Consider the following 57,671-nt stretch of genomic DNA (forward strand, 5'->3'; position numbering starts at 1 on the left):
TCTGTTGCCCGGCCCGGTCGCCGCGTTGCGGCTTGCGGAACTCGGCGCGGAAGTGCTGAAGATCGAAGCGCCCGGCGCGGGCGACCCGACCCGCACGATGATGCAGTCGTCGAGCGACCGCGTGGCCGGACGGCCGGGCGCGTTTTACCGGCTCGTCAATCGCGGCAAGCGTGAGACGCGTCTGGACCTCAAGTCGGAAGCGGGACGCAATGTTTTGCGCGCGCTCGCAACCGAAGCGGACGTGTTGATCGAGAGTTTCCGGCCGGGCGTGATGGATCGGCTCGGCGTCGGCTACGCGACGCTACGTGCGGCCAATCCGCGGCTCGTGTACTGCTCGATCAGCGGCTACGGCGCAACCGGTCCGTTCGCCGATCATGCCGGACACGATCTGAACTACATCGGCTACGCGGGCGTGCTGGATCAACTCACGAACCTCGACGGCACGCCGATCGTGCCGAACTTCCAGATTGCCGACCTGCTGGGCGGCGCGTTGAGCGCAGTCACGCAGATACTCGCCGCGTTGTGGCATGTAGCGCGCGGCGGCGAAGGCCGTTTCGTCGACGTCTCAATGACACATGCCACGTATGCGCACAACGTGGTCGCGCAAGTCGCGCTTGCCAACGAACGCACAGCGCCCGCTGCGGGCGCGGGTCTGCTGAACGGCGGCGTGCCCTGCTACAACCTTTATCGCACGCTGGACGGCCGCTGGCTCGCGGTCGGCGCGCTGGAACTGAAGTTCTGGGAAAGCTTGTGCATGGCGCTCGACCGCCCTGAGTGGGCCACACGCCACTGGAGCCTCGGGCAGGCGATCGGCGGGCCGGACGCCGCCGCGCTCATGCAGGAGCTTGCCGACGTGGTCGGCAAGCGTCCGCTTAAGGAATGGGTTGCGTTGCTCGAGCCGCTCGATTGCTGTGTGTCGCCGGTGTTGACGGCGGCCGAAGCCGCTCGGCATCCGCTGTTCAATCCGCAAGCGTATGCAGCGCCGGATTCGGGCGAAGATGAAAGCGACCGTGGTCTTGACGTGTAATGCGCGTCAACGCGCTTTACACGCTCGAGCCGCTTACCCGCATCAACGCTTCATCGCCTCGCCACCGTCTGCCGCGGCAAGGTCTGACGCGGCGTCTTTTCGTCGTCGTGGAGCAAATGCTTTCGGCCTTCCACGTGACGATTGATCGTGGCGCGCACGTCGGCCGCGGTGGCGTCGCCGGCCACCACGCGGCGCGAGATCTGCCCCGTTCTGTCGATCCACTCGACGATCCGGCAAGCGCCGCCCCACGGTTGCTGAATGGGCGCGGAGACCCGGCAGCCGCGCACCTGTATCGGCCGCTCGGCTACGGTTTCATGTGACTGTTTCAAGGCGCGATCCTTTTTTCAAGCATCAGAAGGGATGCAATAGCTTTGCAGCTTAAGGAAAAAGGAAGGGCTTGTTGGTTACAGCCAACCTGGAGATATTTACGGCGCATTACGGCGCAGGCGTGGCCCACCGAATGCGCAATGCCCGTCTACTCAAGCGTGCGGACCCGATCGATAGCCTGTTCGATCCGCTCGACGGCAACGACCTGTAAGCCTTCTATTGGTTGCTTGGGCGCATTGGCCTTCGGAATGACCGCGACCGAAAAGCCTAGCTTGGCGGCTTCCTTCAGGCGCTCCTGTCCGCGCGGCGACGGCCGGATCTCGCCGGCGAGGCCCACTTCGCCGAATACCACGAGCCCCTTGGGCAACGGTTTATTACGCATCGACGAATGGATCGCGAGCAATACGGCCAGATCCGCGGCCGGCTCGGTGATCTTCACACCGCCCACCGCGTTCAGAAACACGTCCTGATCGAAGCAGGCAATGCCGGCATGCCGATGGAGCACCGCGAGCAGCATCGCCAGCCGGTTCTGCTCGAGACCGACCGCGAGGCGCCGCGGATTCGGCGCGTTGGCGGAATCCACCAGCGCTTGGACTTCGACCAGCAGCGGCCGCGTGCCTTCCTGCGTGACCAGCACGCACGAGCCCGGCACCGACTGCTCGTGCTGCGACAGAAACAGCGCCGACGGATTCGCGACGCCGCGCAAACCGCGCTCGGTCATCGCGAAGACGCCGAGTTCGTTGACCGCGCCGAAGCGGTTCTTGATCGCGCGCACGAGGCGGAACGACGAATGCGTGTCGCCCTCGAAGTACAACACCGTATCGACGATGTGCTCCAGCACGCGCGGCCCCGCCAGCGCACCTTCCTTGGTCACGTGGCCGACCATGATGATCGTGGTGCCCGACTGCTTCGCGATGCGTGTCAATTGCGCTGCGCACTCGCGGACCTGCGCGACCGAACCCGGCGCGGACGTGAGCGCGTCGGAATAGACGGTCTGGATCGAGTCGATGACCGCGACGTCGGGCCGCTGCTCGGCGATCGTCGCCTGAATTTTTTCGAGCTGGATTTCGGCGAGCAATTGCAGTTCGCTCGCTTTCGAGCCGGGCTCGAGCAGCGACAAACGTTGCGCGCGCAACGCAATCTGCGCGGCCGATTCTTCGCCGCTGATATAGAGCGCGCGCTTTTCGGCGGCGATTTCGGCGAGCGATTGCAGCAGCAGCGTCGACTTGCCGATGCCCGGATCGCCGCCTATCAGCACCACGCCGCCCGGCACCAGACCGCCGCCGAGCACACGGTCGAATTCGCCGACGCCGGTGGAAAAGCGCGGCACGTCGGACGCGTCGATATCGGCGAGACGCCGCACCGGCGCGCTCTTCGCGAGCGACTGGAAACGATGCGTGGAAGGCGTTTCGGCGACCGATTCGACGAGCGTGTTCCAGGCCTGACAGGATGGGCACTGCCCCGCCCATTTCGGCGATTGACCGCCGCATTCACTGCATACGTACAACGTTTTTGCTTTTGCCACGCGTTCTTGCCTGATTGCTGTTGTTGTTCTTGCCTCGACCGCGCCGCTCGATGAAGCAGCGCGCCGCGCTGTTATTCGGCGCGCACCGGCACGCGCGGCGCGACCGCGCACATCAGCTCGTAGCCGATGGTGCCGCAAGCCTGCGCGACGTCGTCGATGGGCAGCGATGTGCCCCACAATTCGACGCGCGAGCCGACGTTCGCGGTGGGAATTGGCGTCAGGTCGACTGTCAGCATGTCCATCGAAACACGTCCCACGACCCGCGTGCGCACGCCGTCGACGATCACCGGCGTGCCTTCCGGCGCGATTCGCGGATAACCGTCCGCGTAGCCGCACGCCACCACGCCAATGCGCATCGGTCCGCGCGCCTTGAAGAGCGACCCATAGCCGACCGTCTGGCCTTCCGCGATGGTTTGCACGGCGATCAGTTCGGACGCGAACGTCATGGCCGGCTGCAGACCGGTGCCTTCGATCGCGGCGGACACGCCCGACGGCGACGCGCCATACAGAATGATGCCTGGACGCACCCAGTCGAAATGCGATTCGGGATGCCACAGCGTCGCCGCCGAATTGGCGAGGCTGCGCGTGCCGGCAATGCCCTGCGCGCCGCGCTCGAACGCTTCGAGCTGGTGAGCCACGCCGCGCTCGCTGTCGGCGTCGGAGAAATGGGTCATCAAGGTAATCTGGCCGACGCCCTGGCACGCACGCGCGCGCTCCCAGGCTGCGCGGAATTTCTCTGGCGTGTAACCGAGCCGGTTCATGCCGCTGTTCATCTTCAACTGGATGTTCATGGGCTTGGACAGCCGCGCCATTTCGAGCATGCGCAACTGCTCGTCCGAGTGCAGCGCGGTGGTCAGGCTATAGCGGTCGATGACGTCGATATCCGTCGGACGAAAAAAACCTTCGAGCAAAAGAATCGGGCCGGCCCATCCCAATTCACGCAACTTCACGGCTTCCTCGAGGTCCAGCAATCCAAAGCCGTCGGTTGCCCGCAAACCTGGAAAGGCGCGCGCGAGGCCGTGTCCGTAGGCATTGGCCTTGACGACTGCCCAGATCTTCGATTTGGGCGCGTAGCGGCGCGCGACGGCGAGGTTATTGGCGAGTGCGGAGGTGTGAATCGTGGCTGAGAGGGGGCGCGGCATGGAGTATTTTCGTAAAGACGCTTGCGAATCAGCAGCTTACAGGGCGTTTTCAACGCTCGGCAGCCGCTGGGCGGTGCGATCAAGGATTCTGCTAGTCTGGATGCAGCTATTTTCATGATATAAAGCCGTGCGCACAACCCATTTCGAACGGCATAAGCCCGGACGCATAACAAACGGCCGGGGCGGACAGACCGCAGCGAGGACAGCATCGCATCAGATGAAAAAAGGTTTTTACACCATCATGGCCGCGCAGTTTTTTTCGTCGCTGGCCGACAATGCGCTTCTGATCGCCGCTATCGCACTGCTGAAAGATCTACATGCCCCCAACTGGATGACGCCGCTGCTCAAGCTGTTCTTTGTGCTGTCGTACGTCGTTCTTGCCGCTTTCGTGGGCGCCTTCGCCGATTCCCGTCCGAAAGGACGCGTGATGTTCATCACCAACACGATCAAGGTAGTGGGCTGCATCACGATGCTGGTCGGCGCGCATCCACTCCTTGCATATGGCATTGTGGGTTTCGGCGCCGCTGCTTATTCGCCGGCCAAATACGGCATTCTCACTGAACTGCTGCCGCCTGACCGGCTCGTTGCCGCGAACGGCTGGATCGAAGGCACGACGGTCGGCTCGATCATTCTCGGCACCGTGCTCGGCGGTGCGCTGATCAGTCCGCATATTGCCGCGCCGATCCTGCGGCATCATATTCCCACGGTCAACACGCCTGCTGAAGCGGCGATGCTGGTGATCATGGTGATCTACGTGGTCGCGGCGCTGTTCAATCTGCGCATTCCCGACACCGGCGCGCGCTATCCGAAACAGGAACGCGGGCCGATCAAACTCGTCACGGATTTCGCCGACTGTTTCGTCGTGCTGTGGCGCGACAAGCTCGGGCAGATTTCGCTTGCCGTCACCACACTGTTCTGGGGCGCAGGCGCGACACTGCAATTCATCGTGCTGAAGTGGGCGGAAGTGTCGCTCGGCATGTCGCTCTCCGAAGCGGCGATCCTGCAGGCGGTAGTAGCCGTCGGCGTGGCGGGCGGCGCGATCTATGCCGCTTCGCGCGTGCCGCTGAAAAAGTCGCTCTCTGTGCTGCCGGTCGGCATCATGATGGGCTTTGCCGTGATGCTGATGGCGTTCTACACGCGCCACCTGTTCCCCGCGTATTGGGGGCTGTACTTCGGCCGCATGCACGTGCCTGGTTACCTGATCGTCGCTTATATTTTCCTCATGATCGTCGGCGGCCTGTCAGGCTTCTTCGTCGTACCGATGAATGCGCTGCTCCAGCATCGCGGCCACGTTCTGCTGTCAGCCGGTCATTCGATCGCCGTGCAGAACTTCAACGAGAATCTCTCGGTGCTCATCATGCTGTGCCTGTACGCGGTGCTCGTCTGGCTCGACGTGCCGGTCACGGCGGTGATCGTGCTGTTCGGCACCTTCGTCTGCCTGATGATGTGGCTCGTGATGCGGCGTCATCAGGCGAACCAGCGCGCGTTCGATTCGGTCGCGCTGATCGGCGAGGTCAAGCACTGACACGCGCGAGCGTGTTCGCGCCTTCCGCCGTCACCGCGCCTTCTACCCTTTCCCGCTTTGCCATGGCTCAACCCGTTCCCAATGTGCTGACGATCGCCGGCTCCGATTCCGGCGGCGGCGCCGGCATTCAGGCCGACCTGAAGACTTTCTCGGCTCTCGGCGCTTATGGCGCGAGCGTGATTACCGCGCTGACCGCGCAGAACACCCGCGGCGTCACCGCGATTCACGCGCCGGACGCGGGCTTCGTCACCGCGCAGCTCGACGCAGTGTTCGACGACATTCGCATCGATGCCGTGAAGATCGGCATGCTCGCCAACGCGTTCATCGTGCATGCGGTCGCCGACGCGTTGCGCCGGTACAAGCCGAAGCACATCGTCCTCGATACGGTGATGATCTCGAAGAGCAACCATGCGCTGCTGCTTCCAGATGCGGTCGCCGCGATGCGTGACGAACTGCTGCCGCTCGCCGACCTGCTGACGCCCAATTTGCCAGAAGCCGCCGCGCTGCTCGGCGGTGTGCAACCCGCTGCCGACGAAGCCGGCATGGTCGAGCAAGGCGAAGCGCTACGCGCGCTTGGCGCCCGCGCGGTGCTGATGAAAGGCGGTCATCTGAGCGCCGCGGATAGCCCCGACTGGCTGGTACAGGAAAGCGGCGCGCTGCGTCTGGGCGGCCCGCGCGTGCCGGTGAAGAACACGCATGGAACGGGCTGCACGCTGTCGTCGGCGATTGCCGCGCTGATCCCCCAACGCGATGATCTCGCGAGCGCGGTCGCAGATGCCAAGCAGTATCTGACCGGCGCATTGCAAGCGAGCGATCGCCTCGACGTCGGCAGCGGCGTCGGGCCGGTGCATCATTTCTATCAGTGGTGGTAGCGCCACCGACCTACTGCCGCGCGTAGGCTCTGGCCCGCTCGGGCCAGTCGTCGGGGACGATGAAGCCGCGTGAGCGTTCGAGCAGATTGCCCGCGCTATCTTCGGCGAATGCGGCGACCATCGTCGGGCCGGGCTGAAGCGAGGTTTCAACAGCAAGCGTTTGCGCATCGACGAAAACCGCATTCGCCGCCTCGCGTTGATCGTGCCGATAGCGCCGCGGCGCAAGCCATTCGAGCCGCGGCAATATGCGCCAATGCCGCGCATGCGTTGACGCAAAGTCCAGCCAGTCGCCTCGCGTGACCCACCAGCCGCGGCCATGCGCGGGATTTAGCTCGGCGGGATCGCGCGACCTCCCGCCATGCCGGTAAAACAACCAGCCTTTGACGAACATTTGCGGCGTCCACGGACCCGGATAGCCGACCGACGCAAAATCTTCGCGCGCGCTGAGCGGCAATTGATGATTGAGCAGATGAGCGAGCTTGAGGTCGAAGCGGTCTTTCAGATTCGGGCCGACGTAGTGCGACAACGGCGCTGATAACTGCGTCGAGAAGCGCATCGATAAACGCTCGTCGGACTGCGAAGCTTGTTGTGCGGCTTCTTCGCCGGCATGCAGATAGCACTTCACCGCCAGTTCCCAGTGAAGCTGTGCGTTCTCTCGAGTGCGCACCAGAAAATCGCATTCGCCGAGCGTCACGCCCGCGCGCCGCAACGGCACGCCGGCCGCGACGAGCCGCGCCGCTGGACCCTGTTGCAGGAACCAGCCGAGCAGCCGTTCGGCGTATCGGCCAAGACGCGTGATGCGCGTCGCCGCGAGATCGTGATGCAACTGGGCGGGCGCGGCATCGAGCGCGCGCAGCCAGTCGACGGTCTCGTCGAGTTGCCGCGGCGTTTCGAACGGCGTGGCCAGTTCGCCTACCGGCCGTTGCGGACGCAACAGATCCGCGCTCAGCAGCAGCCAGGCGAGATCACGCACCGCGGAGTCGCCTAGCGTATCGAGCAATGTGCAAAGGATGGCGACCTCGGCGCGCGGCGCATCGCCGTGACGCAGCCCCGGTCCATCCACCGTCACGGCTTCGCCACGTTCGACGGCGCGCCGCCGGCCGTGTGCCACGTATCGCGCGCGAGGCACAGATCGGCCCAGGCCTTCGCCTTGTCGGGCAGGCTGCGCAGCAGATACGCCGGGTGATAGGTGACGATCACTGGCACGCCTTCGTATTCGTGGACGCGGCCGCGCAGCGACGAAATGCTCGCGTCCGTCTTCAGCAGGCTTTGCGCGGCGAAACGGCCGAGCGCAACGATCAGTTTCGGCTTGACCAGCGCCACCTGGCGTTGCAGATAAGGTTCGCAACGCGCGACTTCGTCCGGCTCGGGATTGCGATTGCCAGGGGGCCTGCACTTGATGACGTTCGCGATGTACACGTTGGCGTCACGCGCGAGCGTCAGCGAACGCAGCATGTTGTCGAGCAGCTTGCCGGCCTGGCCGACAAACGGTTCGCCTACGCGATCTTCGTTCTCGCCGGGCGCTTCCCCGATCAGCATCCAGTCGGCGTTCCGATCGCCTACGCCGAATACCGTTTTCGTGCGTTTCTCGCACAGGCGGCAGCGCTCGCAGGTCGCGACGCGCTCGCTCAACGCGTCCCAGTCGAGCATGTGGATTGCGGGCGGCTCGGGTATTTCGCGGCGCGCGTGCCCAGGCGCACTCGCGTCCCCCGGTGGATGAAGCGGCAGATCGTCGAACCACGCGAAGTCGTCGTCGGGCGGGGCATCAAAACAGGATGGCTCGGGCGCGCGCGGCGGCTGCGCGGCGTTTGGATCGCGACTACCGGCGGCCGGCTGCACGCGCTGCTGCGCCGCTTGTGGCGCGGCCCGCGCACGAGCCTCGCCCTGTCCCCTGTGCTGGACGAAGCGCGCTGAATCGCCAGCGCTTTCGGGTGGCTCTTGATTCTGGAAGCGATCGCGCGGTCCTGCCAATCGAGGCGCCTGACTTTCGCGAGCGGGCGCACGGTCTTCCATTTCCGTTTGCTCGCGCTCGATGTCATCGGCTTGCTGCGTCGGCTCGCCCGCGCGCATTGCAGGCCTCGGCGGAGTTTGCGCGGTTAAGCCGGCCGAAGAATGCTCCCGGGCCTCCGCCCGCGCGACGTCGCTCGCGCTCTGCGTGTGTTGTGCATCCGCGCCCAGCTCAGCGCCAGCCTCGCTAACCGATTCCTGCACCGCCGCCATCCCGCGACGCTCCCAGCGCGGTGCGAGTCCAAACTCTTCCCATACCGATTCATGCAGCGCCATCTGCGCCCTCCTTGGCAAACGATAAACGCATCACGATGGCGTCCTCCCGGCTGCGATGCCGCGCCGGGTAATAATTTTTGCGCCGGCCAATCGACGTAAAGCCGAAACGCTCGTAGAGCCGGATTGCGCGATGGTTCGACGGCCGCACTTCGAGCAGCAGGCCATCGAGCTTCTCGGCGTGCGTCATGCGCACGGCTTCGCGCAGCAACGCAAGCCCGGCGCCCGCGCCTTGTGCCGCGGGCGTCACGCACAGATTCAGCAAATGCATTTCATCGACAACCGGCATCAGCACGCAATAACCAATCAGCGTGCCGGTGACGTGCCGCAGGCAAATGCCGAAATAGCCGTTGCGCAGCGAGTCGCCGAAATTGCCCCGGCTCCACGGAAATTCATAGGCGAGCTTTTCGATGGCAGCCACTTCGTCCAGATCGCCTTCGGTCATCGGCGATATGTAGCGGTCCGCCAGCAGCACGCCGCTCATTGCCGGCCCTCGCCAGGCTGCGCGTCATGCGCGAGCGTCGCGGCCTGCACGTCCTTCGCGGCCTTCCCGGCCTTTTCGGCCTTTTCGGCGCTGCGCTCGGCCGTGGTCTGCGCGACCTTGTTGCGGACGTACTCGGGGGCCGCCTGATCGGCGGGCACCGTGCGGCCGGCGCGGAACGCGCGCAACGCGGCGTACGCAAGCGGCAACGCGTGCGGCAGCGCTTCGCAATCGACGGTTCGCGCGGCGGCCACCGCCGGCAGCCGCGCGCCGAAGGCCGCGGCGGCGTTGCCGGCCAGCGTGAACGGCTCGTCTGGCAAGACCAGCCGCTCAGGCGTATCGAGCGAGGCGGCCTGAACGGTGCGCCACTCGCCCTGAACATGGTCCCACGCGTAATCGGCCCAATAGATTTCGTCCATGCGGGCGTCGAGCGCGGCCAGCACGCGCGTGGCCGACACATCTCGCCGGCGGGCGCTTTCCGCGCAAACCAGCAAGGTGCTGACCGGCACGACCGGCAAAGCGAGGCCGAACGCCAGGCCTTGAGCAACGCCGGTCGCGGTCCGAAGGCCGGTGAACGACCCTGGCCCGGAACCGAACGCGATGGCGTTGCAGTCGGCCAGCGTGAGGCCGGCTTCGTCGAAAAGTTCGCGGATCGCGGGCAGCAACCGCGTGCTGGACACGGCGCCCGTTTGCTCGTGACGAAGCCACGTGCGCGGTTCGGCGCGCGCATGGCCCGCCTTGTCGGCAGCGGCGGACAGGAGCGCTACCGAGCAGAATTCGGTGGAGGTATCGAGGGCAAGAAGCACGGTTTGAGTCATGGACGGTATTGTAATCGGCGCCGCGCGCGCGGATGCGGTTTGGTCGTTTGGCATTGCGTGGGCTTGGCGGGTTGTATCTGGGCTTGGGCCTGGATCGGTCAGAGCCTGGTTTGGGCCGGGTTTAGCCTGACTTTCGTCCGGGCCGGCAGCATGCGTTTGGAATAAGCTCTCGGCCACGCGACGGCGTGCAGTTGTTATGATCGTCGGCCACTTAACCCATCCCGCCGGAGAGCCATGACGATGACGGACCTCGATACGCAATTCACCCAAGCCCAGGAAGACGTCAAGCAACTGCCAGAGCGTCCAGGCAATCTCACGCTGCTGCGCCTCTACGCCCTCTTCAAGCAGGCGAGCGAAGGCGACGTGCACGGCGACAAGCCGGGCTTCACCGACATCGTCGGCAAATACAAGTACGACGCCTGGGCTGCGCTTATGGGCACCGCGCAGGACGCCGCGAAACAGCAATACGTGGAACTGGTTGAATCGCTGAAAAGCGGCGCATCCGCCTGACGGACCGCGGGCCCTCGCACGCTTTGGCCGGACGGCTTCCCGCCCGCGCAGTGCAAATATTGCGCTAAGAAATGTCCTAAGAGTGGCGCAGTGCAACAAATACCTATACAATGCTGCCTGCGCTTCACTGCTTTGCCCGGCTTTCGTAAGCGGCCTTTGCGGCGCAGCGCCTCGTAGCGTTTAGCTCCAATCCAGTTTAGAACCTGTCCCCTCCTGCCTAGCCCCCTACGGGCGATCATGTCCCAGGCTGGCGGCAAGCCATATTGGCGTGTCGCATCCGATACAGCTTCTAACGAAAAGCTCGCCTTCATTGTTGCGAGCTGCCCCCGTTTTTCGATTTGCTCGCTGCTTCTTTGCTCGCTGAATCCGACGACTTGGGTATGCCGATTGGCGCCGACGTTTTAATTCCCTGTGTACCAAGGATTCTCATGACTTCGAGCAATACCCCCAGCAGCCCGTTGAACGCCATCGCCGACCAGGCACTCGGTCTCGCCGACGCACCCGCACAAGCCGCAGCCGTTGCTGCCGCTCCGGAAGCCGTCGCCGCTGAAACCGCAGCGCCGACCGGCCCGACGTTCGCGTCGCTCGGTCTGTCCGCGGATGTCGTCTCCGCGCTGACCGCCGCTGGTTACCAGAACCCGACGCCGGTTCAGCAACGCGCGATCCCCGCTGGCATCGCCGGCCGCGATCTGATGGTGTCGAGCCCCACGGGTTCGGGCAAGACCGCCGCGTTCATGCTGCCCGCCATCGAGCGTTTCTCGCAACTGCAAAAGGCGCAAGCCAGCCAGCCGCGTGAAGCGCGTCCGGCAGACGGCGCCCGCACGCGCCGCCCGCAACCGGTTGCCCGTCCGACCATGCTGGTTCTGACGCCGACCCGCGAACTGGCCATGCAGGTCACCACCGCCGCCGCCACGTACGGCAAGCATTTGAAGCGCCTGCGCACCGTCAGCATTCTGGGCGGCGTCGCTTACGGCCAGCAATTGATGCTGCTGGCAAAGAACCCTGAAATCCTGGTCGCCACGCCGGGCCGTCTGATCGACCACCTGGAGCGCGGTCGCATTGACCTGTCGCAACTGCAGATCCTCGTGCTCGACGAAGCGGACCGCATGCTCGACATGGGCTTCATCGAAGACATCGAAACGATCGTTGCCGCTACGCCGGCTACGCGCCAGACGATGCTGTTCTCGGCCACGCTCGACGGCAAGATCGGCTCGCTGACCGGCCGCCTGCTGAAAGATCCGGAGCGTATCGAGATCGTTCAGCGCATGGAACAACGTACCAACATCGCGCAAACCGTCCACTACGTCGACGACCGCGATCACAAGGACCGTCTGCTCGATCATCTGCTGCGTGACTCCGGCCTCGACCAGGCTATCGTGTTCACGGCAACCAAGATGGACGCCGACCAGCTCGCAGGCCGTCTGGCCGACGCCGGTTTTGAATCGGCCGCGCTGCATGGCGACCTGCCGCAAGGCGCGCGTAACCGCACGATCCGCGCGCTGCGCGAGCGCCGCGTGCGCGTGCTGGTCGCAACAGACGTCGCCGCTCGCGGTATCGACATTCCGGGCATCACGCACGTGTTCAACTATGACCTGCCGAAGTTCGCTGAAGACTACGTGCACCGTATCGGCCGTACCGGCCGCGCCGGCCGCTCGGGTATCGCGGTGAGCCTCGTGCATCACGCTGAACAAGGCGCGCTGAAGCGCATCGAGCGTTTCGTGCGCACTCCGCTGCCGGTCAACGTCGTCGCAGGCTTCGAGCCGCGCAAGTCGGCCCCGTCGGGCAACGGCCGTCCTGGCTTTGGCGGCCGCGGCCGTCCGGGCGGCGGCAATGGCGGTGGCCGCCGCTTCGGTAGCGGCTCGGCCAAGCCGGCCGGTAACGGTAACGGCGGCGGCGCGCGCAGCGGCAATGGCGGCGGCTGGGCCGGCAAGTCGGCTGGCGGCGGTTCGCGTGATGGCGGCTTCGGCGGCGGTTCGCGCGAAGGCTACGGCGGCTCGCGTGACGGCGGCTACGGCGCACGCCGTAGCGACGGTCCGCGTACGGCGCGTCGCGGCAGCTAAGGTCAGCTAAGGTCAGCTAAGGCTATAGGACAATAGCTTTTCACAGCCAGCGACCGGCCTGCATGCTTTTGCATGTCAGCCATCGCCTGGCCTCGGAAGAAGCAGCCTGATAGTTGGTCGGAAGAGTTGGAAAAGACCCGGACGGCTCCTGCCGTCCACGGGTCGAAATGAGAACCGGTGCTCAGGCACCGGTTTTTTTTCGCCTGCGAGCCATCGCCGCCTAAATTTCACGATGTGCAAAAATTTTTTGCGTCGTAAAAAATGATGTTGCAGAGCACAACTCGCACGATTGCAACAGGGAAAAAGTAATTTCTCAATGTGAAACACACAGCATAACCGATTGATTTTTAATCAAAATAATTATTAAAAAAACGTGGGCGAGCGCCTATTGCGCGTTTATGGATTTGCCTAGACTCTTATATAAGACTTCACGAAACGAAACGCCTTTCAGCGTGACCGCTTCGACGAAGACAGAGTCCACCGTTCATTTTCAGGCAACCAAGGAGCACACCATGACGACGCGCGAAGAACAAGCCCGCCAACTTCACCAGCAATGGGAAACCGATCCGCGCTGGAAAGGCGTCAAGCGCACCTACACCGCGAACGACGTGATCCGTCTGCGCGGCTCCGTGCCCGTCGAACACACGCTCGCGAAACGCGGCGCAGAAAAGCTCTGGCATAGCGTGAACACCGAGCCGTTCGTCAATTCCCTCGGCGCGCTGACCGGCAACCAGGCGATGCAGCAGGTCAAGGCGGGTCTGAAGGCCATCTATCTGTCGGGCTGGCAGGTCGCGGGCGATGCCAACGTGGCCGGCGAAATGTACCCAGACCAGTCGCTGTATCCGGCGAACTCGGTGCCCCTCGTCGTCAAGCGTATCAACAACACGCTGACGCGCGCCGATCAGATCCAATGGTCGGAAGGCAAGAATCCGGGCGACGAAGGTTATATCGACTACTTCGCGCCGATCGTCGCGGACGCTGAAGCCGGTTTCGGCGGCGTGCTGAACGCATTTGAACTGATGAAGGCAATGATCGAAGCCGGCGCCGCGGGCGTGCACTTCGAAGATCAGCTCGCCTCGGTGAAGAAGTGCGGCCACATGGGCGGCAAGGTTCTGGTGCCGACTCGCGAAAACATCGCCAAGCTGACCGCCGCGCGTCTCGCCGCCGACGTCTCGGGCGTGCCGACTGTGCTGCTCGCTCGCACGGACGCGGAAGCCGCGGACCTGATCACATCGGACGTCGACGAAAACGACAAGCCGTTCCTGACTGGCGAGCGCACGGTGGAAGGTTTCTACCGCACGAAGCCGGGTCTCGAACAGGCGATTTCGCGTGGCCTCGCCTACGCGCCATACGCCGACATGATCTGGTGCGAAACGGGCAAGCCGGACCTCGAGTTCGCGAAGAAATTCGCCGACGCGATCCACAAGGAGTTCCCGGATCAACTGCTGTCGTACAACTGCTCGCCGTCGTTCAACTGGAAGAAGAACCTGGACGACGCCACCATCGCCAAGTTCCAGCGCGAGCTCGGCGCGATGGGCTACAAGTTCCAGTTCATCACGCTGGCCGGCTTCCATGCGCTGAACTACTCGATGTTCAACCTCGCACACGGCTACGCCCGCAATCAGATGACGGCGTTCGTCGAAATGCAGCAGGCCGAATTCGCCGCCGCCGAAAAGGGCTTCACCGCCGTCAAGCATCAGCGCGAAGTCGGCACCGGCTACTTCGACGCGGTGACGCAAACTGTCGAACGCGACGCATCGACGACCGCTCTGCACGGTTCGACGGAAGACGAACAGTTCTTCGACAAGAAAGTCGCGTAACGGGCTCGCGGCCCGATCGCAAAAATGAAAGGCGAGGCGGCGGAAGAACGGCGAAGCGGTTTCGCCGGGAAGCCGCCATCAACAGGGAGGAGCCTCGCCATCGGTGCATCAGCGTGCAGCGCCGATGGCGGGAGCCATGGAGAAACGTGCGCAGCGCAGAAAGTCAGCACAAACCATTGTGCGGCGAACAGACGACGCGCCGGCCTGATCGCCGGCGTGTTTTTTTGGCCGCCGATGACGGCACGGCCGCGAATTCGAGCGTCCGTCGGAGTCAGCGATACACGAGCACCGGAATTTTCGTATGCGTGAGGACCCGCTGCGTTTCGCTGCCGATCAGCAGGCTGCCGAGACCGCGCCGCCCATGCGAAGCCATGAAGATCACGTCGCAAGGGCCGCGCTCCGCCGCTTCGATGATGCCCAGATACGGCGCCGGATGAACGCTGGTGCGGCTGTCGACGACAACACCCACACGGCTCGCGGCTAACTCGACTTCGCGCAGGTGTTCGCGAGCTTCGCGCTCGCTGCGCTCGAGAAACTCGGACGGCGGTTCGACCACGATGTCGGAGAACGGTGCGTACGGATATTGCGGCAGGCACGCATAGGCGGTGATGCGCGCGCCGACGGCCTGGGCGAGATCGATGGCGCCGGCGATCGCCTTGCGCGAGAGGTCTGAACCATCGGTCGGAACGAGAATGTGCTTGAACATTGTGCCCTCCGTATCCGTAGCCTCAAAATCGATTGTAGGTCGCGGAAGCCGGCCCCAAACCGCTATTGAGGGTCTGTCCGAATATGGAAAACCCGTTGCGCGACGTCAGCCCCAGTAGTCGGGAAGGCCATACGTATGCTTGAGAAAATCCAGAAAAAGTCGCACTCGCAGCGGCAGATGACGGCGCTGCGGAAACACTGCGTGAATGCCGATGGGCGGCGCGGCAAACTCGTCGAGCACGCTCACGAGGCGCCCCGCCGCGATGTCCGCGCCCACCTCCCACCACGAGCGCCATGCGAGGCCGTGGCCTTCGAGGCACCACTCGTGCAGCACCGCGCCGTCCGAGCATTCCATCGTGCCGGAGACTTTGATCGACACAACCTTGTCGCCTTGCTGGAACATCCAGCCGCGCTGCTGATTGGCACTCGCGCCAAGCGCGAGACAGTTGTGATGCGCGAGGTCCGCGAGGCTATGCGGAGCGCCGCGCCGGCTCAGATAAGACGGCGAGGCCACGCACACACGCCGGTTTTCGCCGAGCTTGAGCGACACGAGCGACGAATCGGGCAATTCGCCGAGCCGCACCGCGCAATCGAAACCTTCGTTGACCAGGTCGACGAGCCGGTCGGACAGATCGAGCGTGATAGAGACGTCCGGATGCGCCACCGTGAAAGCAGGCACCAGCGGCGCGACGTGCCTGCGTCCGAAACCCGCCGGTGCGGACAGCCGCAGATGGCCGCTCGCCTTCACGCCGCCCGCCGACACGCTCGCCTCCGCGTTCTGCATGTCGTGAATGATGCGCTGGCAGTCTTCGAGGAAGGCCGAGCCTTCGAAGGTCAGCGTGAGCTTGCGCGTGGTGCGCACCAGCAATTTGACGCCGAGGCGCTCTTCGAGCGCGTCGATACGGCGGCCGATGATCGCCGGCGCAACGCCTTCGGCAAGCGCCGCAGCGGACAGGCTGCCTTTGGCCGCGACGGTGGCGAAAGTCTCGATCTGCTTGAAACGGTCCATGGACGGAGGCGCCGCTGGCGCGGCAAAGTGGCCGGTGCGCGTCAGATTAGGTGGGTGAAAGTAAAAGATCAAGTGATCTTTGGCCTCTTTTTAATTGCACGGCAGTGCTAATACAATCCGTCCCGACCTCTGACAGGAGCGCACGGCGATGTCGGCCACAACGACACTCTCTCCAAAAGCAGTGATTTTCGACGCCTACGGCACGCTTTTCGACGTGCACGCGGTGATCGCGGCCGCGGAGCAGATTTTCCCCGGACGCGGCGACGCGCTGTCGCAGTTGTGGCGTCAGAAGCAGATCGAGTACACGCAATTGCGCACGCTGGCCGATGCCGGCGGCGCCGCACATTACCGTCCGTTCTGGGACATCACGCTCGACGCACTGCGCTTCTCGGCAAAAAAGCTTCAACTTACGCTCGGCCGCACGGCTGAAAAGCGCCTGATGGACGAATACGCGTGCCTGTCCGCGTTTCCCGATGCGGTGCCTGCACTGCATCAGTTGCGCGATGCGGCGTCCGTGTCTGCGTCCAGGCCGGCGTCCAAATCTGCATCCAGGCCCGCAAGCGCGGCATCCGCATCGGCGGGCACCTCAGGCGGCTCCCCGCCCGGTCTCGCGATTCTCTCGAACGGCAATCCGCAAATGCTCGATGTCGCCGTGAAGAGCGCGGGCATGAGCGGCCTTTTCGACCATGTGCTTTCTGTCGACGCCGTGCGCGCCTATAAGCCCGCGCCGGCCGCCTATGCGCTTGGCACGCAAGCCTTCGACGCGCAGCCGCGCGAGATCGTCTTCGTGTCATCGAATGGCTGGGACGTGGCCGGCGCGACGTGGTTCGGCTTCACCACGTTCTGGCTCAACCGGCAAAACGCGCCGCTCGAAGAACTGGGCGTCACGCCGCATGGCACGGGCGCGGGCATGAGCGATCTACTGGCTTTCCTGAAGACGCTTTCAACTGCCGGGCGCGCTGGACGCGCCGGCGCCGCAGCAAGCCGCACGCCCCACAGCCCTGGCGCGTGACGACTGCATTCCCAACTCACCACTCAACTCAACCGACTACAACCGCATCTCAACTTTGCATCTTTGCAATCTGACCGACCAAGGAAAAAACATGGCGAATCCGCTGTCATCATTGTCGCTGCCGCAGGGCATGGAAATTACCGCTGAGATCAAGCCGGGTTACGAAGCGATCCTCACGCGCGACGCGCTCGAACTCGTCGCCGAACTGCATCGTACTTTCGAGCCGCGCCGTCAGCAGTTGTTGCAGCTGCGCGCGGAGCGGACGAAGCGGCTCGATGCCGGCGAGCGCCCCGACTTCCTCGCCGGGACGAAAAGCGTGCGCGAAGGCGACTGGACCATCGCGCCGCTGCCGCACGATCTGCAATGCCGCCGCGTCGAGATCACCGGGCCGGTCGAGCGCAAGATGATCATCAACGCGCTGAACTCGGGCGCGGATTCATACATGACCGACTTCGAGGATTCGAATGCGCCGAGCTGGGACAACCAGATCACCGGCCATATCAATCTGAAGGACGCGGTGCGCCGCACGATCTCCCTTGAACAGAACGGCAAGAGCTATAAGCTGAACGACAAGGTCGCCACACTGATCGTGCGTCCGCGCGGCTGGCATCTGGACGAAAAGCACGTGAAGGTGGACGGCAAGCGCGTGTCGGGCGGCATCTTCGACTTTGCGCTGTTCATGGTGCACAACGCGAAGGAACTCGTCGCGCGCGGCTCGGGCCCCTACTTCTATCTGCCGAAGATGGAAGGCCATCTGGAAGCGCGTCTGTGGAACGACATCTTCGTCGCCGCGCAGGAAGCAGTCGGCGTGCCGCGCGGCACGATCCGCGCGACGGTGCTGATCGAAACCATTCTCGCCGCGTTCGAAATGGACGAGATTTTGTACGAGTTGCGGGAACACAGTTCGGGCCTGAACGCCGGCCGTTGGGACTACATCTTCTCGGCGATCAAGAAGTTCAAGTCCGACCGCGACTTCTGTCTCGCGGACCGCTCGCAGATCACGATGACCTCGCCGTTCATGCGCGCGTATGCGCTGTTGCTGCTGAAGACTTGCCATCGCCGCAACGCGCCGGCCATCGGCGGAATGAGCGCGCTGATTCCGATCAAGAACGATCCGGCGGCAAACGACAAGGCAATGGCCGGCGTGCGCTCGGACAAGGCGCGCGATGCCGGCGACGGCTACGACGGCGGCTGGGTCGCGCATCCGGGGCTCGTGCCGATTGCGATGGAAGAATTCGTCAAGGTGCTCGGCGACAAGCCGAACCAGATCGGCAAGCAACGCGACGACGTGCTTGTCACCGCCACGGACCTGATGGACTTCCGTCCGGAAGCGCCGATTACGGAGGGCGGCCTGCGCAACAACATCAATGTCGGCATTCACTACCTGGGTTCATGGCTCGCGGGCAACGGCTGCGTGCCGATCCACAACCTGATGGAAGATGCGGCCACGGCCGAAATCTCGCGCTCGCAAGTGTGGCAGTGGATTCGCTCGCCGAAGGGCAAACTCGACGATGGCCGCAAGGTAACGGCCGAACTCGTGCGCGAGCTCGCCGTGCAGGAACTCGACAAGGTGAAGCAGGCGGTGGGCGGCGACACGAAACCGTACGAACGCGCGGCGCAAATCTTCGGAGAGATGTCGACCTCCGAGCAGTTCACCGAGTTTCTGACGCTGCCGCTCTACGAAGAAATTTAAGCGCGGACGCTCGAGTCGCAACGACGACCGCGCCGGAAGATTGACCGGCGCTACGGCCCGACAGGTGTACGCCTGGCGGGCCGTTTTTTTATTCCGGCATCAGCGCGTGGTGCGGTACTGGACCCAATCGCCGGATTTGATTTCGGGCAGCCCCTTCGCCGCATGAGGCGTAACCGGATAGAAGCGGCAATTCACGACGTTGTCGTCTACTTTCACCATCACTTCGCGGGCCAGAAAACGACCTTCGACGCCGGGAAACACCGCTTCGATTTCATCGAGCACGGCGACGAGTTCATCGTCGATTTCATAGACATCGCCTATCACGTCCACGCCCTGTTCGTCGGCAACGAGGCCCGGATACGCGCCGAAGTCGAACAGATGGCCGCGAACCGTGGCCGTGCCCAGCAGGTTCGGCTCGGCGATCTCATTGCGCGCCGCGGCTTCGCGGATGTCGTTCACTTCGCCCGCTCGCAGCGTGCCGTAGACAAAGACGGTTTGCATCGTCGTTTGCGCTCCTTGAGTTTGTGGTCTGTCGGTCGGGACATTATGCAACGTCGGAAAGCACGCAAGCTCTACAATGAGAACCCGTCTGTGATCAGCGGGTTCATACCGTAGATTTACGTTCCGTGGATCGACCTTCGCCATGACTTCGCCCGCCGGCCCAGACCGGTCGAGCTTCGTCAGCTTGACCGACACTCCGCCAGAGTTCCAGCCGAACGACACGCATCCGATTCGCGTGCGCTCGCGGCCAATGCCGATGGGTTCACACTTCGCGCGTCATACGCACGCGTGGGCGCAGGTCGCGTATGCGTCGCGCGGCGTACTGCGGGTGGCGACAACCGGCACGACGTGGATGGTGCCACCCTCGCGTGCAATCTGGGTACCGCCGCACGTCACCCATGAAGTCGTCGCTGTCGAAGACGCGTTTCTGCGCACGCTTTACATCAGCGAAAGCACGGTGCCCGCGGGCCTCGATACGCCGCGCGTGGTCGAAGTCTCCAATCTGCTGCGCGAAGTGATTGCCGCGCTCGATACGCCCGGTATCCCGGCCGCGCGCGAGCAATTGCTCGGCGCGCTCGCGCTCGACGAACTGACACGTTCCGAACCGCTACCTCTGTCGGTGCCGATGCCCAACGAAAAGCGCCTGCGCGCACTATGCGAAGCCGTGATCGCGGACCCGACCCACGGTGAATCGCTCGAACAATGGGCGGCGAGCGTGGGCGCGAGCACGCGCACGATCGCGCGGCTGTTTCGTCAGGAACTCGGCGTGAGCTTTTCGCAATGGCGGCAACAGGCGATTCTCGCACGTGCGATTCCGCTGCTGAGCCAGGGGCGGCCGCTGTCGCATGTTGCCCAGGAGCTGGGCTATCAAAGCCAGAGCGCATTCTCCGCGATGTTTCGGCGCGCGTTTGGCGAAAGCCCGCGCGCGTTTATTGAGCGCGGCTCGGAACATCGTCTGGAAAATGGTGAAAGCCGCGACGATGCGGACCTGGACGAGAATGCCGGCGAACAGGCCGCGCAGCATCGGGCGGACGCAGCGAGCAACGCCGACGGCTGAACGCTGAGCCTGGTCGCCGGGCGCGCGGCTCAGACTCGCCGCGCCAGATGACGGATCGCACCGAGTTGCGCAAGACGGGGCCCGGTCAGCTTATATCCCTTGCGCTGATAGAGCCGTGCAGCGGGGTTGTCGACGAACACGCGCAATTGCAGCTCGCGCAACCCGCGCTCGCGCGCCCATTGATGAGAGACATCGAGCAGATAAGTGCCGGCGCCGAGCCGCCTATATCCTTCGGCAATCTGCACGTCGCGGATATGCAGCGAATCGCCTTCCTGCGTGATACGCAATACGCCAATCGGCTTGCCGTCCATTTCGAGAATGAAATTTTCCGACTCGCGCCAACTGCCGAGAAACAGATCGCCACGCCAGACGAGATGGTGCCGCTGATAGTAGCCGCCCATGTTGCTATGAGTCAGCGCCTCGGCGAACTCGAAATCGTCCATGCTGGCCTTGCGCAGATGGAACGGTAACGGAGCTTCGGTTGGATCGAACATGGCGGTGCGACGAAGAGAAGTCGGATCAACGGTAAAACAGGCCGCGCGCGCTGGCAATGGCTGTTTGTCCCGAGCATATCCGGGCGGGATGGTCAGCGGAAATAAAAAAAGCCCACTTCTTTCGAAGTGGGCTTTTTCAAATCTGGCGGAGCGGACGGGACTCGAACCCGCGACCCCCGGCGTGACAGGCCGGTATTCTAACCAACTGAACTACCGCTCCAGATTTTTACACCTGGCAAGCAAGCTCTGCTCGCTCACCACTGCACCGTTCAACTTCTAACCGAACGACACCGATGTTTTGGCGTCCCCTAGGGGATTCGAACCCCTGTACTCACCGTGAAAGGGTGATGTCCTAGGCCTCTAGACGAAGGGGACAACGTACTGCTTACACCTTTAATGAAAAAGCCCGTTCAAATGTGTATGAACGGGCTTTGTCTGGCGGAGTGGACGGGACTCGAACCCGCGACCCCCGGCGTGACAGGCCGGTATTCTAACCGACTGAACTACCACTCCAGTCTTTACACCCTGGCTTGCGAGCGTCGGTTATTTCTCTGCAAGCTGCGCTGCTTTACTGCTGATCGGGTAGCAACCCGACCACTAAAGCGACGCTGATGTTTGGCGTCCCCTAGGGGATTCGAACCCCTGTACTCACCGTGAAAGGGTGATGTCCTAGGCCTCTAGACGAAGGGGACATAATCTTTTCAGACATGTCTTTGATTCACCGCTGAGTCAAATTAACTAGCTGATGCTGACTTGCTAGTTATTTGTTTCATCAACTGCGAAGACCGCTATTTTAACTACGCTACCGCTGCTTGGGAAGTCTTTTTTGCTACAAGTTCCACACTTCGGAACGACTTCACTCTGTTCTGATGGTGGAGGTAAGCGGGATCGAACCGCTGACCTCTTGCATGCCATGCAAGCGCTCTCCCAGCTGAGCTATACCCCCTTGCAGAACAGAAACGAGATTCTAGAGGTCAATTTGCGCTTTGTAAATACCCTTTGAGCAGTTGCATGCGACTTTTTCCGAGGTCACATGCAAACCATCTCAATGCACGCGCGAACGCGCTCAGCCCAGCGCTTTTTCAATGCGCCCGACGACGACCTCGCGACCGAATAGCATCAGCACCGTGTCAATCGACGGCGTATGCGTGGTGCCCGCCACCAGCAAACGAACAGGCATGGCCAGTTGCGGCATCTTCAGCTTATGGGCACCGAGCGTTGCCTTGAGCGCGGCGGCGATCGCCTCCTTGTTCCATTCGACCGTCTTCAGTGCCGCAGCCAGATCGCCGAGCGCCGGACGCACCGCGTCGGTCACATGCTGCGCCAATGCTTCGGCATCCGGCGCGGGCGTGAGATAGAACATTGCGGCGTTCTCCGCGATCTCCTTGACCGTCGACGCGCGATCCTTCAGCAGGCCCACTACCGCCGTCAGATCCGCGCCTTGAGCGATGGTGTCCTCGTCTACACGCAGTTCCGCGAGGAACGGTCGCACGAGTCCGGCGAGGCGGGCATTATCCGCTTCCTTGATGTAATGCGCGTTCAGCCAGTTCAGCTTGTCGTGGTCGTACTGCGCCGGTGACTTGCCCAGATGCTCGAGGTCGAACCATTCGACGAACTGCTCGCGCGAGAAAATCTCCGCGTCGCCATGCGACCAGCCGAGGCGCGCGAGATAGTTGACCACCGCTTCCGGCAAATAGCCGGCGTCGCGATATCCCATCACGCTCATTGCGCCATGACGCTTGCTCATCTTCTCGCCCTGCTCGTTGAGCACGGTCGGCAAGTGCGCATAGACGGGCGGCTCGCCGCCGAGCGCGCGCAGAATGTTGATCTGCCGCGGCGTGTTATTGACGTGATCGTCGCCGCGGATCACGTGCGTGATGTGCATGTCCAGATCGTCAACCACCACGCAGAAGTTGTATGTCGGTGTGCCGTCCGGCCGCGCAATCACGAGGTCGTCGAGTTCCTCGTTCGAGATTTCGATGCGCCCTTTCACCGCGTCGTCCCAAGCCACAATGCCGGTGAGCGGATTACGGAAGCGCAGCACCGGCTGCACGCCCGCCGGCGGCTCGGGCAGGACCTTGCCCGGCTCCGGACGCCACGTGCCGTCATAGCGCGGCTTTTCGCCGGCTTCGCGCTGACGCTCGCGCAGCGCGTCGAGCTCTTCCGTCGACATGTAGCAGGGGTACACGAGCCCCGCGTCCTGCATCTCTTTGAGCACTTCGCGGTAACGGTCCATGCGCTGCATCTGATAGAACGGGCCCTCGTCGAAATCGAGGCCGAGCCATTCCATGCCTTCAAGAATCGCGTCGACAGATTCAGTCGTGGAACGCTCGAGATCGGTGTCCTCGATCCGCAGCACGAAGATCCCTTTCATCTTGCGCGCGAACGCCCACGGATACAGCGCGGAGCGGATGTTGCCGAGGTGAATGAAGCCGGTAGGACTTGGTGCAAAGCGGGTACGGACGGAGGTGGTCATTAGCGGTTACTCGAAGACTGGCGCCGGCGCCGGATAGACATCGCCCGTAAGCGCGGCAGCGAACCGCGCCCATACGGCGGAACGGCTGCCGTGCATGGACACGAAGGAATTGAAACAAGAGCCGAATTATACCTTTCGCAAGCCTGCAGCCTGCCCTCGTCCGAACGGCCTGATGATGAGTGCGGCCAGTGTCTCAGCAACGTTTCATTACCGGCCGCCGCGCGTGCGCCGCTTTGATTTATGATGTGCGCGCGCCGGACACTGGGATACCGTCATGGCGCATGGAACCGCGCTTTGCGGCCCCCTTGATCCTTGCCTGATCCCTTGCCCGATCGCGGCAAAAGAACGGCGCCGATTGCGCCGCACACGCCGTTGCTGGAGAACTCGTTGAAACCTTCGTCGCTTCGTCCCGGCCGTCGCAATTTCTCGCTCGCGGCCGCCTCAGCGGTGCTAGCCGCCTGCACTACGGCCGGCAGCAAAATCGACGGCGTGTCGTCGCCGAACACGTCCGCGGCCACGCCCACTAACGGCACACCGCCACTCGACAAGCCGCAGCGGCCGATCCGCGTCGCGCTCGCGTTAGGCGGCGGCGCGGCGCGCGGCTTCGCGCATATCGGCGTGATCAAGGCGCTCGAGGCACGCAACATCCAGGTGGACCTCGTGGCCGGCACGAGCGCCGGGTCGGTGGTTGGCGCGCTCTACGCGTCGGGCATGAACGGCTTCGCGCTGAACAAGCTCGCGCTGAACATGGACGAAGCGTCGATCAGCGACTGGGCCATGCCGTTTCGCACGCGCGGCTTTCTGCAAGGCATCGCGCTGCAGAACTATCTGAACACCACCCTCAACAATCGCCCGATCGAAAAGATGGTCAAGCCGCTTGGCGTGGTCGCCACCGACCTGAGGACCGGCCAGCCGATCCTGTTTCAGCGCGGCAATACCGGCGTCGCGGTGCGGGCGTCGTGCAGTGTGCCGTCGATTTTCGAGCCGGTGAAAATCGGCGGCCACGAATATGTCGACGGCGGTCTCGTGAGCCCGGTGCCGGCATCGTTCGCGCACAAAATGGGCGCGGACTTCGTGATCGCCGTGGACATCTCGCAGAGCCCCGAAAGCGGCCTCACGGCCAGTTCGTTCGACGTGCTCATGCAGACTTTCACGATCATGGGCCAGACGATCAAGGCCTACGAACTCGACAAATACGCCGACATCGTCATCAAGCCGAATCTGGCGGCCATGAGCGGCAGCGATTTCTCGCAGCGCAACGCCGCGATTCTGGCCGGCGAAGAAGCGGTCGCGAAGATCATGCCGGAGTTACAGCGCAAGCTGGCCGCGAGCCGCGCCGCGGCTTAGGAGGCTTGGGAGGCTTGCGAGGCTTGGGAAGCTTGGGAAGCTTGGGAAGCTTGGGAAGCTTGGGAAGCTTGGGAACGGCTTGGGCGGCTCAGCGCCGCCGGGAGAATAGACTCGCCGGGAACGCAAAAAAGCCTGCTTCAAACGAAGCAGGCTTTTTGCTTTGTGCCCGAACCGCCGGCCCAGCAAAAATCAGTTATTGCCGCCGATCGTGGCATTCACGCGCTTGCGCAGATCTTCGCCGTCCTGGTACGACGTCTCGACCCGCCGTGCACCGGTGAAACGCTTTTCCCAGTAGCCGCTATCCATATCGTCGACCCGGATCGTGCTGCCCGTGGAAGGCGAATGCACGAACTTGTTGTCGCCGATATAAATGCCGACGTGCGAGAACGTGCGGCGCATGGTGTTGAAGAACACGAGATCGCCCGGCTTCAGGTCGCTGACGCGAACCTTCTCCCCGACGCGGCTCATTTCCTCGGCGCGGCGCGGCAGCGCCATGCCCAGCGTGTCCTGGAACACGTAGCGGACGAAACCGCTGCAATCAAGCCCCGAGTCGGGCGTGTTGCCGCCCCAGCGGTAGCGAACGCCGATCATGTTCAGCGCGCCGACGACCACATCGCCCGCTTTGCCGGCCATGCCGGAAAGGAACGACTTGGCGCCGCTATCGCTACTGCCGGTGAGCGATTGAGGGTTCGAAGACGAGGAATTCGCCACGCTGGCGGGCGAATATGAGGCATTCTGATTGAAACTGCTTACTTCGTCGGCGAAAGCGCCGGGAGCTGCTGCCATCAAGACGCCAATGAACATCCCGGCGACGACGCGCGTGCAAGCCTGGGTCAGGTTTCTGTGCTGCATTGGTCGGTATTTTTTGCTAAAGAATCAGGGGTCTACGGAAAAAAGTTTGGTCGATACTAGCCAGTAAGTATTCATGTGTCAAAACAAATAGAAAAATACAATCGAGAGACGCACCCAATTGGTGAAAGGGTGAAAAATCAACGGTCCAATGCCGCTTTCAGTAGCTTTCGGGTATAGGGGTGCGACGGCATGGCAAAGATTTGCTCAACGTCTCCGCTTTCGACGATAGAACCGTTTTGCATCACCGCGACGCGATGCGCCATTGCCCCGATCACGGCGAGGTCGTGGCTGATGAAAACGAAGCCCAGGTTGTACTTCTGTTGCAACCCGGCGAGCAGTTTCAGAACTTGCTGCTGGATCGACACGTCAAGCGCGCTGGTCGGTTCGTCGAGAATCAGAATGCGCGGCTCGAGCACAAGCGCCCGCGCAATGGCGATCCGCTGACGTTGCCCGCCCGAAAACTCATGCGGATAGCGCAGCAGCGCCGTACGGTCGAGCCCGACCTCGCGCAGCACGGCCACCACCTTGTCGCGCCGCGCTTGTGGCGACATCTGCGGCCGGTGCAGCGCAAGCCCTTCGCCGACGATCCGCTCGATCGTCTGGCGAGGCGAAAGCGAGCTAAACGGGTCCTGAAACACGACCTGCATGTTCGAGCGCAACGCCGTCTGCTCCGCGCCGCGATAGCTGCCGAGCGCCCTGCCCTGAAATTCGATCTCGCCGTGCGCCGTGCGCTGCAGGCCGAGCAAGGCCATCGCGAGCGTCGACTTCCCCGAACCCGATTCACCGACGATGCCCAGCGTCTCGCCCTGGCGCACCGAGACACTCGCGTCCGCGACCGCGCGAAAACGCCCGGAGCGGAACCAGCCGTCGAAACCCGGCAACTTCGTTTTGAAATCGACGGATACGTCGCGAGCTTGCAGCAGCACCGGCGAAATAGGCAGCACCGGCACCACCGTGCGCTGCGGCCGGCTCTCCAGCAGCCGCTGCGTATACGGATGCTGCGGCGACTCGAACACCTGCTCGACCGGCCCGCTTTCGACGAGCGCGCCCCTCTCCATCACCGCGATGCGCTGCGCGAAATGGCGCACGAGGTTCAGGTCGTGCGTGATCAGCAGCACGGCCATGCCGCGCTTTTCGGCTTCGTCGCGTTGCAGTTCGAGCAGCAGTTCGACGATCTGCGCGCGAATCGTCACATCGAGCGCCGTGGTCGGTTCGTCGGCGAGCAAAAGACGGGGACGGCAGGCAAGCGCCATCGCGATCATCGCGCGCTGCCGCTGTCCGCCCGAAAGCTGATGCGGATAGCTGTTCACGCGCTTGCCCGGCTCCGTAATACCCGTGCGCCCCAGCAGCGCGACCGCACGTTTGCGCGCCTCCGCCGCCGGCACGCCGTCATGCATGACGATGGTTTCCGCAATCTGGTCGCCGACCGTATAGAGCGGATTGAGCGCGGTCATCGGCTCCTGAAAGATCATCGCGATGTCCGAGCCGCGCATGCCGCGCATCTCGCGCTCGCTTTTGGCAAGCAGATCCTCACCGTCGAAACGGATCGAGCCGCTCACCTGCGCGTCGCTCAACAGACGCAAGATCGACAGCGCGGTCACACTTTTGCCCGAGCCCGATTCGCCGACCAGCGCAATGCGCTCGCCGCGCTGGATTGCCAACGTGACGTCGCTCACCGCGACGGTATCGCCGAAGCTCACGTGCAGGTGATCCAGTTCCAATAGCGGTGCCGGGTTTCCCACTTGCTCGCCGCTATGCGCCTGCCCTTGCCTTTGTGTTTGCCGTTGAACGCTCACTGGTTACCTCCGGCGCGCATGGCATCGGAGATGCGCGTATCGAGCGCATTTCGCAGCGCGTCGCCCATGAAAGTCAGCAGCAACAGCATCGCGACCAGCACGCCAAACGTGGATAACGAGATCCACCACGCATCCAGATTCGCCTTGCCCTGCGCGAGTAATTCGCCGAGGCTCGGCGTCGGCGAAGGCACACCGAGGCCGAGAAAGTCGAGACTGGTCAGCGCGAGAATCGAGCCGCTCATGCGAAACGGCAGGAATGTGATCACCGGCGTCAGGCTATTGGGCAACACGTGCCGCCACATGATCTGCCAGTTCGATAGGCCCATGGCTTTCGCCGCGCGCACATAGTCCTGTTGACGATTGCGCAAGAACTCGGCGCGCACGTAATCGGACAACCCGATCCAGCCGAACAGCGACAGCAGCACGATCAGCAGAATGAAACCCGGCTCGAAGATGGACGAGAAAATGATCAACAGATAGAGCTCCGGCAGCGCGCTCCAGATTTCGATCAGACGTTGCCCCACGATATCGATACGTCCTCCGAAATAACCTTGCACGGCACCCGCAGCGATGCCGAGTATCGTTCCAATGAAAGTCAGCACGAGACCGAACTCCACGGAAACGCGAAAGCCATAGAGCAGACGCGCGAAAACATCGCGGCCGCGATCGTCGGTGCCGAGCCAGTTTTCATGCGACGGCGGCGCCGGATTCGGCGCTTTTGAAAAATAATTGAGCGTGTCGTAGTAGTAACGGTTCGGCGGATAAACGGCGAAGTTGCCGGGCGCATCAAAACGATGCTTGATATACGGATCGAGGTAATCCGCGGGCGTTGGGAAATCGCCACCGAACGTAGTTTCCGCGTAGGTCTTGAAAAGCGGGAAATACAAATGGCCGTCGTAGCGCACCACGAGCGGCTTGTCGTTCGACCACAGCGGTCCGGCAAGGCTCGCCACGAAGGCCGCAACAAATACGATCAGGCTCCAGTAGCCAAGACGCTGCTGGCGAAACCGCTGCCACACACGGCGCGCTGGCGAAGGCGAGACGAACGCGCGCGCGGACTCCACACGCGCCGTTGCATCGGCTGAAAGGCGGGCTCGATTCATCAGCGCTCCAGTTGTTCGAATTGGATGCGGGGATCGACCCACACATAGCAAAGATCGGAAATCAGCTTGGTGGCAAGACCAATGAGCGTGAACAGATACAGCGTGCCGAGCACGACCGGATAATCGCGCCGCACGACCGACTCATACGACAGCAAGCCGAGACCGTCGAGCGAAAACAGCGTCTCGATCAGCAGGCTGCCCGTGAAAAATGCGCCGATAAACGCCGCCGGAAAGCCGACGATCAGCGGCAGCATCGCGTTACGAAAGACGTGCTTCCACAGCACGCGTTTTTCGGTGAGACCTTTTGCGCGCGCGGTCAGCACGTATTGCTTGCGGATCTCGTCGAGGAAGGCGTTCTTCGTCAGCATCGTGATCACGGCGAAGCTGCCCACCACCGACGCCGTGATCGGCAATGTGATATGCCACAGGTAATCCAGAATCTTCCCCGCGACGCTCAATTGGGCCCAGTTATCCGACGTGAGATTGCGCAACGGAAACAGTTGCAGGAACGTGCCGCCGCCGAACAACACGAGCAACAGCACGCCGAGCACGAAGCCCGGAATCGCGTAACCGATCAGCACGACAAGGCTCGTTGCGAGGTCGAAGCGCGAACCGTTGCGCACCGCTTTCGCAATGCCGAGCGGCACCGAAATCAGATACGTGAGAAAGAACGTCCATAAGCCGATGCTGATCGACACCGGCAGCTTCGACACGATCAGCGACCACACGCTCTGATGGCGGAAGTAGCTCTGCCCCAGGTCGAACGTCGAGAAGCGCTTGAGCATCAGCACGTAGCGTTCGAGCGGCGGTTTGTCGAACCCGTATAGTGCTTTGAGTTGTGCGACCTGCTGCGCGTCGACGCCGTTATGCGCGCGCAAACCGAACGGCGGCGCACCTTCGGCGCCTTTGCGCAGTTCGTGCTGCATCTGTTCGACCGGGCCGCCGGGAACGAACTGGATCACGGCGAAGGTCAGCGTCAGCACGCCGAGCAAGGTCGGGATCATCAGCAGCAGGCGTTTGAGAATGTAGCTCCACATGGCAGGCGTTTCCGTTGCGAAGGCGGTGTGTGAATGACGATAGCGCGTGACCTGCGGCAGGTTACTGCGGCGGCGCCTCAGTCCTTGCTTGCGGCTGCGTGAACCACCACGTCGACGTGATCCAGCCTTCCGCGCCATAGTACAGAGGCAGCGTCGCCGGCCACGCGAGCCCGCGCTTGAACGCCACGCGATGCGTCGCGCTGTACCAGTGCGGCACCACATAGTAGCCATGCATCAGCACACGGTCGAGCGCGTGCGTGGCGTCGAGCAGTTGCTCGCGCGTCTGCGCCTGCACGAGCGCGCGCAGGATCGCATCGACTGCGGGCGACTTCAGCCCGATCATGTTGTCGGACCCGTTGGTGTCCGCGGCCTTACTGCCGAATCGCTCGATCTGCTCCGAACCGGGTACCTGCACGTCCGGCATGCGGATTGTCGTCGTGTCGAAATCATATGCGTCGAGCCGCTTCTGATACACGGCGAAGTCGGACACACGAAACGTTGCGATTATCCCGAGCTTTCTCAGGTTCCGGATAAAGGTCGCGACGATCGGTTCCATCTGCGCGGCCGACCCCGAGTCGTCAAGAATCTCGAACTGGAATGGCTCGCCCTTCTCATTGCGCAACGCGCCGTCGCGGTAGGTCCATCCGGCCTGCTGCAACAACGCACGCGCCTGCAGCAGATTTGCGCGCAACGACCCAGGCGGATCGGTGTCGGGCTGCTTCGGCGGCGGGCCGAAAACCGCGGGATCGAGCTTCGCGCGCCACGGCTCCAGCAGCGCCAGTTCGCCCGGCGAAGGCAGCCCCTTCGCCTGCATGTCGGTGTTGGCAAAGAAACTGTCGATACGCGTGTACTGATTGAAAAACAACTGCCGGTTCAGCCATTGAAAATCAAGCGCGAGATCCAGCGCCTTGCGCACGCGCACATCTTGAAACAAGGGCCGCCGCGTGTTCAGCATGAAGCCTTGCATGCCGGTGCCGTTGTGTTGCGGGAACACCTTCTTGACCAACTCGCCGCTATCGAACTTCTTGCCGACATCGCGACGTACCCAATTACGCGCGACATATTCGACGAGCGCATCGTATTCGCCGGCCTTGAATGCCTCCAGCCGCGCGACGCTATCCGAATACAGCTTGTAGACGATGCGCTCGAAGTTGTACATGCCGACCCGCACCGGCAGCGCCGCGCCCCAGTAGTCGGGGTTGCGCCGGTATGTGATCGTGCGGCCGTTGTCGTAGCGTTCGATCAGATATGGGCCGCTGCCGATCGGCTTTTCGAACGCCAGTTGGTCGAATGGAATATGGCTGCCGTCGGGCTTCATTCCCCACTTACGCGAGAAAACCGGCATGCCGCCCGCCAGCAACGGCAACTCGCGATTGCGCTGGTGAAACTCGAAACGGACCGTATGCTGATCGACGACCACCGCGCGGATGATCTCGCCGAAGATCGACGCGAATTGCGGCGCGGCCTGCGGACTCTTCAACGTGTCGAGCGAATATTTGACGTCGTCGGCGGTGACGGGATCGGCGTTCGAAAAACGCGCACGCGGGTTGATATGGAACGTGGCCGACAAGCCGTCCGGCGCGATCTTAATGTCATCGGCGAGCAGTCCATACGCGGACGCCACTTCGTCACTGCTGCCGGTCGTCAGGCTCTCAAACAGCAGGTCGACGCCTGGCGCGGTGTTGCCGCGCAAAGTGAACGGGTTGAATTTATCGAAGCTGGTGAGGCGGCTCGGATTGGCCAGCACGAGCGTGCCGCCCTTCGGCGCATCCGGATTGACGTAGTCGAAGTGCTTGAAGTCAGCGGAATATTTGGGCTCGCCGTACTGCGCGATCGCGTACACCGCGTGAGCTTGCGGCGCCGCGAACAGACCGGCGGCGGCCAGCGCGCCGCACAGGATTGCGACGCCGGCGCTACGCCATGAACGCGAGACAACCGCGGGACCGACACGCGAGGGCCTGGAAGTTACGCTGCATCGAAGTGCGCGAGGCGATGGAAGCCGTCGCGAGCCTGTTGTCATAAGCGCCTTGGTGATCAGTGGGTAGTTGCGTTGCGAAAGAATTCTACCCAATAAACCGGCGCAAATCGTAGCGCTCGCGCGCATGAAAAAACCGCCCATTTTCAGGCGGTTTTTTAGCGCTTGATCAATGCCAGCCGCGGCGGTGATCGTAATGGTCGCGGCCGTAGTCATAACGGCCGGGCGGATGATGGCGATACCAATCCTCGCGCGCCCAGTAGCGGCGACCGTCCCAGTAGCGGTCGCCGTGCCAGCCGACGATGATGGCCGGACCACCGTAGTACACGGGCGCGGGCTGATATACGACAGGCGGCGGAGGCGGCGGGGGCGGCGCATAGACAGGAGCCGGCGCGACGTAGACCGGCGCGGGAATCCCGATGTTGACCCCGATGTTGAGCCCGCCAGCCATTGCGGCACCCGACGCGCCCAACGCGATCACCCCAATCAGTAGCGGAACAAAACGAGCGGACTTCATGGATCATCCTTTGGAACAAATGTGTTGTTGCTGGAAATATAGCGCAAGGCGGCAAGCCGCGTATTTCAGCTTTGTAATAACTGATGCATAAAATCGCAGCGAGCGCGGGAGGTTACGTCCCGTTACATTTGCAGCTATTCGGTAGACAAACGCGGCGGTGACGGCGAGGAACTCCTCATGCCCTTTCCTGTACCGTTGGACGGGTCTGCCAATTACATAGGATGGCGAATCGTTTACGCACGTTTTCTAACTGGTACGAAAGTAAGAGTCGCTCGCCGCACATTGCCGCGGCGCGCGGCATGGCACCCCCGCCCCTATGTCCGAACGCCGACCGGGAATGAACATTACATGTTCGAAAGAACATTCAGCCAAGATTTATCGCCAGCGCAGTCGTCCGACTTCCACATCAAAATTCAGTACGGTGAAGCACCATATCCCCGTATTTCAAGCAGTATTGCGGCACAAACACTGGTTTTCCCTAGTATCAAACGAAACGCGTAGTGATACGATGACTGACACTAAAGCCAGCTAAATGTTCGAATTCGCGCATCGCCGCACGAGCGGCCAGCCGGCGGACACGCGGGCATGGAGACAGACTTTGAAGACAATCATTGGTTTGCGCTGGTGGATCATCGCCCTCGTATGTGCTGGGACGATCGTCAATTACCTGTCGCGCAACGCGCTCGGCGTGATGGCGCCCGAGTTGATGAAGCTGATGCACATGAGCACTCAGCAGTACTCGTATGTCGTCGGCGCCTTCCAGGTGGGTTACACCGTGATGCAGCCAGTCTGCGGGCTCATCATCGATCTGATCGGTCTGCGCCTCGGCTTCGCGCTGTTTGCCTGCCTGTGGTCGCTAACGGGCGTACTGCATGGCTTCGCCAGCGGCTGGTTTTCGCTCGCCGCGCTGCGTGGCCTGATGGGCCTCACCGAAGCGGTCGCCATTCCGGCAGGCATGAAGGTCGTCGCCGAGTGGTTTCCGAACCGCGAGAAATCGGTCGCCGTGGGCTACTTCAACGCGGGCACTTCCCTCGGTTCACTGCTCGCTCCCCCACTGGTCGTGTTCCTGTCGCTTCGCTATGGATGGCAAAGCGCGTTCGCCGTGACGGGCGCGCTCGGTTTCGTGTGGGCTGCCGCCTGGTACGCGCTGTATCGTTCGCCGACCGAGCATGCGCGGATCGGCGACGCCGAGCGCAACACCATCGTCAGCGGACAAACGCCGCCCGCGCCACGGCGCAGCAGCATCCGCGAAGTGCTGCGCACGCGTCGTTTCTGGGCTATCGCGCAAGCGCGCTTTTTCGCGGAACCGGCATGGCAGACATTCAGTTTCTGGATTCCCCTTTATCTCGCCACGCAGCGTCACATGGATCTGAAGCAGATCGCGCTGTTCGCGTGGCTGCCGTTTCTCGCAGCCGATCTGGGCGGGCTCTTCGGCGGCTACTTATCGCCCTTCCTGATGAAGCATCTGCGCGTGCCGCTCGTCTGGTCGCGCGTCGCGGGCGTCGCGCTCGGCGCGCTGATGATGCTGGGGCCCGCATGCATCGGTCTCGTCGCTTCACCGTATGAAGCCATCGCGCTCTTCTGCGTGGGAGGCTTCGCGCATCAGATGATCTCGGCGCTCGTCAACACGCTCGCCGCCGACGTGTTCGACCCGAGCGAAGTCGGTACCGTCGCCGGCTTTGCAGGCATGGCCGCGTGGATCGGCGGCCTCGGCTTTTCGCTGCTGGTGGGTGCGCTTGCGGACACCATCGGCTACACGCCGCTCTTTGGCGCGCTCGGCGCCTTCGACATCATCGGCGCAACGCTGCTGATCATCCTGATGCGCGGCGTTTCGCGCGACGCACGTCCGCGCGAGGCCGACACGGCTTCCAATGCGGCGGCATGACTTCATCGAAAACTTATCATGCGTTCAATCACGAATCTCAAGCGCCCGCCGCAGTTTGCGCTGGCGTCTCACGCCGGCCATCACATCGTTCTGGAAGCAGCGGAAAATTGCCGGATCGAACTCTTTGTCCTCGCCGAAGACATCATCCGTGTACTAGTGCTGCCCGATGGTGAACTGCATGGGCCGCGCACGTGGGCCATCGCGCCAGGCGCAGTGGACGTGCCGCTCGAAGGTCGCGAGCGCCGCGATATGAGTGGCTTCGCACCGCCGCCCTTCGAGTTGTCGAACAACGGCGTGCAACTCGTCGTGCAAACGGCGTGCATCCGTCTGAGCGTGACGCTCGACGGTGGATTCTGTGCGTGGGACATTCTGCGCGGCGCCGAGTGGCATCGCGTCATGAACGACCGTAAGACGCAGTCGTATAACTTCGGCTGGTGGGACGAGCGCGTGTATCACTACATCGAGCGCCGTAAAGACGAGATGTATGTCGGCCTCGGCGAGCGCGCAGGCTCGCTCGATCGCGCGGATCAGTCGTACGAGATGCGCAACATCGACGCGATGGGGTACAACGCGCGCACGACCGATCCGCTCTACAAACACATACCCTTTTACGTGACGTGGCAGCCGCAAACGTCGACAGGTTTCGGGCTCTTTTACGACACGCTCGCTGATTGCCGCTTTGATATGGGCCGCGAGCTCGATAACTATCACGGCCCCTATCGCCATTTCGTCGCCGGGCATGGCGACCTGGACTATTACTTCATCGCGTCGGCGGACACGCCCTTGCACGCGGTACGCCGCTTCACGTGGCTCACCGGACGTCCCGCCTGGATGCCCAGATGGGGACTGGGCTATTCCGGTTCGACGATGAGCTACACCGACGCGCCCGATGCACAGCAACGCATGAGCGAATTCATTGAGGGATGCAACGAGCACGACGTGTTGTGCGATTCGTTTCACCTGTCGTCGGGCTACACATCGATCGGTGCAAAACGCTACGTCTTTAACTGGAACCACGAGAAGTTTCCGGACATCGACGGCTTCGTGAACGGCTACCTCCAACACGGCGTGCGCCTGTGCGCGAACATCAAGCCGTGCCTGCTGCAAGACCACCCTGCGTTCGAAGAGGCTGCGAGCGCAGGGCTGCTGATTGCATCGGGCGACGGCGAGCCCGCCTGGGTGCAGTTCTGGGACGAGGTCGGCGCATATCTCGACTTCACCAAACATGCCACGATCGACTGGTGGAAGTCACGCGTGAAAGAGAGCCTTCTGAAACACGGGATAGCCGCGACCTGGAACGACAACAACGAGTTCGAAGTCTGGACTCGCGATGCAATCGCGTGCGGTTTTGGCAAGGCCTATCCGGCCCACCAGGCGAAGGTGCTGCAAACCCAGTTGATGATGCGTGCCTCGCGCGATGCGCAACGTGAATTCGCGCCTGAACGCCGGCCTTTTCTGGTGTCGCGTTCGGGCGGCGTGGGCATGCATCGCTACGTGCAGACGTGGTCGGGCGATAACTACACGTCATGGGAAACGCTACGATTCAATCTGAAGATGGGCCTCGGGCTCGCCATGTCCGGCGTGTCGAACAGCGGCCATGACATCGGCGGATTCTCGGGTCCCGCGCCCGGTCCGGAACTGTTCGCGCGATGGGTCGCTTTCGGCATCTTCCTGCCGCGCTTCAGCATTCACTCGTGGAACGACGACGGCACCGTCAACGAACCGTGGATGTATCCGGAAGTCACGCAGCAGGTCGCCGCCCTGATCAAGCTGCGCTACCGGCTGATTCCGTATCTTTACGAGTTGCTCTGGCAATCTCACAGCGCATACGAACCCGTTTTGCGTCCCATGTTCGCAGAGTTTCCGCACGACGCGCGCTGCCTTGCCGACGGCGACGACATGATGCTCGGTTCGTCGATGCTGGTTGCGCCGGTGGTCGACGCAGGTCAATCGACGCGCGACGTCTATCTGCCCGCAGGAATGCGCTGGGTGTCGTACTGGAGCGGCGAATCGTTCGATGGCGGCCAGACAGTCACGCTCCCCGCACCGTTCGATCAGCCCGTCATGTTGCTGCGCGAGGGCAGCGTGATTGCGCTCAACATCGCCGAACAACACTTCGGCCGCCCTGCTGACGAACGCGCGTTCATCGCTGTGCCGTATGCGGGCGTTGGCACGGCGCGCGGCGGCTCTATCGAGGACGACGGCGAAACGGAAGCCTGGCGCTCAGGTGCGCAAGGCCGCTGGAACGTGACGATCGCGAGCGATGCGAACGCGCTGCGCGTTGCCATTGAACGCGAAGGTGCCATGCCGGATGCACAGAGCGAAATCCGCCTGTTCGTGCCGATGCACGAAACGCGCGCGGTCACCTGCGAACGTGGAGCGCTGCTGAACGACCACTGCGCCGATGGCTGGCGATGCCTGACTATTTCCACCGCGCCCTGAGCGCACGCTATTGCGCTCAACAACAAAACGTCGTACAACTGGATCGGAGACTTCCAACCATGAACTCATTGAAGCGCGCGCGAACCCGCGCGGTCGTCATGTCCTGCCTGCCGCTCGCGGGCACGTTGCTATCCGGTGGCGCTTCGGCGCAAAGCAGCGTCACGCTATACGGTGTCGTGGACAACGCGTTCACCTATGTCAGCAATCAGCGCGGCCATGCGAACTTCTATATGAGTCAGGGCAATCTGCAGGCAAGCAAGTTCGGACTGCTCGGCGCGGAAGATCTCGGCGGCGGCACGAAAGCAATTTTCCGGCTTGAAAGCGGCTTTAACTCGCTGACCGGCGCACAAAGCAGTTCGGGCTTTATTTTCAACCGGCAGGCGTACGTCGGCCTCAGCAACGACCGCTACGGAACGGTGACGCTCGGACGTCAGTACACGCCCTACTTCCAGATGGTTGGCGCGCTGGGGCCGACAGGCGTACTGACGGGTGCAACGGGCGCGCATCCCGGCGACATCGACTCGCTCGACACGACTCTCCGGTTAAATAATTCGGTAACCTATCTATCTCCGACACTTTCCGGTCTGCAGTTCAGCGCGCAATACGGACTCGGCGGCGTGCCCGGCAGCGTCGCCAACGGCAGTCACTTCAGCGCGGCATTGCGCTACGACTACAAGCCGTTCGCCATCGCCGCGGGCTACGTGAAGCTGAAAGATATCGCGACGAGTGCGGCGCTCGGCACTTACGCAATCAACTCGCCGGTGAATAGCGGTTACGCGAGCGCACGCAGCGCACAACTCTTCGCGGCTGCAGCGCGCTATACCGCGCAGGATCTGATGATCGGCATCAACTACTCGAACGTGCAATATGCGCCGGGCCACGGCTCGTTGTTCGCGAGCGAAGGCGTGTTCAACACCTACGGCGTCATTTCGACCTACCGGATCACGCCTGCCGTGATTGTGGGCGCCGGCTATAGCTATACGCGAGCGAGCAAGGCAAACGGTGTCAGCGACCCCGCGCGCTATCACCAGATCTCGCTCGAGCAGACCTACAGCCTGTCGAGCCGTACCACGCTTTACGCGCTCGAGGCGTATCAGCTCGCGCGCGGCAAGACACTCGCCGCGGCGGGCAGCGGCGCGACGAGCATCATCGATGCGGTGGCCGTAGTGGGCGACTCGCAGAATGCGACGCCCTCTTCAGGGCCTTCGCAGTTCGTCGGCATGGTGGGACTGCGGCACGCGTTCTGATTAACTCCGGGACGAGAAATACATAGCAGAAAAACTTGGTTTGAAGCGAGGCGGTGTCCTACTAGACTGCACATCGTCTTGTCATAACAAGTTTGAGCGATGTACAAAACGACTCTCGTGCCGGTAACAGCCGATACCGCAATGGTATCGGCTACGCCTCTTCCGCTTTACGCGCAGATCAAGGATGTGCTGCGCGAGGGCATACTCGACGGCACCTATGCGCCGCATTCGCAGATGCCGTCCGAACACGAACTATGCCGCATGTTCGACGTGAGCCGCATCACTGTTCGTCAGGCGCTCGGCGATCTGCACAAGGAAGGCCTGCTGTTCAAGCTGCATGGCAAGGGCACCTTCGTCGCCAAGCCCAAGGCGTTCCAGAACGTCACGTCTTTGCAGGGCTTCGCAGAAGCCATGTCGTCGATGGGCTATGAAATCGTCAACCAGTTGCGCAGTTTCAGAACCGTCGAGGCCGGACGCCACGTTGCTGCACGCCTGAACATTGCCGAAGGCGCGCCTGTCACCGAGATTCATCGCATACGGCTGCTCAATCGCGAGCCCGTATCGCTCGAATTGACATGGGTGCCGCAAGCCATCGGCAAACGCCTGGCGAGTGCGGACCTTACGACGCGCGACATATTCCTGATCCTCGAGAACGACTGCGGTGTGCCGCTCGGTCACGCCGATGTTTCTATCGACGCCATTCTCGCCGATCAGGACATTGTCGACGCATTGCGCGTCGAAGAAGGCAGCCCCGTGTTGCGTATCGAGCGTCTCACGCATGACGCGTCAGGACAGCCGGTCGATTTCGAATATCTGTACTTTCGCGGCGACGCCTTTCAGTACCGGTTGCGCGTCGACCGCGAAAAACACCTGCAAGGAAGCAGCAAAAACGCAACGGAGGCACGATGAACACACATGTACTCGACTACGACATCGTGGTGGTCGGCGGTGGAACGGCGGGCCCGATGGCCGCCATCAAGGCGAAGGAGCGCGATCCGTCGCTGAAGGTGCTGCTGCTCGAGAAGGCCAACGTAAAGCGCAGCGGCGCGATCTCGATGGGCATGGACGGCCTGAACAACGCGGTGATTCCAGGCCACGCGACGCCCGAGCAATACACCCGCGAGATCACGATCGCGAATGACGGCATCGTGGATCAGGAGGCGGTGTATGCGTACGCGCGCCACAGCTTCAGGACAATCGAGGAACTGGACCGCTGGGGCGTCAAGTTCGAAAAAGACGGCAACGGCGACTATGCGGTGAAGAAAGTGCATCACATGGGCTCGTATGTGCTGCCGATGCCCGAAGGCCACGACATCAAGAAAGTGCTGTACAGGCAGCTCAAACGCGCGCGCGTGGCGATCACCAACCGGATTGTCGCAACGCGGCTATTGACCGATTCGCAAGGCCGCGTTTGCGGCGTGCTCGGCTTCGATTGCCGCACCGCGGATTTTTACGTGGTGCGCGCGAAAGCGGTCGTCCTGAGTTGCGGTGCGGCCGGACGCCTCGGCCTGCCGGCCTCCGGCTATCTGATGGGCACATACGAAAACCCAACCAACGCGGGCGACGGTTACGCAATGGCTTATCACGCCGGCGCTGCGCTCGCGAATCTCGAATGCTTTCAGATCAATCCGCTCATCAAGGATTACAACGGACCGGCCTGCGCGTATGTCACCGGTCCGCTCGGTGGCTTTACCGCGAACGGCAAGGGCGAACGCTTCATCGAATGCGATTACTGGAGCGGCCAGATGATGTGGGAGTTCTATCAGGAACTGCAAAGCGGCAACGGCCCCGTGTTCCTGAAACTCGACCATCTCGCGGAAGAAACGATTCAAACGATTGAACAGATTCTGCATACCAACGAACGCCCGAGCCGCGGGCGTTTTCATGAAGGAAGAGGCACCGATTACCGCACACAGATGATCGAGATGCACATTTCGGAAATCGGCTTTTGCAGCGGTCATAGCGCGTCGGGCGTCTACGTCAACGCGCGCGCAGAGACGACAGTGGCCGGTCTCTATGCCGCCGGCGACATGGCGGCCGTGCCGCATAACTACATGCTCGGTGCGTTCACGTACGGATGGTTCGCGGGTCACAACGCAGCCGACTATGTAGCGGGCCGCGAACGCGCCGCCATCGACCAGGAACAGATCGACGCGGAACGCGCGCGTATTTATGCGCCGCTGCGGCGGGAGAACGGCATCGCGCCCGCGCAGGTCGAGTACAAGCTGCGCCGCATGGTGAACGATTATCTGCAACCGCCGAAGGTCACGCGAAAAATGGAGATCGGCTTGCAGCGCTTCGCTGAAATCAGTGAGGATATCGAATCGATATCGGCCGCGCATCCGCATGAACTGATGCGCGCCGCCGAAGTGCGTGCAATACGCGATTGCGCGGAAATGGCCGCACGTGCGTCGCTTTTTAGAACCGAGAGCCGCTGGGGGTTGTACCATCATCGCGTGGACTACCCCGAGCGCGACGATGCGCAATGGTTCTGCCATACGCATCTGCGCAAGGACGCTAATGGTCGCATGACGAGCGAAAAGCGCGCTGTCAAACCGTATATCGTCGCGCTTAACGAAAGCGAGCGCGATGCCTATCGTAGCCTGCGGATCGGCGAGCCCTCGCTCGACGCCGCAACAGTCTGACGGAGGAAGCTGATGTCTTTTACGCCGCACGAAATATTCCAGCGCAGCTCAGCGCCGGTCACGATCGACGAAAGCAAGTGCATTGCAGAAAAAGGCTGCACCGTATGCGTCGACGTGTGCCCACTCGACCTGCTCGCGATCGACATGAAAAAAGGCAAGGCCTACATGCAATTCGACGAATGCTGGTACTGCATGCCTTGCGAGCAGGATTGCCCGACAGGTGCCGTGAAAGTGTCGATTCCGTACCTTCTGCGTTGAGCGATTCGCGGAGTTCCTTTTCTCTATTCATGTCCGCTCATGCCCATTTCGACCGATCCGATTATTTCTCGCGACCCGTTGCCCGAGGAAGCGACCGCCCTCCTAACGCGCCTCGCTGACGACGACGCGGTCATACGCCGCGTCGCGCTCATCGACCTGGCCGATCTTGAGGATGCCTACGTTATTGAGCCTATCGTCGCAGCGTTACAGCATGATGCCTCGCCCGAAGTACGCAGCGAGGCCGCGCGTCTGCTTGCTTCATGGGAGCGCGACGACGTCGTCAACGCGCTATGCGGCGCACTACTCGACGACGATCCGGCCGTGCGTGCGAGGACCGCGCAGAGCCTGTCCGAGCTTAAGCAGGCGGCCTCGGGCGCGATATTGCTTGGCTGGCTGAAGCAGCCGGACCCATTCGTGCGCGCCGCGTTGTTGCGCGCGTTGCGCGAACTGCGTGTGGTCGATGCGCTCGCACCCGCGCTGCAAGCGCTGGTCGATGCGGACGCCAACGTGCGCACCGAGGCGGTCGGCGTCCTCGGATGGCTGAAGGATCCGGTTGCGCTGGGCCCGTTGGCGTCTCTCGCCACTGGCGACGCCGACTCTACGATCCGGCGTGCCGCGACGGCCGCGCTCGGCTTTGCGCCGCGCTCTCACCGCGAGACGGCGGCGGCGCTGCTCAGCGCGTTGCGCGACGACGCCTGGCAAGTGCGCGAAGAAGCGGCGACGACGCTCGGCAAGCTGCGCGTCGCCGAATCGCGTGATGCCCTGGTCGACGCGCTGGAAGACGCTTACTGGCAAGTACGTTTGCGGGCACTGCGCGCATTGGGGCAGATCGGCGACGCCGCGGCCGCGACGCAAGTCGCCGCCCTTCTCTCGCATTCGATCAGCAACGTGCGCAAGGAAGCCGCGCTCGCACTCGGCGAAATCGGCGAAATTGGCGACGTGCAAACGCTGGCCGCGCTGCAGGCAGCGGAAGCCGACGCCGATCCGGAGGTTCGCAAGGCCGCACGAATCGCACTGCGTCAGATCGGAGAACGTCAGCGGTGAACGTGCCCGAGTACGTCGCGATCGACCCGGCTTCCGCGGCCCTGTTGGTGCACTGGCCGGATGGCACGGTCGGACGGTTGCCATTTGCCGAACTACGCTCGGCGTGCATGTGCGCACAATGCCGCAAGCGCAAGCTGGATGGACGCGCGCCATCGCAGCCGCCCAATGTGCAGCTGCTCGATGCGCGGCCCTCAGGCTACGGTCTGCAACTGGTGTTCGACGATGGCCACGAGCGCGGCATTTTCCCGTGGACTTATCTCGAACGGCTCGCGAGAGGCGCGAGACATACGGCGGGAGATCAGGAGCCCGGAACGCAACCTATCTGCACGGATCTGGACGCTTAAGTAAAGTCTCGCTCAAATGAGAATTCTCCCATTGTTGCCACCGACACCCGGCATCCATACTCGACGGCTAAGTTTGGCGAAGGGAACGGGCGTTACGCGGCCATCGCCGAATAGTTCGGGGTCGCTGTGCGCAGGCGTGCGTGGTCCCATTTTGCAATCGGGTATCGGCCCGCGCCCTAATGAGATAAGCAATGAAGGTGTTTTTATTGAGCGACCTGGTCGCCCAGGAGTTGGCGTCCATGCAGATTGACGGGAAGTGGCTCTCGTTTGCCCATTTCACAGAGTCCGCTCGGCTTTGGACTTCGCGTCACGCTCCCGAAATCACGCTGTCCGAATCATTTCTGCAGGAAACCGAACGTGAAGTTTTGCAGATCGCGACGCGACTCTGCGACGAAGAGGAAAGTACTCGCGACTATTCGCAATCCCAGAGCCTGTTTGACGATTGTCTGACTGCCAATTACGCGCATCGTTTGGGCATGCAAGCTCTGTCCGCGACGCTCGCGGCGTGTCGCGAAAAGATTACCCATGGCGTTGCATGTGGAGCGTCGGATGGCCTCAAGCGGACACAGCAAGTCGCCTCGTGTGCGAACGCATGCGCGCCGTCGCTGGTTTGTCATCCGGCGCTTTGTCGATTGGTGCGCAAGATTACCGACGTCCGCGACGCAGACTAGATGACGCCTGTCCTCACAGCGGCTACGGCGTGCACTGGCAACGGACCAAATCCCGCACGTTCGGTCATGACACCGGCAGAGTCCGCGGGCACATGCCAGTCGTTAAGTGGCGGAGCACCGACATTGCCGGGTTAGTAAAGCGAATAAGACTGAAAGCCTTATGATTCGTAAGCCATGCGCATATTGCAAATGGAATCGAGTGGTACTAGAACGCTAAAGAATCTCTCTCTTCCACCCGATATTCATTCACCGGCCGATGACGATATTGGAGCCCCGGCAGTCCGGGAAGTCCAGACGCTCTCATGGCTCAAACCCTGACTCCCGCATTGCCGGTCATCAATTCTCTAAACAGCAATCGGGAAATAAAAATGCGTTTCATCTTGCTTTCAGCGATTTGCGTCGTTCTTCTCACCGCGTGCGCGGGAGCGACGACCCTGAATCCTCTACCCGCCGACCGGGGGCACAATGTCAGCGCCGCACTTACCGGCGGTGTAAGCGAACTGCAGATTGATACGGCATCGTTCGAGATTTCTGCTGAAGCGAAGCACGAGCTTCTCGGAGCATTCCATGCCGAGATGACGAAGATTGGCGTTCCGGTTACGGCGTCGGGAGTTCCAGTCGCACTGCACGTAAGCGAATTCAAGACGCGACCCGTTGCAGCACGTATCCTCTTTGGCGCACTCTCTGGCAGCGACCACATCAAGGGTGCAGTCGCGGTCGCAGGAACCGAGTTCGAGGTAGCCGATACCGGTGTCACCGTCATAGATGGAAACGCTGCCCTTCCATGTTGAATAAATGCTGCTTGATAATGTATCTGTTCCCCAGAAAATACGGTCTCATACGCCCCGTCAGCTCAACACGCATCCGACCAGACAGGAAACCTTGCCATTTCGAACATGCCCACCGGCGTGCCTAAGGGCGCCAACCTCGCCCACGTGGTTCCATCGGGTGTGCCGTAGAGAATCAATGTCCCAGCCGTGCGCAGTACATTGCGCAACCAGCGCAGGAAGCATTTGAATACCTCAGCGTTCCACCTCGCATCAAGATTGCAATAGACGCGTTGATACTTCGCGGTGTCGATCGGATTGATCCAGTCGCCCGCAACTGTTTCGAGACCAGTCTCGTGGCACTGGAGCAAATCCACGCACTTTCCCTGCCAACGGACGCTCGCCGCGAGGGTTGTAGCGTTGACGAAAATCCGGATTGCCGGATGCAGTTTCGACAGCCTGAATTGCGTCGATGTCTTGCATTGCTCCCGCGGCAAGTGTTGGATGTTCCCCAACATGCGAGATCTGCGCGCGAGCCAGGCGAAGACCCTGCGACGGCGTACCGTGCATTCGAGCTGCGCGCTGCGCGCCTCGCTCGCCTTCCACTTCCAGCGAATCGGATGAGTGACGCCTTGTTTGCGAGACGCACGGACCGGCCTGTAATTCCGCTCGCGTAGCAGCGTGATCCGTTGCTCCTGGAACCTGGCACGTTTTGCCCGTCCTTCTCGTGTGGTGTGGAGTCGTAAATTTAGAAGCATTACGCCTTTTTTAATAGATGCCCGCCGCAGCGATCGCCGCAGCGGGCTTTGTGGCTAATCACTCAGGCCGACTACTCAGCTGGTGAAGCGAGGCTGACTATGCGAAGCATAGCTTTACCAGACATAACCAGCGCTGCCCCCTACGGCCACCGTACCGCGCGTATTGGTCGAGCCACCGCCCTTCAGAATCCAGTTACCGCCAGGCAGATACGTAGACACACCGATAGCGAAACCCGTCTGGCCGGCATAATTGCCGACAGCCACGCCTGCGACAGATTTTCCAGGAGCCGGAGCTTGCGGAAGCATCGAGAGCGCGACAGCCGAAGCCGAACCTGCGTTCGCATCCCTGCGATACTTCTGCATATCGTCACGGACGCTGTTCACGGCGCTATTCATCTGGCGCACATTCACAGCATCGGTCGGAGCCGTACCGTCTGCAACGTTGGTAATCTGACGCTCAGCACCCGGCGCACCGACCGAAACCGTGTTATCCCGATCTGCAACTGAATTTGCACCCAGGGCAACCGAATTGTTCGAGGTGGCCTGGCTGTTCGTGCCGATCGCCGTAGAGTCCGTGCCTGTAACTTTGGAATTCGTGCCGATGGCAGTTGCACGCGCGGCCGTGACTCTCGAGTTCGTGCCGATTGCCGTACCATCGCCACCCGAAACGTTTGAACCATTGCCGACCGCGGTTCCGTTTTGCACGGACACAGCCGAGTTTGTGCCCACTGCCGTGCCGGTATTGTCGGCGGTCGTGCCAGTCGAACCGGTTGTCGAAATCGTGTTGACGGTGGTGGTGAGCGACGTCAGGTTGTTCGACAGCGCGGACACTTGAGACGCAATCGAGAAAAGCTGTGAGCCGTTCACGGCGTCGGTACTGGTCGCGCTAATCCGACCAGCGGCTAGGTTTGTCAGTTGACGCGTCTGCGTTGAATTACCAATACTCACAACTCCGGCAGGGGTAGCGCCCGCGAAGCCGCCAAACGTCACGCCGTTCAGTGTGACGCTGTTGACGTTCGTTGCAGCCTGCGTCGTTGATCCTGCGCCCAGCGCGACCGAATTTGTAATCGATGCCTGCGCGCCTGTGCCCAGTGCGACAGAATTGACAGCCGAAGCACTGGAAAGTCCTCCGATCGCAACTCCGCCGGTTCCCAATGCCTTTGCCCCGGCGCCTCCGGCAAAAGAGCCGTCGCCTACCGCTCCAGCGCCGTTACCAATTGCGACAGCTTCTCCGTTGGTTGCAGAGGCAGCAGGGCCAATGGCGATTGGGGACGCGGGTGTTGTCGATGTTGCGACAGCATTTGCACCGATTGCGATCGCTACGCTGCCCGCTCCGCCATTGGCGACGGCCGCCAGCCCTTCGGCGATTGCGCCGGAACCCACGGCAACGCTGCCTGTACCGACCGCGACGGAGTTCGTTCCACTGGCTGTTGCCTGAGCGCCAAACGCGGCATTGCCGTTACCCGTAGCATGGGATGAAGCGCCGAATGCGACAGCATCTATGCCATTTGCTACAGAATTCGCACCGACTGCTGTTGCATTGAAACCGCTCGCTGTGACCGTATCACCAAGAGCGGTTGCGGCCCCGCCATTAGCGGTGACATTGATCCCGACCGCTGTATTCTGACTCGTGTTGCTCGCGTCACCTGCTACAGCGGGATTCGTCCCGCCTGTGCTCGCGGACGGAGCCGTTGCCCCCCCTATCGTTGCAGTCGTCCCACCGACCTCCCCGCCTACCGCAAGGTTGTCAGCATGCGCGGAGCCCGCCGAAAGCATGAACGCCGCGAATACAGCCAGTGTTACTTTGGACCTCGTCGGATTCCCACCCTGCCCCATTTCCCCTTGCCCTGGCGCGCCGTCCACAACGGGCTGCGTCTCAGCGCCCGCTACGCGTGCGCCAGATCGGCGATTCAAAACCAACGTATATCGGTTCGTGCTCATTGCGTTTTCCTTTGTCACAAATTGGGTCGAGAAATATTCATGTCTGGTCTCCATCACACTCTCCACTTTTTCATCTGTTTGGATACCTAATTAACGGTGAAATTTTCGTGCAACACACAGCAAGTAAGCTGGACTAACTAACTCGATTCATGGTTAGCGCGCAGGCAACCTTGCCACGACGAGTCGATCGTCGCAGGCCAAGAAGCTGGGTATTAATCCAAGGTTACGGCGCAGAATTGAGAAACTTTATGTAAGGATTTTCTGAAACTTAATGTGTTAGATCATCTCTTAAGGCCGACTTCAACTGGAGCCAAAAATGAACTCGTTTCAGGCTGCCGGCGGCCGGAAGTAAAAAAATGTAAGTCTCCGGAACTTGTCGGTGAGACTCTCGCATAGGCGTTTTAATTTGTCTATAGAAAGCCCGATAGGGCTCGATGACCTTGCGATATTTAACAATTAAGCAACGGCAAAACGCATAACTTTGTCGTCGCGCGGCGCGCCCTGCTCTGAATTATGTCGTCGTCGTGACAACGCCCGGCAACGGCTCATTTATTCCTCGCGTTGGCCGGCTCCAGGCAGGCCCGGACGTATGACGAAGCGGCTTGCAAACCTCGCGGTTTTGCAACGCCACGCTCGACACGGTGCAACGAATAGAAGAGGCTCGAGGTTCTCCGTTTGCTGGGTTCGGCACAGACAACTGATTGGTAAACTCGCGCTGATCCATGGATAGTTCAACGGGGCCGAAAATGAGGCCGCGGCTATGCAATCAAAGTCCATGGGTGTCGCCAGACGAGTTAGATGTCACGGATCGGGATCGTGCAGAATAGCGGACGATCGCCTGGTTCCCAGACCCCTCGCATGTGTTCTCCGCACAAAGGGATATGGGCAGAGTAACGTGGCTCACATTGCTTGGGCCCTACTGCACCGCAGCTACCGCGGCCCGGAGCGCAAGCAGATAGCTTTGCGAACGGAAACCACCGATCTGCCCGTCACAAATCCGCGAGAATCGACTTGTGCGGAAACGGCTCACACGCGTAAATGTTCGACATATGCAGCTCGATCAGGGGCAAGTGAAAATGGCCAGCGCATCGCGAAGGCCATAGCTGTAATGCGCCCATGCACCGGCGTTGATCAGCACAGCATCGACATCGTCTTCGAATGCGCGATGGATACGTTCACATATCGCCGCTTCGCTGTTGGTCTGTAATGATTCCACCCGCACCTTCAGTTCCACGGCGAGATCTTGAACATGCTAGACAGGTCCGGCGTGATTGCCGCAGCTTCACCACTGTTTGCCGAGTGCCCCGCGGCTTCGGCACAGGCCAGCGCCAGCACGCCGTCTGCCAGTGTCACCGGCGCGCGCGAGCCAGCCTTCACCGCGTCAACAAACGCGCTCCATTCCGCTTCGTAAGCGCGCTGATAGCGCTCGAGGAAAAAATAGACAGGTTTGGCCGCGTGCGTGCCTGCTTCACTGATCCTTTCGACGGTATTTTCTAACACGTTCTGCGCCGAGAGCAGCCCGCCCGAGCCGAGCAGTTCGATGCGCTGATCGTACCCGTAGCCGGCGCGGCGCGAGTTCTTGATCACAGCGATCCGCCCGTCCTCCCAGAACAGCGTCGCAACCGCGGTATCGACGTCACCCGCGGCGCCGATCTGCGGGTCGACGAGCGATGCGCCTGTGGCAAAGATCCTCGTCGGTGCACCGCCCATCAGCCAGCAGGCAGTATCGAAGTCGTGAATCATCATGTCGCGGTACAGGCCGCCCGATACCTTGATGTACGACAGGGGCGGCGGCGCCGGGTCGAATGACGTGATCGTCAACAGCTCGGCTTTGCCGATTTCGCCGGCGTCCAGTGCGGATTTCAGCGCGGCGAAATTGGGATCGAAACGGCGATTGAAGCCGATCATCACGGTTCTGCCTGTGCGGTTCACGCTGGCTTGGCACGCCTGCGCGCGTTCGAGCGACAGGTCCACGGGCTTCTCGCACAACACCGCCTTGCCCGCGATCGTCGCGCGTTCCATCAGGTCGGCATGGGTGTCGGTCGATGTCGCGATGAGCACGGCGTCGATCGCCGGGTCGGCGAGGATGTCGTCGACGGAACGGGCCTCAGCACCATAGGCAGCGGCGAGCTTCCTTGCCGCATCGGCGACGACGTCCGCCACCGCGGCGAGATGGCTGTCGGGGTGGACGGCGATCGATCGGGCGTGAACCTGACCGATGCGGCCGGCACCCAGCAGTGCGATCTTCAGCATATGAAAAAACCTCTGCAATGGTTAGGAAATGCCCCAAGCAGACCGCTCGGGAATAGTGATCGGTCATCCGATCGCGCAGGACGAAGACTTCGCGCACTCCGCTTTTTGCGCGTCAAACGGAGAACGCGTCTCTGAATCGTTGCAACGCCAGTTCGTCGCTGCCGCTCGCCCACGCCTCGAGCGCGACTGTGCCTCGATAGCCGGCTTCATTCAGCGCACGGGCGATCGCCGGGTAGTGGATTTCGCCCGTACCCGGCTCGCAACGTCCCGGGACATCGGCCACCTGGATTTCGCCGACATACGGCAATGCGCGCCGCACGAGTTCGATCAGATTGCCCTCCCCGATTTGCGCGTGATACAGATCGAGGTTCAGCCTTAGGTGCGGGCTGTCAACCGCCTCGACGAGCGCGAGGGTGTCTGCCGCGCGGGCAAACGGAACGCCCGGATGATCGACATCGGTATTCAGGTTCTCGAGGCAGAACGTCACATCCGCGCGCCGACCGAGTTCCGCGGCGTCTGCCAGTGTGCGATACGCCGCCAGCCACATCGCGCCGGTCATCATCGTGACGGAGCTGACGGGCCGTCCCTCCGGGCCAAGCCCCGTCCCGTGCAGATTCAGGCGCGGGCAGCGCAGCCGTTTTGCCACCTCGATCGACAATTCGGCGGTTTCGAGCAACGCGGCCGCACCCTCCTTCGTGACAAGATCGCCTTTCATGTAGCCTGTCATCGACGAAAACACCGCGCCGCTCGCGGCAAGTGCACTTATGTCGTGCTTCGTCCAGTCCCAGATCTCGACTTGAAACCCCAAGCCTGCGATCTTGCGAACGCGCTCGACGAACGGCAGGTCGCGAAACACCATCTCCGCGCACACGGCTAGCTGGAACATCAGGCATCCCCTCGACAAAAATTGCATGAATGGCGCTAATTGAGATATGCGATGGCCTGCACCGCAATGGAAAATCCAATCAGCGATATTGGCCGGCGTACTTTTCGACCAGTGCGACGTTTGAGCGGGTCACGAAACCCGGTCCCGTATCCACCCCATTGCTGCGGAAATACGGCGCGAGGCCATAGGCGCGCAGTCGTTGCTGGAATTTCGGGTCGGTCTTGAGCTGCGCACAGGCTTTCGCGACGTCGCGCGTGTTGTCACGATTCATGATCGCGAGCAACGCAACAGGGATATAGCCTTGCAGATAGGGCTGCTGGTCGATCGCGAACGCGGCTGTGCCCGCGTCGATCGCCTTGTCCACTTCCGGCGTGAGGTCGAACGTCGCGAAATAGATTTTTCCAGCAAGGCCGAGCTTGCGGATCGCGCGAAGCGAAGGCACCGCCGACGTCGGTCCGAGCGCGAGCACGGCCTGCGTCTCGGGATGCGTATGCAGCGCGGCAAACACTTTGTTCTCCACTTCGATCGGGTCGTTGCCCGAATCGGGCGTGTTCTTCTTGAAGTCCACGCCAATCGCATCGCCGAACCCGCGGCACCGCTCGAACGAAACCGGATTCGTTGCGTTGTTGTTGACGCACAGGAAAGTTTTTATCCCCGCCGCTTTGGCGCGCTCACCGGCCTGCTTGCCGGCTTCGTACTCGGGCTGCCCGACATGCAACAGCGCGCCGAGCTGACGGCTCTGTGCCTCGCTTCCCGAATTAAATGTGATGACCGGCGCCCCCTTCTCGACGATGGTCTTGACTGGCCGCTGAATCACGTCGAAGTCGGCGATCGTCGTGGCTACGCCGTCATAGTTGCGCGCAGCCGCCTGCTCGAGCAGCCGGGTCATGTCGGCGAGGTCGCCGTTGGGCGGATTGCGGTAGTCGACGGTTACGCCGAAATCGGTTTGCGCATCCGCGATGCCGTTCTTGACGACGTTCCAGAACGGGTCGGCGTCCGGAGCGTGAGTCACCACAACAAACCGGGGGCCGGCGGCAAGCGCCGGAAGGCCGCAAAGCAGCAACGCCCATGCGGCCATCAGCTTGACTAGTCCTCTCATCGTCGTCTCCTGTCTTTCGTGTCGTCGCGCGCCGTGAGGCGCTGCGTCACTGCATCGTAGGCTCAAGCTTGGCAAACGCCGGCACGATCGAATGTCCATTCTGGTTATCTCGTTTAATTTCAAATGGTTATTGTCAGACTTGCTGGGTACCAGGTAAGCGCGCGCGGCTATACTGTCGCTGACCAGAACGAGGCGCCCACATGCATGCACGTGATCTTCGCGCGACGATCGCTGTCGTAAACAAACTGGGCGACATCCTGCGTGCGCAACTCGGCGATGAGGCTCAAGCGATGTGGCCGGTATTGGCTGCGCTCTTGCAGAACCATCTGGACGGCAAGGAAACCGCGATCACGGCGCTTGCCGATCTGTCCGGGCTGCCGCGCACGAGCGCGCGGCGGATCGTGTTTGCGCTGAAAGCAAAAGGGTGGCTGCGATTGCGCGCCCGCCCGGGGCGCGGCGCTCGTGCTACGGTCGCACCATCGGCGACGCTGCTCGAACGCCTGGACCGAATCACCGAACAGACGGTGCGGCTCATCGTGAGTGCGAGCGACGCCACATCGCTCGATCGCTTCGATGCTTCAACGCTCGCGCCTGCATCGGAAGTTGGATGGCCACGCGCTGCGTCTCAAGGCTTCGACGATGGGATCGAAGTCACCCTGATCGCCTACGAAGATCCGGTGTTCGACATTCTCAAGCGCAACCGAACCGATATCGAGCGTTTCCTGGGTAACCGACTGCAGGTGCACACCTATCCGCAGCACAGCTATCGCGAGGTGCTCGACGTCACGCTCCGGGACGCGAGCCGCATCGGCAGTGACACCCCTGTGCTGGTCGCGATTCCGTTCCCATGGCTCGCCGAACTGTCGCGAGACGGCCGCCTGTTCGAACTGCAAGCGTTACAGGCAAGCGGGGGAATTTCAGACGCCGATTTTTATGATGCCGTCTGGCAGGCAGGCTGGGTCGACGACCGACTTTACGCGATCCCGCTACAGCCGGCCCTCGATTTTTTATGGTATCGCCGCGATCTATTCGAGGCGGAGGGCCTCGAGCCGCCCAGGACATTCGACGACGTCATCAAGTGCGCAAGCCGACTTCAGCGGCGCACGCTCGAACGCTCGGGGATTACGTGGAACATGGCGCCCGGGCTGCCGCTCGCCGAATCGTTCCTGCAGATTCTCGGGGCGCAAGGACAGATGTCGTTCGACGAACGCGGCGTGCTGCTCGTCGACGATGAAATTGGACGCAGCGTGATCGAGTATCTACGCGAGCTGATTCCATGGTCTCCGCCCAACCCACGCAGCGTACACTGGACTCGCAACGCGCAGATTTTCGGTGCCGGCAAGGCGGCGATGTGCTACCACTGGTCGAACCGTTACGGGTTGCTCGACAGCCATACGCTTCTGCAAAAAGGCGGGCGCATCGGCCTGCAATTGCATCCGACCGTGACGCGCGACATGACTCCGGTATCACCGCTCGGCGGCGCGCTGCTCGCCATTCCATCTCGCAACGACGAGCGCGCCACTGCCTGCGCGTGGCAGGCGATCGAGACATTGACGTCTCCCGAACTGATGAAGTACTTCGTGCTGCATGGCGCCGCCGGCAACGCACGGCATTGTGTCGCGGAAGACAGGTACGTTCTGCAGCGCAACCGGGTGATTGCTGTGATGGATGAGCTCGCGCGGGCGAGACAGATCTCGTTGTTTCCGTCCGTACCCAGTTCGAGGTATCAGGCGCTGATCAAGACGCTTAGCAGCCATCTGGAACGGCTGTTGTTCGATGGCAATGGCGATGTCCGGACAGGCGTTTCCCGCTTGCAGGACGCGCTCGCAGGATCGAGCGACGATGGGCACGGACCGGTTCGATCCGATGCGCGCCACAACAATCTCTCGTCTTGATGTCTCGCATTGGGTTCTTTGCAGACACTCGAGTGCTCAGCCCATGTCCGGTTCAGTTCCGACAATATCATCGGTTGCCCTCGAAGATCGCCTTCGTCGCTTCGTCGTTCTTCGCATTTGTCGAGACTGCCGCACGACGGTGAAGGATTTCGTGGCGTGTGTATTTCCCATGCGCTTCGGAGATTTGTTTCATCGTATGCGGCGGGCTTCCAGGTCACATGAAACGTCACGGCCATTACGATCTCATTCTCTGCGAGCACGAACTGCTGATCACTTAGGGTGGTACCTCCGATCTCGAACGACCTATCTGGATCGTCGCCGCGTACGGCCAGCAGAAATTCTTTCCGCTCATCGCGTGACAGTCTGGCGACATATCTCGGCAGCGAGAATTCGACGGCTTGCCTGATGCAGTGCGCGCACCAATTTCTGAGTCAGGACAGCAGTTCAATAAAACTGAGTTCGTCGGGGGTCACGAGGTCGAGTGCGCGGGCGAACGCGACCTTGCCACGCGCACCATTCATGTCGAGCCGCGCGACAACCTCCATCACTTCATCACCGAGCTTGTGTCCGACTATGTAGCCACCCATTGCAATTGATTGCACTCACATGGCATCGCCCAACACATCGCTAAAACTTGTTTTCGGGCACCGTTCGAGCTGGCGGCCTGAATGGCAGTGGCCGGTTGTTCGGTGGACGACTGAGACCAGTGAATGAACTTCAGCGCGACGAACCGAGTCACCGCAACGAATCGCTGCGAAATGACCAGACGAACCTTTGTCTTTTCCAATGCGCCAGCCAATTCAGCAGTTATCAACCTAAGGTCGGCTCTCGTCGCTCTCGACGGCCCGAACAAGTCGTGCAGTGCGCTGGCCAACGCTTCCGCTTGGCGCAGTTCTAGACCGGCGCCTGTGAGCGCGTCGGGCAATCCGCCGCGTGTCGATCATCGGTACCCGCTAGCTGGGCCGCTATGAGGGTAGTTAGTTTCCTTCGGCGAGAACCTGCTTTGAAGCAAATAGCAATTGCAGCGTAGGTTGGACCGTAGGTTGATATAGGTCAGAAAAGGAAAAAGCCCCGTAAGTCGAACTTACGGGGCTTTTTGTTCCGCTTTGGCGGAGACGGAGAACTTCTCCGCTTGTCACTGCAGATCACGCCAGATCATTCAATGTCACATAGTCATTTGTTTTAAAGGAAATTATTGTCCATTTCCGTTTGATGGCGCATGCTTAAATCGACCGTCTTGGCATGGGTAAAAACGTGGGTAGACGCCGCTCGAGGACAGTATGGCCCTAAAACTTTTCAAGCTTACCGACCGCATGGTCCGGGAAATGAAACAGCGCGGTTACTTCGGCGATGGCGGCGGTCTCTGGCTGCAGGTCAGAAGTTCAGGCAGCAAATCATGGGTTTTCCGGTACACGCGAAACGGCCGGACCCATGAGCTGGGGCTGGGTTCCTATCTGAATGTCCCGCTGGGCACGGCACGACAGAAAGCGGAGGCAATACGCCACGCGCTCGGGCGCGACGAGGATCCACTCGCGGCGCGCATCGCCGCGCGGGCGGCGGCTGCGGCCAGGCTCACCTTTGCACAGTGCGCCGAACAATATATTGCTATGCACAGCCCGGGGTGGAAAAACCCCAAGCACGCCGACCAGTGGACCAATACCCTCGACACTTACGCGATGCCCGTCATCGGCAAGCTCGATGTCGGGCTTGTCGATACCCAGCATATCGTGCAGATCCTGGAACCGATCTGGGTCAGCAAGAACGAAACTGCGTCCCGCGTACGCGGCCGCCTGGAGCGCGTGCTGGCGTGGGCCAGAACCCGCGGCCTGCGCACCGGCGACAACCCGGCGACCTGGCGTAATCATCTTGATACCCTGTTGCCCCGTCCCGCCTCGGTACAACGGCAGAAACATCACGCAGCCCTTCCCTTCAAGGACATCCACGCGTTTGTCACCGGGCTGCATGCGCAGCCCGGCGTGACGGCGCGAGCGCTCGAATTCACGATTCTTACTGCGACGCGCACCGGCGAGGTCATCGCAGCCACCTGGGAAGAGATCAATCTGCGGGAGGCGGTATGGATCATTCCGAAGACACGGATGAAGGCGAAGCGCGAACACCGGGTCCCGCTGTCCAGCCGCGCGATCGAGCTTCTGACGCAGATGAAGAAAGCACGCAGGAGCGATTTCGTTTTCCCGGGATGGAAGGCGGGAACCGGCCTGTCGAACATGGCCATGCTTCAGTTGCTGCGCAAGGCAGGCCGTCCGCAACTGACGGTTCACGGATTCCGCTCCACGTTCCGCGACTGGTGTGCCGAAATGACTGCCTACCCTCGCGAGCTCGCCGAAGCAGCGCTTGCGCATACGCTGAGCAACAAGGCAGAAGCCGCCTACTTCCGCAGCGACATGTTTGAGAAGCGGCGCGAAATGATGCAGGCCTGGTGCCATTACATCAGCATGGCGCCAGCCGGAACACCGCGACCTCGCACCGCCGGACCCGACCGAGCCGCGGAGCCCTCGCGGGAGGTTGTTTCCGGCTAACGTGGAGCATGCATGCGACCATGCCTGGTTGTCCAAGGTGCGGTCGACGTTTTGGGGCCACAGGACGGGAATTTTCGTTGCAGCTACTGGCGAGATGGTCTCTCCCCTACGCTTGATTGCCGACGTCTATCGCTCGAATCAACATTCGTGACATGCAGCATAAGAGCCGGCACCTTTCATGTCCCTTGTCACCGGCCTCGTAGTGCCAATTTTTGCACCCCAAAGCCAGCTCTTTCACGCTGCCGAATGTCAGGAATGGTAGGCTGATTCCCCATGCGAACTGACATCGAGCCCTTCCCGCTCACCCTCCTGTTCGATACGCAGTCCGACCGTCATGTCGACCAGCTTGAACGCGACGATCGATACCACCGCCGACCAGACCAGGGAGATACCCACGCCCCAACACTGCGCGATCAACTGGGCGAACATATCGTAGTCGCCGACCTTGTTAGCGACATAATCGTAGACACCGGTGCCACCGAGTCTCGGCGACGCAAACACGCCCGTCAGCAGTGCGCCAACCACTCCCCCGAGACAGTGCACACCAAACACGTCGAGCGAGTCGTCGACACCAAGCAGACGCTTTAGCCCGTTCACGCCCCAGTAGCAGACGCCCCCGGCGATCAAGCCCATCACGATCGCCCCCATGGGCCCGACGTAGCCGCATGCGGGCGTGATCACGACGAGTCCGGCAATCGCGCCGGACACCGCGCCGAGCATCGACGGCTTCTTCTTCAGCACCCATTCCACCAGCGTCCACGATACGGTGGCCGCGCATGTGGCGAGCAGGGTCGTGATGAACGCCAGCGTGGCCGCGCCACTGGCTTCGAGGTTCGAGCCGACGTTAAAACCGAACCAGCCGACCCACAGCAGCGATCCGCCCACCATTGTCATCGTGAGGTTATGCGGTGCCATCGTTTCGCGACCGAAACCGGTACGCTTGCCGATCATGACCGCGCCGACCAGCGCCGCGATGCCCGCGTTAATGTGCACCACCGTGCCTCCCGCAAAATCGATCGCACCCTTCTGGAACAGGAAGCCCGCGGTCGCGGTCGCCTTTTCGCCCGCGGCACCGCTTGTGTAGGCATCGGGACCAGGCCAGTACCAGACCATATGTGCAATCGGAAGATATGAGAACGTGAACCACAGCACCATGAAAAGCAGCACCGCGGAGAATTTGGCGCGCTCAGCGATGCCGCCGATGATCAACGCCGGGGTAATCGCCGCGAACGTCAACTGGAATGACACATAGATGAATTCCGGAATCACGACACCCTTGCTGAACGTCGACGCCGTCGAGTCCGGCGTAATGCCGGCAAGAAACGCCTTGCTCAAACCACCGAAGAAGGCATTGCCCTCGGTGAAGGCGATGCTGTAGCCATACACGGCCCACAATATGCCAAGCAGGCAGAACACCACGAGTGTCTGCATCAGCACGGACAACATGTTCTTGGCACGCACCATGCCGCCGTAAAACAGCCCGAGGCCCGGCGCGGCCATCATCACGACGAGCAGCGTGGCGACGATCATCCAGGCGGTATCGCCCTTGTTCGGCACTGGTGCGGCTGCGGCGTTCTGCGCGTACACCGGCACAGCGAGCGCCAGCATCATGAGTAACGCAAAAACCCTGTTCAGTCTTTTCATTGCGCGATCCTGTAGAAAACGTCGAAGCGTGCTCGTGCGCGATGGACACTGCGCAAGCAGGCGGTGACCGTGATGAGTGTGGGGTAAAACCGAATCCAATGGCGACTGCTACGCTGGTCTAAACCAGCGGCGATACCCGACCGCCGCGGCGCGGTCCTCCGCTAGAGCCGCACACAATGCATCAACCTCCGCGACAGTCCCGACGCCCGGCGTTACTCGCATGGCGAGCCCCGCACCGGGCGTCGAATCCAGCACCGATCAGTACGTCTGCCCCGGAATCCACGACGTACCCGCCAGCGGAATACGCGCCATTGCGGCGGCTTCCACGGTCAACGCAACGAGGTCCTCGGGCTCCAGGTGATGCACGTTCTGCTTGCCGCAGGCCCGCGCGATCGTCGTCAACTCCATGTTCAGCGTCTTCAGGTAGTTGCGCACGCGGCGCGATCCTTCTTCCGCCTGCACGCGCTGTTCGAGCACGGCGTCCTGCGTCGTCACGCCGACCGGGCATTTGCCGGTGTGGCAGTGATGACAGAACCCCGGCGACGTGCCGAGCGCGGCATAGTCCGCCGTCGCCGGATGCAGCGCGCCGTTCTGAAAGTACGTATCGCTATTGCAGCCGAGCGCCATCAACATGCCCTGCCCGATCGCGACCGCGTCGGCGCCCATGGCGAGCGCCTTGGCCACGTCCGCGCCGGAGCGAATGCCGCCCGACACGATCAACTGCACCGTGCCCTTCATGTTCAGGTCTTCGAGCGCATCCACGGCCTGACGAACCGCGGCCAGCGTCGGAATACCCACGTTCTCGATAAAACATGTCTGGGTGGCGGCAGTGCCGCCCTGCATGCCGTCGATCACCACCACGTCCGCCCCGGCATGCACGGCCAGCTTGACGTCGTTGAACGTACGCGTCGCGCCGACTTTCACGTAGATCGGTTTTTCCCAATCGGTGATTTCGCGCAATTCCTGAATCTTGATCGCCAGATCGTCGGGACCGGTCCAGTCCGGATGACGGCTCGCCGAACGCTGGTCGACGCCCGCGGGCAGTGTGCGCATGGAGGCGACGCGCGGGTTCACCTTCTGCCCGAGCAGCATGCCGCCGCCGCCCGGCTTCGCGCCTTGACCGATCACGACTTCGATCGCATCGGCGCGGCGCACGTCGTCGGGATTCCAGCCGTAACGCGACGGCAGGCACTGATACACGAGCGTCTTCGATGAGCGTCTTTCTTCCTGCGTCATGCCGCCGTCGCCGGTGGTTGTGGACGTGCCCATCGCGGTGGCCGCCTGGCCGAGCGCTTCCTTCACGTTCGCCGACAGCGCGCCGAAGCTCATGCCCGCAATCGTGATCGGAATATCCAGCACAACGGGCTTCTTCGCGAAGCGCGTGCCGAGCACCG

At 61.9% G+C, this 57,671-nt stretch carries 48 protein-coding genes, 5 tRNA genes and 1 pseudogene (2 of these 54 running past the window's edge); 22 read left to right on the plus strand and 32 right to left on the minus strand.

Going from position 1 to position 57,671, the window contains the following annotated elements:
- Positions 1 to 1,027 carry the 3' portion of a CaiB/BaiF CoA transferase family protein gene (locus C0Z16_RS20425; protein WP_407070682.1) on the plus strand. 23 nt of this gene lie to the left of the window's left edge, so 1,027 of the gene's 1,050 nt are visible here — the last part of the coding sequence; its start codon lies off the left edge, out of view; it ends in the stop codon at positions 1,025 to 1,027.
- 50 nt (positions 1,028 to 1,077) lie between these two features.
- Here C0Z16_RS20425 and C0Z16_RS20430 read toward each other — a convergent pair whose 3' ends face one another.
- The 3 genes from C0Z16_RS20430 to alr form a co-directional block, all read right to left on the minus strand.
- A complete protein-coding gene (locus C0Z16_RS20430) occupies positions 1,078 to 1,356 on the minus strand; it encodes a DUF2866 domain-containing protein (protein ID WP_102633919.1) in 279 nt (92 codons plus the stop codon).
- A 146-nt stretch (positions 1,357 to 1,502) separates the two neighbouring features.
- Positions 1,503 to 2,879 (minus strand): DNA repair protein RadA, encoded by a 1,377-nt coding sequence (gene radA, locus C0Z16_RS20435; protein ID WP_102633920.1) that lies wholly within the window; start codon positions 2,877 to 2,879, stop codon positions 1,503 to 1,505.
- 71 nt (positions 2,880 to 2,950) lie between these two features.
- A complete protein-coding gene (gene alr, locus C0Z16_RS20440; RefSeq protein WP_102633921.1) occupies positions 2,951 to 4,021 on the minus strand; it encodes an alanine racemase in 1,071 nt (356 codons plus the stop codon).
- Between the two features lie 217 nt (positions 4,022 to 4,238).
- Between alr and lplT the strand changes: the two genes are divergently transcribed.
- Together lplT and thiD are read left to right on the plus strand one after the other, a co-directional pair.
- A complete protein-coding gene (gene lplT / locus C0Z16_RS20445) occupies positions 4,239 to 5,546 on the plus strand; it encodes a lysophospholipid transporter LplT (protein ID WP_102633922.1) in 1,308 nt (435 codons plus the stop codon).
- A 62-nt stretch (positions 5,547 to 5,608) separates the two neighbouring features.
- The gene (thiD, locus tag C0Z16_RS20450) at positions 5,609 to 6,418 is read left to right on the plus strand and encodes a bifunctional hydroxymethylpyrimidine kinase/phosphomethylpyrimidine kinase (protein WP_102633923.1); all 810 of its coding nucleotides are present in this window, start codon (positions 5,609 to 5,611) and stop codon (positions 6,416 to 6,418) included.
- A gap of 10 nt (positions 6,419 to 6,428) precedes the next feature.
- Here the strand turns inward: thiD and C0Z16_RS20455 are convergent, their stop codons facing one another.
- The 4 genes from C0Z16_RS20455 to tsaB are packed head-to-tail and all read right to left on the minus strand — an operon-like array spanning position 6,429 to position 9,997.
- A complete protein-coding gene (locus C0Z16_RS20455) occupies positions 6,429 to 7,487 on the minus strand; it encodes a DUF1853 family protein (RefSeq protein ID WP_407070683.1) in 1,059 nt (352 codons plus the stop codon).
- Positions 7,484 to 8,701, minus strand: a complete 1,218-nt coding sequence (locus C0Z16_RS20460) for a uracil-DNA glycosylase family protein (RefSeq protein WP_102633925.1) — start codon at positions 8,699 to 8,701, stop codon at positions 7,484 to 7,486. The genes C0Z16_RS20455 and C0Z16_RS20460 overlap by 4 nt, the downstream gene beginning before the upstream one ends.
- Positions 8,688 to 9,182, minus strand: a complete 495-nt coding sequence (gene rimI / locus C0Z16_RS20465; protein ID WP_102633926.1) for a ribosomal protein S18-alanine N-acetyltransferase — start codon at positions 9,180 to 9,182, stop codon at positions 8,688 to 8,690. Before rimI ends, C0Z16_RS20460 begins: the two co-directional genes overlap by 14 nt.
- Entirely contained in the window at positions 9,179 to 9,997 is an 819-nt protein-coding gene (gene tsaB, locus C0Z16_RS20470; protein WP_102633981.1) for a tRNA (adenosine(37)-N6)-threonylcarbamoyltransferase complex dimerization subunit type 1 TsaB, read from the minus strand. Before tsaB ends, rimI begins: the two co-directional genes overlap by 4 nt.
- Positions 9,998 to 10,237: 240 nt before the next feature.
- Here tsaB and C0Z16_RS20475 point away from each other — a divergent pair, with 240 nt between their 5' ends.
- From C0Z16_RS20475 to aceA, 3 genes are all read left to right on the plus strand, one after another.
- Positions 10,238 to 10,507 carry an acyl-CoA-binding protein gene (locus C0Z16_RS20475; RefSeq protein WP_102633982.1) on the plus strand — a complete coding sequence of 90 codons (270 nt, stop codon included), beginning with the start codon at positions 10,238 to 10,240 and terminating at the stop codon, positions 10,505 to 10,507.
- Between the two features lie 428 nt (positions 10,508 to 10,935).
- A complete protein-coding gene (locus C0Z16_RS20480; RefSeq protein WP_102633927.1) occupies positions 10,936 to 12,567 on the plus strand; it encodes a DEAD/DEAH box helicase in 1,632 nt (543 codons plus the stop codon).
- A 512-nt stretch (positions 12,568 to 13,079) separates the two neighbouring features.
- The gene (gene aceA / locus C0Z16_RS20485; protein ID WP_102633928.1) at positions 13,080 to 14,387 is read left to right on the plus strand and encodes an isocitrate lyase; all 1,308 of its coding nucleotides are present in this window, start codon (positions 13,080 to 13,082) and stop codon (positions 14,385 to 14,387) included.
- A 271-nt stretch (positions 14,388 to 14,658) separates the two neighbouring features.
- Here aceA and C0Z16_RS20490 read toward each other — a convergent pair whose 3' ends face one another.
- Positions 14,659 to 15,093 carry a universal stress protein gene (locus tag C0Z16_RS20490; protein WP_102633929.1) on the minus strand — a complete coding sequence of 145 codons (435 nt, stop codon included), beginning with the start codon at positions 15,091 to 15,093 and terminating at the stop codon, positions 14,659 to 14,661.
- A 105-nt stretch (positions 15,094 to 15,198) separates the two neighbouring features.
- On the minus strand, positions 15,199 to 16,101 hold the full coding sequence (locus tag C0Z16_RS20495) for a LysR family transcriptional regulator (protein ID WP_102633930.1): 903 nt from the start codon (positions 16,099 to 16,101) through the stop codon (positions 15,199 to 15,201).
- Between the two features lie 148 nt (positions 16,102 to 16,249).
- Here C0Z16_RS20495 and C0Z16_RS20500 point away from each other — a divergent pair, with 148 nt between their 5' ends.
- Positions 16,250 to 17,113, plus strand: a complete 864-nt coding sequence (locus tag C0Z16_RS20500; RefSeq protein WP_102633931.1) for a (S)-2-haloacid dehalogenase — start codon at positions 16,250 to 16,252, stop codon at positions 17,111 to 17,113.
- Between the two features lie 91 nt (positions 17,114 to 17,204).
- Positions 17,205 to 18,806: a malate synthase A gene (aceB, locus tag C0Z16_RS20505; protein ID WP_102633932.1), complete on the plus strand. Its 1,602-nt coding sequence runs from the start codon at positions 17,205 to 17,207 to the stop codon at positions 18,804 to 18,806.
- A 99-nt stretch (positions 18,807 to 18,905) separates the two neighbouring features.
- Here aceB and C0Z16_RS20510 read toward each other — a convergent pair whose 3' ends face one another.
- On the minus strand, positions 18,906 to 19,307 hold the full coding sequence (locus C0Z16_RS20510; RefSeq protein ID WP_102633933.1) for a gamma-glutamylcyclotransferase family protein: 402 nt from the start codon (positions 19,305 to 19,307) through the stop codon (positions 18,906 to 18,908).
- A gap of 142 nt (positions 19,308 to 19,449) precedes the next feature.
- Here C0Z16_RS20510 and C0Z16_RS20515 point away from each other — a divergent pair, with 142 nt between their 5' ends.
- Positions 19,450 to 20,364, plus strand: a complete 915-nt coding sequence (locus tag C0Z16_RS20515; protein WP_102633934.1) for an AraC family transcriptional regulator — start codon at positions 19,450 to 19,452, stop codon at positions 20,362 to 20,364.
- Positions 20,365 to 20,393: 29 nt separating this feature from the next.
- On the opposite strand, the gene C0Z16_RS20520 is transcribed toward C0Z16_RS20515, so the two are convergent.
- From C0Z16_RS20520 to gltX, 7 genes are all read right to left on the minus strand, one after another.
- On the minus strand, positions 20,394 to 20,858 hold the full coding sequence (locus C0Z16_RS20520; RefSeq protein ID WP_102633935.1) for a GNAT family N-acetyltransferase: 465 nt from the start codon (positions 20,856 to 20,858) through the stop codon (positions 20,394 to 20,396).
- Between the two features lie 143 nt (positions 20,859 to 21,001).
- Positions 21,002 to 21,078: transfer RNA gene (locus C0Z16_RS20525), tRNA-Asp, on the minus strand.
- 79 nt (positions 21,079 to 21,157) lie between these two features.
- A tRNA-Glu gene (locus C0Z16_RS20530) sits at positions 21,158 to 21,233 on the minus strand.
- A 61-nt stretch (positions 21,234 to 21,294) separates the two neighbouring features.
- Positions 21,295 to 21,371 (minus strand) — tRNA-Asp (locus C0Z16_RS20535).
- A gap of 103 nt (positions 21,372 to 21,474) precedes the next feature.
- Positions 21,475 to 21,550: transfer RNA gene (locus C0Z16_RS20540), tRNA-Glu, on the minus strand.
- Between the two features lie 178 nt (positions 21,551 to 21,728).
- A tRNA-Ala gene (locus tag C0Z16_RS20545) sits at positions 21,729 to 21,804 on the minus strand.
- Between the two features lie 120 nt (positions 21,805 to 21,924).
- Positions 21,925 to 23,334: a glutamate--tRNA ligase gene (gene gltX / locus C0Z16_RS20550; RefSeq protein WP_102633936.1), complete on the minus strand. Its 1,410-nt coding sequence runs from the start codon at positions 23,332 to 23,334 to the stop codon at positions 21,925 to 21,927.
- A 94-nt stretch (positions 23,335 to 23,428) separates the two neighbouring features.
- Here gltX and C0Z16_RS37800 point away from each other — a divergent pair, with 94 nt between their 5' ends.
- Complete coding sequence (locus C0Z16_RS37800) at positions 23,429 to 23,578, plus strand: hypothetical protein (RefSeq protein ID WP_158244502.1); 150 nt, start codon at positions 23,429 to 23,431, stop codon at positions 23,576 to 23,578.
- Between the two features lie 143 nt (positions 23,579 to 23,721).
- On the plus strand, positions 23,722 to 24,681 hold the full coding sequence (locus C0Z16_RS20555; protein WP_102633983.1) for a patatin-like phospholipase family protein: 960 nt from the start codon (positions 23,722 to 23,724) through the stop codon (positions 24,679 to 24,681).
- 189 nt (positions 24,682 to 24,870) lie between these two features.
- Here C0Z16_RS20555 and C0Z16_RS20565 read toward each other — a convergent pair whose 3' ends face one another.
- The 6 genes from C0Z16_RS20565 to C0Z16_RS20590 form a co-directional block, all read right to left on the minus strand.
- Complete coding sequence (locus tag C0Z16_RS20565) at positions 24,871 to 25,533, minus strand: C40 family peptidase (RefSeq protein ID WP_102633937.1); 663 nt, start codon at positions 25,531 to 25,533, stop codon at positions 24,871 to 24,873.
- Positions 25,534 to 25,670: 137 nt separating this feature from the next.
- Positions 25,671 to 27,275 (minus strand): ABC transporter ATP-binding protein, encoded by a 1,605-nt coding sequence (locus C0Z16_RS20570; protein ID WP_102633984.1) that lies wholly within the window; start codon positions 27,273 to 27,275, stop codon positions 25,671 to 25,673.
- Positions 27,276 to 27,325: 50 nt separating this feature from the next.
- Positions 27,326 to 28,432, minus strand: a complete 1,107-nt coding sequence (locus C0Z16_RS20575) for an ABC transporter permease (protein ID WP_102633938.1) — start codon at positions 28,430 to 28,432, stop codon at positions 27,326 to 27,328.
- A complete protein-coding gene (locus C0Z16_RS20580) occupies positions 28,432 to 29,469 on the minus strand; it encodes a microcin C ABC transporter permease YejB (protein WP_102633939.1) in 1,038 nt (345 codons plus the stop codon). The genes C0Z16_RS20575 and C0Z16_RS20580 overlap by 1 nt, the downstream gene beginning before the upstream one ends.
- 61 nt (positions 29,470 to 29,530) lie before the next feature.
- Complete coding sequence (locus C0Z16_RS20585; RefSeq protein ID WP_102633985.1) at positions 29,531 to 31,489, minus strand: extracellular solute-binding protein; 1,959 nt, start codon at positions 31,487 to 31,489, stop codon at positions 29,531 to 29,533.
- 124 nt (positions 31,490 to 31,613) lie between these two features.
- Complete coding sequence (locus tag C0Z16_RS20590) at positions 31,614 to 31,961, minus strand: hypothetical protein (protein ID WP_102633940.1); 348 nt, start codon at positions 31,959 to 31,961, stop codon at positions 31,614 to 31,616.
- Positions 31,962 to 32,559: 598 nt separating this feature from the next.
- Between C0Z16_RS20590 and C0Z16_RS20595 the strand changes: the two genes are divergently transcribed.
- From C0Z16_RS20595 to C0Z16_RS38395, 9 genes are all read left to right on the plus strand, one after another.
- Positions 32,560 to 33,846 (plus strand): MFS transporter, encoded by a 1,287-nt coding sequence (locus tag C0Z16_RS20595; protein ID WP_102633986.1) that lies wholly within the window; start codon positions 32,560 to 32,562, stop codon positions 33,844 to 33,846.
- An 18-nt stretch (positions 33,847 to 33,864) separates the two neighbouring features.
- A complete protein-coding gene (locus C0Z16_RS20600; RefSeq protein ID WP_102633941.1) occupies positions 33,865 to 36,288 on the plus strand; it encodes a glycoside hydrolase family 31 protein in 2,424 nt (807 codons plus the stop codon).
- Between the two features lie 59 nt (positions 36,289 to 36,347).
- Positions 36,348 to 37,535 (plus strand): porin, encoded by a 1,188-nt coding sequence (locus C0Z16_RS20605; RefSeq protein WP_102633942.1) that lies wholly within the window; start codon positions 36,348 to 36,350, stop codon positions 37,533 to 37,535.
- 99 nt (positions 37,536 to 37,634) lie between these two features.
- On the plus strand, positions 37,635 to 38,444 hold the full coding sequence (locus C0Z16_RS20610; protein WP_407070684.1) for a GntR family transcriptional regulator: 810 nt from the start codon (positions 37,635 to 37,637) through the stop codon (positions 38,442 to 38,444).
- A complete protein-coding gene (locus C0Z16_RS20615; RefSeq protein ID WP_102633943.1) occupies positions 38,441 to 40,180 on the plus strand; it encodes a fumarate reductase/succinate dehydrogenase flavoprotein subunit in 1,740 nt (579 codons plus the stop codon). Before C0Z16_RS20610 ends, C0Z16_RS20615 begins: the two co-directional genes overlap by 4 nt.
- A gap of 12 nt (positions 40,181 to 40,192) precedes the next feature.
- Entirely contained in the window at positions 40,193 to 40,438 is a 246-nt protein-coding gene (locus C0Z16_RS20620) for a 4Fe-4S dicluster domain-containing protein (RefSeq protein ID WP_102633944.1), read from the plus strand.
- A 39-nt stretch (positions 40,439 to 40,477) separates the two neighbouring features.
- Positions 40,478 to 41,482: a HEAT repeat domain-containing protein gene (locus C0Z16_RS20625; protein WP_102633945.1), complete on the plus strand. Its 1,005-nt coding sequence runs from the start codon at positions 40,478 to 40,480 to the stop codon at positions 41,480 to 41,482.
- Entirely contained in the window at positions 41,479 to 41,826 is a 348-nt protein-coding gene (locus C0Z16_RS20630) for a DUF971 domain-containing protein (RefSeq protein WP_102633946.1), read from the plus strand. Before C0Z16_RS20625 ends, C0Z16_RS20630 begins: the two co-directional genes overlap by 4 nt.
- A 973-nt stretch (positions 41,827 to 42,799) precedes the next feature.
- Positions 42,800 to 43,288, plus strand: a complete 489-nt coding sequence (locus C0Z16_RS38395; protein WP_175130636.1) for a hypothetical protein — start codon at positions 42,800 to 42,802, stop codon at positions 43,286 to 43,288.
- A 62-nt stretch (positions 43,289 to 43,350) separates the two neighbouring features.
- Here the strand turns inward: C0Z16_RS38395 and C0Z16_RS37450 are convergent, their stop codons facing one another.
- The 6 genes and pseudogenes from C0Z16_RS37450 to C0Z16_RS20670 form a co-directional block, all read right to left on the minus strand.
- A complete protein-coding gene (locus C0Z16_RS37450; protein WP_146014327.1) occupies positions 43,351 to 43,782 on the minus strand; it encodes a hypothetical protein in 432 nt (143 codons plus the stop codon).
- A gap of 354 nt (positions 43,783 to 44,136) precedes the next feature.
- Positions 44,137 to 46,017, minus strand: coding sequence for a YadA family autotransporter adhesin (locus C0Z16_RS20650; protein ID WP_407070685.1), 1,881 nt, complete (start codon positions 46,015 to 46,017; stop codon positions 44,137 to 44,139).
- Positions 46,018 to 46,879: 862 nt separating this feature from the next.
- Positions 46,880 to 47,212: pseudogene (locus C0Z16_RS20655) on the minus strand (type II 3-dehydroquinate dehydratase); the annotation flags it as partial.
- Positions 47,188 to 48,216 (minus strand): inositol 2-dehydrogenase, encoded by a 1,029-nt coding sequence (gene iolG, locus C0Z16_RS20660; protein ID WP_102633950.1) that lies wholly within the window; start codon positions 48,214 to 48,216, stop codon positions 47,188 to 47,190. The pseudogene C0Z16_RS20655 and the gene iolG, both read right to left, overlap by 25 nt.
- Positions 48,217 to 48,328: 112 nt before the next feature.
- Positions 48,329 to 49,102 carry a TIM barrel protein gene (locus C0Z16_RS20665; protein WP_102633951.1) on the minus strand — a complete coding sequence of 258 codons (774 nt, stop codon included), beginning with the start codon at positions 49,100 to 49,102 and terminating at the stop codon, positions 48,329 to 48,331.
- Positions 49,103 to 49,181: 79 nt separating this feature from the next.
- Positions 49,182 to 50,201 carry a sugar ABC transporter substrate-binding protein gene (locus C0Z16_RS20670; RefSeq protein WP_102633952.1) on the minus strand — a complete coding sequence of 340 codons (1,020 nt, stop codon included), beginning with the start codon at positions 50,199 to 50,201 and terminating at the stop codon, positions 49,182 to 49,184.
- A 200-nt stretch (positions 50,202 to 50,401) separates the two neighbouring features.
- Between C0Z16_RS20670 and C0Z16_RS20675 the strand changes: the two genes are divergently transcribed.
- Entirely contained in the window at positions 50,402 to 52,096 is a 1,695-nt protein-coding gene (locus C0Z16_RS20675) for an extracellular solute-binding protein (protein WP_102633953.1), read from the plus strand.
- Between the two features lie 431 nt (positions 52,097 to 52,527).
- Here C0Z16_RS20675 and C0Z16_RS37805 read toward each other — a convergent pair whose 3' ends face one another.
- Entirely contained in the window at positions 52,528 to 52,683 is a 156-nt protein-coding gene (locus C0Z16_RS37805) for a hypothetical protein (RefSeq protein WP_158244503.1), read from the minus strand.
- A 693-nt stretch (positions 52,684 to 53,376) separates the two neighbouring features.
- Between C0Z16_RS37805 and C0Z16_RS20680 the strand changes: the two genes are divergently transcribed.
- Positions 53,377 to 54,633 (plus strand): tyrosine-type recombinase/integrase, encoded by a 1,257-nt coding sequence (locus C0Z16_RS20680; protein WP_102633954.1) that lies wholly within the window; start codon positions 53,377 to 53,379, stop codon positions 54,631 to 54,633.
- A 249-nt stretch (positions 54,634 to 54,882) separates the two neighbouring features.
- Here C0Z16_RS20680 and C0Z16_RS20685 read toward each other — a convergent pair whose 3' ends face one another.
- Together C0Z16_RS20685 and C0Z16_RS20690 are read right to left on the minus strand one after the other, a co-directional pair.
- Positions 54,883 to 56,277 carry an ammonium transporter gene (locus tag C0Z16_RS20685; RefSeq protein ID WP_102633955.1) on the minus strand — a complete coding sequence of 465 codons (1,395 nt, stop codon included), beginning with the start codon at positions 56,275 to 56,277 and terminating at the stop codon, positions 54,883 to 54,885.
- A 258-nt stretch (positions 56,278 to 56,535) separates the two neighbouring features.
- A protein-coding gene (locus C0Z16_RS20690) for an FMN-binding glutamate synthase family protein (protein WP_027194725.1) crosses the window boundary here: on the minus strand, positions 56,536 to 57,671 show its 3' portion. Its footprint extends 226 nt past the window's final position; the window shows 1,136 of its 1,362 coding nt (coding positions 227–1,362); the start codon falls outside the window, past its right edge — the gene reads right to left on this strand; its stop codon occupies positions 56,536 to 56,538.

Source organism: Paraburkholderia rhynchosiae (assembly GCF_002879865.1).
GTDB lineage: Bacteria > Pseudomonadota > Gammaproteobacteria > Burkholderiales > Burkholderiaceae > Paraburkholderia > Paraburkholderia rhynchosiae.

Bases quoted from the DNA above. Each gene is read 5' to 3' on its own strand.
- alr (WP_102633921.1), bottom strand. From the start codon at position 4,021: ATGCCGCGCCCCCTCTCAGCCACGATTCACACCTCCGCACTCGCCAAT.
- lplT (WP_102633922.1), top strand. From the start codon at position 4,239: ATGAAAAAAGGTTTTTACACCATCATGGCCGCGCAGTTTTTTTCGTCG.
- thiD (WP_102633923.1), top strand. From the start codon at position 5,609: ATGGCTCAACCCGTTCCCAATGTGCTGACGATCGCCGGCTCCGATTCC.
- C0Z16_RS20460 (WP_102633925.1), bottom strand. From the start codon at position 8,701: ATGGCGCTGCATGAATCGGTATGGGAAGAGTTTGGACTCGCACCGCGC.
- rimI (WP_102633926.1), bottom strand. From the start codon at position 9,182: ATGAGCGGCGTGCTGCTGGCGGACCGCTACATATCGCCGATGACCGAA.
- tsaB (WP_102633981.1), bottom strand. From the start codon at position 9,997: ATGACTCAAACCGTGCTTCTTGCCCTCGATACCTCCACCGAATTCTGC.
- C0Z16_RS20475 (WP_102633982.1), top strand. From the start codon at position 10,238: ATGACGGACCTCGATACGCAATTCACCCAAGCCCAGGAAGACGTCAAG.
- C0Z16_RS20480 (WP_102633927.1), top strand. From the start codon at position 10,936: ATGACTTCGAGCAATACCCCCAGCAGCCCGTTGAACGCCATCGCCGAC.
- aceA (WP_102633928.1), top strand. From the start codon at position 13,080: ATGACGACGCGCGAAGAACAAGCCCGCCAACTTCACCAGCAATGGGAA.
- C0Z16_RS20490 (WP_102633929.1), bottom strand. From the start codon at position 15,093: ATGTTCAAGCACATTCTCGTTCCGACCGATGGTTCAGACCTCTCGCGC.
- C0Z16_RS20495 (WP_102633930.1), bottom strand. From the start codon at position 16,101: ATGGACCGTTTCAAGCAGATCGAGACTTTCGCCACCGTCGCGGCCAAA.
- C0Z16_RS20500 (WP_102633931.1), top strand. From the start codon at position 16,250: ATGTCGGCCACAACGACACTCTCTCCAAAAGCAGTGATTTTCGACGCC.
- aceB (WP_102633932.1), top strand. From the start codon at position 17,205: ATGGCGAATCCGCTGTCATCATTGTCGCTGCCGCAGGGCATGGAAATT.
- C0Z16_RS20510 (WP_102633933.1), bottom strand. From the start codon at position 19,307: ATGCAAACCGTCTTTGTCTACGGCACGCTGCGAGCGGGCGAAGTGAAC.
- C0Z16_RS20515 (WP_102633934.1), top strand. From the start codon at position 19,450: ATGACTTCGCCCGCCGGCCCAGACCGGTCGAGCTTCGTCAGCTTGACC.
- C0Z16_RS20520 (WP_102633935.1), bottom strand. From the start codon at position 20,858: ATGTTCGATCCAACCGAAGCTCCGTTACCGTTCCATCTGCGCAAGGCC.
- gltX (WP_102633936.1), bottom strand. From the start codon at position 23,334: ATGACCACCTCCGTCCGTACCCGCTTTGCACCAAGTCCTACCGGCTTC.
- C0Z16_RS37800 (WP_158244502.1), top strand. From the start codon at position 23,429: ATGGACACGAAGGAATTGAAACAAGAGCCGAATTATACCTTTCGCAAG.
- C0Z16_RS20565 (WP_102633937.1), bottom strand. From the start codon at position 25,533: ATGCAGCACAGAAACCTGACCCAGGCTTGCACGCGCGTCGTCGCCGGG.
- C0Z16_RS20575 (WP_102633938.1), bottom strand. From the start codon at position 28,432: ATGAATCGAGCCCGCCTTTCAGCCGATGCAACGGCGCGTGTGGAGTCC.
- C0Z16_RS20580 (WP_102633939.1), bottom strand. From the start codon at position 29,469: ATGTGGAGCTACATTCTCAAACGCCTGCTGCTGATGATCCCGACCTTG.
- C0Z16_RS20585 (WP_102633985.1), bottom strand. From the start codon at position 31,489: ATGACAACAGGCTCGCGACGGCTTCCATCGCCTCGCGCACTTCGATGC.
- C0Z16_RS20590 (WP_102633940.1), bottom strand. From the start codon at position 31,961: ATGAAGTCCGCTCGTTTTGTTCCGCTACTGATTGGGGTGATCGCGTTG.
- C0Z16_RS20600 (WP_102633941.1), top strand. From the start codon at position 33,865: ATGCGTTCAATCACGAATCTCAAGCGCCCGCCGCAGTTTGCGCTGGCG.
- C0Z16_RS20605 (WP_102633942.1), top strand. From the start codon at position 36,348: ATGAACTCATTGAAGCGCGCGCGAACCCGCGCGGTCGTCATGTCCTGC.
- C0Z16_RS20610 (WP_407070684.1), top strand. From the start codon at position 37,635: ATGTACAAAACGACTCTCGTGCCGGTAACAGCCGATACCGCAATGGTA.
- C0Z16_RS20615 (WP_102633943.1), top strand. From the start codon at position 38,441: ATGAACACACATGTACTCGACTACGACATCGTGGTGGTCGGCGGTGGA.
- C0Z16_RS20620 (WP_102633944.1), top strand. From the start codon at position 40,193: ATGTCTTTTACGCCGCACGAAATATTCCAGCGCAGCTCAGCGCCGGTC.
- C0Z16_RS20625 (WP_102633945.1), top strand. From the start codon at position 40,478: ATGCCCATTTCGACCGATCCGATTATTTCTCGCGACCCGTTGCCCGAG.
- C0Z16_RS38395 (WP_175130636.1), top strand. From the start codon at position 42,800: ATGGCTCAAACCCTGACTCCCGCATTGCCGGTCATCAATTCTCTAAAC.
- C0Z16_RS37450 (WP_146014327.1), bottom strand. From the start codon at position 43,782: ATGTTGGGGAACATCCAACACTTGCCGCGGGAGCAATGCAAGACATCG.
- C0Z16_RS20650 (WP_407070685.1), bottom strand. From the start codon at position 46,017: ATGGAGACCAGACATGAATATTTCTCGACCCAATTTGTGACAAAGGAA.
- iolG (WP_102633950.1), bottom strand. From the start codon at position 48,216: ATGCTGAAGATCGCACTGCTGGGTGCCGGCCGCATCGGTCAGGTTCAC.
- C0Z16_RS20665 (WP_102633951.1), bottom strand. From the start codon at position 49,102: ATGTTCCAGCTAGCCGTGTGCGCGGAGATGGTGTTTCGCGACCTGCCG.
- C0Z16_RS20670 (WP_102633952.1), bottom strand. From the start codon at position 50,201: ATGAGAGGACTAGTCAAGCTGATGGCCGCATGGGCGTTGCTGCTTTGC.
- C0Z16_RS20675 (WP_102633953.1), top strand. From the start codon at position 50,402: ATGCATGCACGTGATCTTCGCGCGACGATCGCTGTCGTAAACAAACTG.
- C0Z16_RS37805 (WP_158244503.1), bottom strand. From the start codon at position 52,683: ATGGGTGGCTACATAGTCGGACACAAGCTCGGTGATGAAGTGATGGAG.
- C0Z16_RS20680 (WP_102633954.1), top strand. From the start codon at position 53,377: ATGGCCCTAAAACTTTTCAAGCTTACCGACCGCATGGTCCGGGAAATG.
- C0Z16_RS20685 (WP_102633955.1), bottom strand. From the start codon at position 56,277: ATGAAAAGACTGAACAGGGTTTTTGCGTTACTCATGATGCTGGCGCTC.